The sequence below is a fragment of the Variovorax sp. WS11 genome (assembly GCF_010499245.1).
In the GTDB taxonomy this organism is placed as follows: domain Bacteria; phylum Pseudomonadota; class Gammaproteobacteria; order Burkholderiales; family Burkholderiaceae_C; genus Variovorax.
The window spans coordinates 1,241,959-1,299,086 of sequence record NZ_JAAGOW010000005.1 but is presented as its reverse complement, the minus strand read 5'-3'; the positions used below and the strand labels follow the sequence as shown (position 1 = coordinate 1,299,086).

At 65.5% G+C, this 57,128-nt stretch carries 48 protein-coding genes, 3 pseudogenes and 1 riboswitch (1 of these 52 running past the window's edge); of the genes and pseudogenes, 19 read left to right on the top strand and 32 right to left on the bottom strand.

Going from position 1 to position 57,128, the window contains the following annotated elements:
• Positions 1-1,275, top strand: the 3' portion of a protein-coding gene (locus GXN78_RS40730) for a winged helix-turn-helix domain-containing protein (RefSeq protein ID WP_164256404.1). 543 nt of this gene lie to the left of the window's left edge; 1,275 of the gene's 1,818 nt are visible here — the last part of the coding sequence; the start codon falls outside the window, past its left edge; the stop codon is at positions 1,273-1,275.
• Positions 1,276-1,618: 343 nt separating this feature from the next.
• On the top strand, positions 1,619-2,341 hold the full coding sequence (locus GXN78_RS40725; protein WP_106555606.1) for an NAD-dependent deacylase: 723 nt from the start codon (positions 1,619-1,621) through the stop codon (positions 2,339-2,341).
• Positions 2,342-2,347: 6 nt separating this feature from the next.
• Here the strand turns inward: GXN78_RS40725 and GXN78_RS40720 are convergent, their stop codons facing one another.
• From GXN78_RS40720 to GXN78_RS40675, 10 genes are all read right to left on the bottom strand, one after another.
• Positions 2,348-2,503 (bottom strand): hypothetical protein, encoded by a 156-nt coding sequence (locus GXN78_RS40720; protein WP_164256402.1) that lies wholly within the window; start codon positions 2,501-2,503, stop codon positions 2,348-2,350.
• A 68-nt stretch (positions 2,504-2,571) separates the two neighbouring features.
• Positions 2,572-2,841 (bottom strand): cyclase, encoded by a 270-nt coding sequence (locus tag GXN78_RS40715; protein ID WP_106555607.1) that lies wholly within the window; start codon positions 2,839-2,841, stop codon positions 2,572-2,574.
• A 339-nt stretch (positions 2,842-3,180) separates the two neighbouring features.
• Positions 3,181-3,327 (bottom strand): hypothetical protein, encoded by a 147-nt coding sequence (locus GXN78_RS40710; protein WP_164256400.1) that lies wholly within the window; start codon positions 3,325-3,327, stop codon positions 3,181-3,183.
• The gene (locus GXN78_RS40705) at positions 3,324-4,091 is read right to left on the bottom strand and encodes an SDR family oxidoreductase (protein WP_106555609.1); all 768 of its coding nucleotides are present in this window, start codon (positions 4,089-4,091) and stop codon (positions 3,324-3,326) included. Before GXN78_RS40705 ends, GXN78_RS40710 begins: the two co-directional genes overlap by 4 nt.
• A gap of 11 nt (positions 4,092-4,102) precedes the next feature.
• Entirely contained in the window at positions 4,103-5,104 is a 1,002-nt protein-coding gene (locus GXN78_RS40700) for an ABC transporter substrate-binding protein (protein WP_106555610.1), read from the bottom strand.
• An 11-nt stretch (positions 5,105-5,115) separates the two neighbouring features.
• Complete coding sequence (locus tag GXN78_RS40695) at positions 5,116-5,883, bottom strand: ABC transporter permease (RefSeq protein ID WP_106555611.1); 768 nt, start codon at positions 5,881-5,883, stop codon at positions 5,116-5,118.
• Complete coding sequence (locus GXN78_RS40690; protein WP_106555612.1) at positions 5,880-6,626, bottom strand: ABC transporter ATP-binding protein; 747 nt, start codon at positions 6,624-6,626, stop codon at positions 5,880-5,882. Before GXN78_RS40690 ends, GXN78_RS40695 begins: the two co-directional genes overlap by 4 nt.
• 8 nt (positions 6,627-6,634) lie before the next feature.
• Positions 6,635-8,104 (bottom strand): acyl-CoA reductase, encoded by a 1,470-nt coding sequence (locus tag GXN78_RS40685; protein WP_106555613.1) that lies wholly within the window; start codon positions 8,102-8,104, stop codon positions 6,635-6,637.
• Positions 8,101-9,183, bottom strand: coding sequence for a long-chain fatty acid--CoA ligase (locus GXN78_RS40680; protein WP_106555644.1), 1,083 nt, complete (start codon positions 9,181-9,183; stop codon positions 8,101-8,103). Before GXN78_RS40680 ends, GXN78_RS40685 begins: the two co-directional genes overlap by 4 nt.
• A 39-nt stretch (positions 9,184-9,222) precedes the next feature.
• Positions 9,223-9,375 carry a hypothetical protein gene (locus GXN78_RS40675; protein WP_164256399.1) on the bottom strand — a complete coding sequence of 51 codons (153 nt, stop codon included), beginning with the start codon at positions 9,373-9,375 and terminating at the stop codon, positions 9,223-9,225.
• 68 nt (positions 9,376-9,443) lie between these two features.
• A riboswitch (TPP riboswitch) is annotated at positions 9,444-9,537 on the bottom strand.
• 8 nt (positions 9,538-9,545) lie between these two features.
• Between GXN78_RS40675 and GXN78_RS41005 the strand changes: the two genes are divergently transcribed.
• The gene (locus GXN78_RS41005; RefSeq protein WP_181360505.1) at positions 9,546-9,746 is read left to right on the top strand and encodes a hypothetical protein; all 201 of its coding nucleotides are present in this window, start codon (positions 9,546-9,548) and stop codon (positions 9,744-9,746) included.
• A gap of 140 nt (positions 9,747-9,886) precedes the next feature.
• Here GXN78_RS41005 and GXN78_RS40665 read toward each other — a convergent pair whose 3' ends face one another.
• The 6 genes from GXN78_RS40665 to GXN78_RS40640 all read right to left on the bottom strand — a co-directional run bounded on the left by GXN78_RS40665 (position 9,887) and on the right by GXN78_RS40640 (position 16,191).
• Positions 9,887-10,873, bottom strand: a complete 987-nt coding sequence (locus GXN78_RS40665) for a tripartite tricarboxylate transporter substrate binding protein (protein ID WP_106555614.1) — start codon at positions 10,871-10,873, stop codon at positions 9,887-9,889.
• A 262-nt stretch (positions 10,874-11,135) separates the two neighbouring features.
• Positions 11,136-12,497 (bottom strand): FAD-linked oxidase C-terminal domain-containing protein, encoded by a 1,362-nt coding sequence (locus tag GXN78_RS40660; protein WP_239143108.1) that lies wholly within the window; start codon positions 12,495-12,497, stop codon positions 11,136-11,138.
• 105 nt (positions 12,498-12,602) lie between these two features.
• The gene (locus GXN78_RS40655; RefSeq protein ID WP_106555616.1) at positions 12,603-13,199 is read right to left on the bottom strand and encodes a DAK2 domain-containing protein; all 597 of its coding nucleotides are present in this window, start codon (positions 13,197-13,199) and stop codon (positions 12,603-12,605) included.
• Complete coding sequence (locus tag GXN78_RS40650) at positions 13,199-14,197, bottom strand: dihydroxyacetone kinase subunit DhaK (protein WP_106555617.1); 999 nt, start codon at positions 14,195-14,197, stop codon at positions 13,199-13,201. The genes GXN78_RS40655 and GXN78_RS40650 overlap by 1 nt, the downstream gene beginning before the upstream one ends.
• A gap of 92 nt (positions 14,198-14,289) precedes the next feature.
• Entirely contained in the window at positions 14,290-15,270 is a 981-nt protein-coding gene (locus GXN78_RS40645) for a tripartite tricarboxylate transporter substrate binding protein (RefSeq protein ID WP_106555618.1), read from the bottom strand.
• 30 nt (positions 15,271-15,300) lie between these two features.
• Entirely contained in the window at positions 15,301-16,191 is an 891-nt protein-coding gene (locus GXN78_RS40640) for a dihydrodipicolinate synthase family protein (RefSeq protein ID WP_106555619.1), read from the bottom strand.
• A 213-nt stretch (positions 16,192-16,404) separates the two neighbouring features.
• On the opposite strand from GXN78_RS40640, the gene GXN78_RS40635 reads away from it, so the two are divergent.
• On the top strand, positions 16,405-17,139 hold the full coding sequence (locus GXN78_RS40635) for a GntR family transcriptional regulator (protein WP_106555620.1): 735 nt from the start codon (positions 16,405-16,407) through the stop codon (positions 17,137-17,139).
• A gap of 72 nt (positions 17,140-17,211) precedes the next feature.
• On the opposite strand, the gene GXN78_RS40630 is transcribed toward GXN78_RS40635, so the two are convergent.
• The 5 genes from GXN78_RS40630 to GXN78_RS40610 are packed head-to-tail and all read right to left on the bottom strand — an operon-like array spanning position 17,212 to position 21,960.
• On the bottom strand, positions 17,212-18,072 hold the full coding sequence (locus tag GXN78_RS40630) for an isocitrate lyase/PEP mutase family protein (protein WP_106555621.1): 861 nt from the start codon (positions 18,070-18,072) through the stop codon (positions 17,212-17,214).
• Entirely contained in the window at positions 18,069-19,028 is a 960-nt protein-coding gene (locus tag GXN78_RS40625) for a tripartite tricarboxylate transporter substrate binding protein (protein ID WP_106555622.1), read from the bottom strand. The genes GXN78_RS40630 and GXN78_RS40625 overlap by 4 nt, the downstream gene beginning before the upstream one ends.
• Positions 19,025-19,963 carry an amidohydrolase family protein gene (locus GXN78_RS40620; RefSeq protein ID WP_106555623.1) on the bottom strand — a complete coding sequence of 313 codons (939 nt, stop codon included), beginning with the start codon at positions 19,961-19,963 and terminating at the stop codon, positions 19,025-19,027. Before GXN78_RS40620 ends, GXN78_RS40625 begins: the two co-directional genes overlap by 4 nt.
• Positions 19,941-20,912, bottom strand: a complete 972-nt coding sequence (locus GXN78_RS40615; protein WP_106555624.1) for a tripartite tricarboxylate transporter substrate binding protein — start codon at positions 20,910-20,912, stop codon at positions 19,941-19,943. The genes GXN78_RS40620 and GXN78_RS40615 overlap by 23 nt, the downstream gene beginning before the upstream one ends.
• Before the next feature lie 7 nt (positions 20,913-20,919).
• Positions 20,920-21,960 (bottom strand): TauD/TfdA family dioxygenase, encoded by a 1,041-nt coding sequence (locus GXN78_RS40610; protein WP_239143107.1) that lies wholly within the window; start codon positions 21,958-21,960, stop codon positions 20,920-20,922.
• A 195-nt stretch (positions 21,961-22,155) separates the two neighbouring features.
• On the opposite strand from GXN78_RS40610, the gene GXN78_RS40605 reads away from it, so the two are divergent.
• Positions 22,156-23,055, top strand: a complete 900-nt coding sequence (locus tag GXN78_RS40605) for a LysR family transcriptional regulator (protein ID WP_106555626.1) — start codon at positions 22,156-22,158, stop codon at positions 23,053-23,055.
• Between the two features lie 168 nt (positions 23,056-23,223).
• Here GXN78_RS40605 and GXN78_RS40600 read toward each other — a convergent pair whose 3' ends face one another.
• Positions 23,224-24,912 carry a bifunctional diguanylate cyclase/phosphodiesterase gene (locus tag GXN78_RS40600; protein ID WP_106555627.1) on the bottom strand — a complete coding sequence of 563 codons (1,689 nt, stop codon included), beginning with the start codon at positions 24,910-24,912 and terminating at the stop codon, positions 23,224-23,226.
• Positions 24,913-25,006: 94 nt separating this feature from the next.
• Positions 25,007-26,468 (bottom strand): annotated as a pseudogene (locus GXN78_RS40595) (sensor domain-containing diguanylate cyclase).
• Between the two features lie 587 nt (positions 26,469-27,055).
• Here GXN78_RS40595 and GXN78_RS40585 point away from each other — a divergent pair.
• The 5 genes from GXN78_RS40585 (at position 27,056) to GXN78_RS40565 (ending at position 39,185) form a co-directional block, all read left to right on the top strand.
• Positions 27,056-28,138 carry a TRAP transporter substrate-binding protein gene (locus GXN78_RS40585; protein WP_106555645.1) on the top strand — a complete coding sequence of 361 codons (1,083 nt, stop codon included), beginning with the start codon at positions 27,056-27,058 and terminating at the stop codon, positions 28,136-28,138.
• Complete coding sequence (locus tag GXN78_RS40580) at positions 28,135-31,170, top strand: EAL domain-containing protein (protein WP_106555629.1); 3,036 nt, start codon at positions 28,135-28,137, stop codon at positions 31,168-31,170. The genes GXN78_RS40585 and GXN78_RS40580 overlap by 4 nt, the downstream gene beginning before the upstream one ends.
• 276 nt (positions 31,171-31,446) lie before the next feature.
• On the top strand, positions 31,447-34,155 hold the full coding sequence (locus GXN78_RS40575) for a PAS domain-containing protein (protein WP_239143106.1): 2,709 nt from the start codon (positions 31,447-31,449) through the stop codon (positions 34,153-34,155).
• 356 nt (positions 34,156-34,511) lie between these two features.
• Positions 34,512-37,355, top strand: coding sequence for an AsmA family protein (locus GXN78_RS40570; protein ID WP_106555631.1), 2,844 nt, complete (start codon positions 34,512-34,514; stop codon positions 37,353-37,355).
• A 486-nt stretch (positions 37,356-37,841) separates the two neighbouring features.
• Positions 37,842-39,185 carry an MFS transporter gene (locus GXN78_RS40565; protein ID WP_106555632.1) on the top strand — a complete coding sequence of 448 codons (1,344 nt, stop codon included), beginning with the start codon at positions 37,842-37,844 and terminating at the stop codon, positions 39,183-39,185.
• Positions 39,186-39,274: 89 nt separating this feature from the next.
• On the opposite strand, the gene GXN78_RS40560 is transcribed toward GXN78_RS40565, so the two are convergent.
• The gene (locus tag GXN78_RS40560) at positions 39,275-39,556 is read right to left on the bottom strand and encodes a hypothetical protein (RefSeq protein WP_106555633.1); all 282 of its coding nucleotides are present in this window, start codon (positions 39,554-39,556) and stop codon (positions 39,275-39,277) included.
• A 329-nt stretch (positions 39,557-39,885) separates the two neighbouring features.
• A complete protein-coding gene (locus GXN78_RS40555) occupies positions 39,886-41,976 on the bottom strand; it encodes a non-ribosomal peptide synthetase (protein WP_106555634.1) in 2,091 nt (696 codons plus the stop codon).
• Between the two features lie 867 nt (positions 41,977-42,843).
• Between GXN78_RS40555 and GXN78_RS40545 the strand changes: the two genes are divergently transcribed.
• A complete protein-coding gene (locus GXN78_RS40545) occupies positions 42,844-43,917 on the top strand; it encodes an IS110 family transposase (RefSeq protein ID WP_239143105.1) in 1,074 nt (357 codons plus the stop codon).
• A 398-nt stretch (positions 43,918-44,315) separates the two neighbouring features.
• On the opposite strand, the gene GXN78_RS40540 is transcribed toward GXN78_RS40545, so the two are convergent.
• A protein-coding gene (locus tag GXN78_RS40540; protein WP_106561489.1) for an IS3 family transposase occupies positions 44,316-45,445 on the bottom strand; the annotation gives its coding sequence in 2 pieces (ribosomal slippage) (positions 44,316-45,187 and positions 45,187-45,445; 1,131 coding nt in all).
• 149 nt (positions 45,446-45,594) lie between these two features.
• Between GXN78_RS40540 and GXN78_RS40535 the strand changes: the two genes are divergently transcribed.
• On the top strand, positions 45,595-45,831 hold the full coding sequence (locus tag GXN78_RS40535) for a nitroimidazole resistance protein (protein ID WP_146163221.1): 237 nt from the start codon (positions 45,595-45,597) through the stop codon (positions 45,829-45,831).
• A 35-nt stretch (positions 45,832-45,866) separates the two neighbouring features.
• On the opposite strand, the pseudogene GXN78_RS41865 reads toward GXN78_RS40535, so the two are convergent.
• The 3 genes and pseudogenes from GXN78_RS41865 to GXN78_RS40520 all read right to left on the bottom strand — a co-directional run.
• A pseudogene (locus GXN78_RS41865) lies at positions 45,867-46,031 on the bottom strand (IS1595 family transposase); the annotation flags it as partial.
• Between the two features lie 48 nt (positions 46,032-46,079).
• Entirely contained in the window at positions 46,080-46,817 is a 738-nt protein-coding gene (locus GXN78_RS40530; protein WP_146163220.1) for a hypothetical protein, read from the bottom strand.
• A gap of 482 nt (positions 46,818-47,299) precedes the next feature.
• Positions 47,300-47,938 carry a TetR/AcrR family transcriptional regulator gene (locus GXN78_RS40520; RefSeq protein ID WP_106561133.1) on the bottom strand — a complete coding sequence of 213 codons (639 nt, stop codon included), beginning with the start codon at positions 47,936-47,938 and terminating at the stop codon, positions 47,300-47,302.
• A gap of 121 nt (positions 47,939-48,059) precedes the next feature.
• Between GXN78_RS40520 and GXN78_RS40515 the strand changes: the two genes are divergently transcribed.
• Together GXN78_RS40515 and GXN78_RS40510 are read left to right on the top strand one after the other, a co-directional pair.
• A complete protein-coding gene (locus tag GXN78_RS40515; RefSeq protein WP_106561132.1) occupies positions 48,060-48,983 on the top strand; it encodes a 2-dehydropantoate 2-reductase in 924 nt (307 codons plus the stop codon).
• A complete protein-coding gene (locus GXN78_RS40510; RefSeq protein WP_106561131.1) occupies positions 48,980-50,068 on the top strand; it encodes an enolase C-terminal domain-like protein in 1,089 nt (362 codons plus the stop codon). Before GXN78_RS40515 ends, GXN78_RS40510 begins: the two co-directional genes overlap by 4 nt.
• Positions 50,069-50,090: 22 nt before the next feature.
• Here the strand turns inward: GXN78_RS40510 and GXN78_RS40505 are convergent, their stop codons facing one another.
• Positions 50,091-51,494 carry a sigma 54-interacting transcriptional regulator gene (locus GXN78_RS40505; RefSeq protein ID WP_106561130.1) on the bottom strand — a complete coding sequence of 468 codons (1,404 nt, stop codon included), beginning with the start codon at positions 51,492-51,494 and terminating at the stop codon, positions 50,091-50,093.
• Positions 51,495-51,813: 319 nt separating this feature from the next.
• Between GXN78_RS40505 and GXN78_RS40500 the strand changes: the two genes are divergently transcribed.
• From GXN78_RS40500 to GXN78_RS40485, 4 genes are all read left to right on the top strand, one after another.
• Positions 51,814-52,167, top strand: a complete 354-nt coding sequence (locus GXN78_RS40500) for a DUF485 domain-containing protein (protein WP_239143104.1) — start codon at positions 51,814-51,816, stop codon at positions 52,165-52,167.
• Positions 52,164-53,696 carry a cation acetate symporter gene (locus GXN78_RS40495; RefSeq protein WP_106561129.1) on the top strand — a complete coding sequence of 511 codons (1,533 nt, stop codon included), beginning with the start codon at positions 52,164-52,166 and terminating at the stop codon, positions 53,694-53,696. The genes GXN78_RS40500 and GXN78_RS40495 overlap by 4 nt, the downstream gene beginning before the upstream one ends.
• A gap of 47 nt (positions 53,697-53,743) precedes the next feature.
• Positions 53,744-54,430, top strand: coding sequence for a haloacid dehalogenase type II (locus GXN78_RS40490; RefSeq protein WP_106561128.1), 687 nt, complete (start codon positions 53,744-53,746; stop codon positions 54,428-54,430).
• Positions 54,431-54,540: 110 nt separating this feature from the next.
• Entirely contained in the window at positions 54,541-55,053 is a 513-nt protein-coding gene (locus tag GXN78_RS40485; protein ID WP_239143103.1) for an HPP family protein, read from the top strand.
• Here the strand turns inward: GXN78_RS40485 and GXN78_RS40480 are convergent.
• Together GXN78_RS40480 and GXN78_RS41855 are read right to left on the bottom strand one after the other, a co-directional pair.
• Positions 55,042-55,485 carry an AraC family transcriptional regulator gene (locus GXN78_RS40480; RefSeq protein WP_258187296.1) on the bottom strand — a complete coding sequence of 148 codons (444 nt, stop codon included), beginning with the start codon at positions 55,483-55,485 and terminating at the stop codon, positions 55,042-55,044. The genes GXN78_RS40485 and GXN78_RS40480 overlap by 12 nt on opposite strands.
• 291 nt (positions 55,486-55,776) lie before the next feature.
• Positions 55,777-56,072, bottom strand: a pseudogene (locus GXN78_RS41855) (hypothetical protein); the annotation flags it as partial.
• A gap of 474 nt (positions 56,073-56,546) precedes the next feature.
• Here GXN78_RS41855 and GXN78_RS40470 point away from each other — a divergent pair.
• The gene (locus GXN78_RS40470) at positions 56,547-56,930 is read left to right on the top strand and encodes a hypothetical protein (protein ID WP_106561126.1); all 384 of its coding nucleotides are present in this window, start codon (positions 56,547-56,549) and stop codon (positions 56,928-56,930) included.
• Positions 56,931-57,128: the final 198 nt, after the last annotated feature.

Sequence of the window (57,128 nt, the reverse complement as noted above, 5' to 3'; positions counted from 1 at the left end):
GGCTCGATCCGCCGCGCGGCCGGCCAGGTCCGTATCAGCGCCCACCTGATGGAGGCCGCGTCCGGCACGACGCTGTGGTCCGACCACTATGACCGTGCGCTGGAAGGCATCTTCGAGGTTCAGGACGACATCGCCGAAAGCATCGCGCGCGCGCTCGACCACGGGTTCTTCGCTGTTGCGACACGCGCAGTCGATCCTGCGGTCTACGACCTCTACCTGCGATCCAGCCCCAAGTCCTATGCCCCGGACGAGCTGCGCACCAGCGTCGGCGTGCTCGAAGTGGTGACGCAGCGCGCCCCGCATTTCGTCGAGGCCTGGGGAAGGCTCGCCTACCTGCGCAGCTTCCTGCACATGTACCTGCCATTTGCCGAGCGTGCAGCCAGCGCCGGGCACGTGGTTCGCGAGGCTTCGCACGCGCTGGCGCTTGACGCACAGAACAACGATGCCCTGGTCGCGCGATGCTTCGTGATGCCGCCCTTCGGCCGCTTCCTCGAGGCGGAGGACTTCCTCGAGCGGCTGCGCCAGGCGCCCGGCTCGGGGGACGGCCGGCGCTACATCAGCTGGCTGCTGCGCCTGACCGGCCGCCTGCGCGCGAGCCTCGACGAGGCCGAACGCATCTACGGCCTGGACCTGCTCGATCCGATGTCGGCCAACCTCGTGGCACTGGCCCGCATGGCCACAGGGCAGGTCGCCGAGGCGGTGCCCGTCTACGAAGACCTCGTGGCGCGCATCCCCGGCATGAGCTTTCCGATCTCGAGCTTGCTGCGGGCCCATGCCTTCCTGCAGGATTGGGCGGCGGTCGATCGCCTGCTCGCGCTCGCGGCCACGCGCCCGCTGCGCGAGTTCCAAGACACCATCCCCTTCGTGCGCGCCAAGCGCGACCCGACGCCTGAGCACATCGGCGCCTGGCGCAGCGAGTTCGAAGCGCACGTGATGGTCACCGGCGGCGTGGATGTGGCGCGCCTGGTCTATGCCGCGCACCTGGGCCTGGTCGACGAGGCCTTCCGTGCTGCCGAGGACGCCCGCCTGGGCCCTGTGGGGGCCAGCACCGACATCATGGGCCCCGACGGCTACCGCACCGCGCTGCTGTTCCAGGCCAGCATGCCCGAGCTGCGCAACGACCCACGCTTCCCGCGGCTGTGCGCGCGACTGGGGCTGGTGGAGTTTTGGCTCGCCAGCGGCCAGTGGCCCGATTGCGCGGACGAGGTGCCCTACGATTTCAGGCAAGCGTGTGAGTGGGCGAAGGGGGTGCCTCGGGAGATCTTCGCCTTTTGACGGCGCAACGACGTGCTTCCGGCGCGCTCTGCTGCGCCATTCGCACCGCACATGTTCGAAGGGACCAAACCGGGCTAAGCGCTCCGACCGCACTTCAAAAATCCACTGTGGCCTGCAGCAGGAAATGCCATCCGTGCGTGAACGCGACATCGTTGGCGGTTGCGGAAGCTTGCGCGCCGGATCCCTCAACCGCATGGCGCTGTTGGCCGGACAGGCGATGCCCAAGGGCATAAGGCTGGACCCCCCATCAGAAGAGAAAGCGACAGCTCAGTCAGGTGCGAATCATTGAACTTCGCTCCCGTCTCTTGCATCCGATTGCCGTGGAAACTTGGATGATGCCTGGATGACCTCCATCGACTCCGCCGCGGCGCTCCTCCATGCCGCGTCATGCATCTCAGTCTTGTCGGGCGCGGGGCTTTCGAAGGCGTCGGGAATTCCGACGTACCGTGATACGGACGGCCTCTGGAGGGACAAGAACGCCGTCAAGTTCTCCCACATCGACGATCTGAAGCGGGATCCCGAAGGCTTTCACAACTTCTGGGCGTCGCGGATGGCGGCGTTGTCGGCGGCCAAGCCCAACCCAGGCCATCGCGCGCTCGTCGAACTGCAGATGCACCGGCCTAGCACGGCGCTCATCACGCAGAACGTCGACGGGCTGCTCACCGACGCCGGGGCGCAACAGATCTTCGAGCTCCACGGCAGCCTGCGGCGTTGGCGGTGCGACAGCTGCGGAAATCGGGAGGAGCCCTGGTTGTCGCAGTGCTGTCCGCGCTGCGGGGCGCAAGCGCGGCCTGACGTGGTGATGTTCGGGGAGATGCTCGACGAAGAGCTCCTCACCCGAACGCAAGAGGTCGCGGCGCAAAACGATGTGTTCCTGGTCGTAGGAACCTCCGCGGCGGTTTACCCCGCGGCTGACCTGCCGACGATCGCAGCGTCGAACGGGGCCAAGATCATCACGCTCAACATGGAGGCGATCGACATCGACGACATCGCGGCCGTGGTGCTGCGCGGCTGCGCAGAGGAGCTCCTGCCAGACCTGATTCAAACCGCCCGCCTCAGACCGTAGGCGGCGTCAAAGCTTCGGCTTCACGATCCCGGCTGCATTCTCGTCCGCGCCGGGCTTCCCTTCATCCGAGTGAGGGTTGACCGGATCGTCGTCTGTCGGGAACTCCGGCTCGACAGGATGCTGCGCTGGGTCTTCTTCTGACGGCACCTTGGAATTCGTCATTGTTGGGTCGCTCCTTGGCATGGGCTCTAGGCCCGCATTGCAGTTCAGCGCCGATCCGCCGCGGTGCCTCAGTCATTCAGAAAGTAGATGTCCGGCTTGTCGAGGACCCCGGCCTCCTGCATCTTCTGGCGCAGGTCCGTCGACTCGACAAAGGCACGGGCCCGGGCGAGATCGATCGCTTCGAAGAGGGCGACCACCTCGTTCGGGTCGTCCGAATTGCGGAGTAGGTAGTTTTCGGTGAGTCCAGCCTGGGTGCGCATGGGCCCATGGGCATCGAACGCCGCCTTCCAGATCTTGAAGTCCTGAACCTTGTGCCTGATGAGCAGGTAGGTAGCCATATGCGTCTCCATGTGTGAATTTGAGTCAGGGAATCAGGCCCTCCCGGCATGGCTGACCCGGCGGGGCGTTCAGACGGCAGCTCTCCATCCAAAGTGAAACTCAAAGTCTAGGAGTGCGGCAGGACCTTTTCAATGTGCGTTCCATCGCGCGACAACGAGCTCGAGCTCACGAGGCTTCGCGGCCCGACGGAGGGACGCCGCGCGATCCAGGACGACAGACCCGCTGCGAAGGGCTTACCCGAGAAGATCACCATCGACACGAGCGCTGCCGACACGGCGGCCATCGAGCGCTTGTGTGCCGAGTCGGCCCCGGACATGCGCTGCTATCGCGTCCTTCGATCAGCCCATGTGGCTGAACCTCACGTCGCTATTGCGACAGAACCGTGCGTCGACGCGCCGATCGCCGCGTTCGAACCGGCCCGACTCAGCGGCCCCGCAAGCAGCCGAACCAGCCGCCAGCGCGGCGATGCCGATGGAACGCTTCATTTCATCACCAGGCCGCCATCGACGAACAGCACCTGGCCCGTCATGAAGCGGCTCCATTCGGAGGCGAGAAACAGCACCGGGCCGGCAACGTCCTCGGGCCGCGCGATTCGTCGCAGCGGCGTTGCGGCGATCAGCGACTCACGAAATTCTTCCCGGGTCGCACTGCTGGCCTGCGTCGGGTAGACCAGCCCGGGCGCGACGCAGTTGACACGGATGCCGAGCGGCCCCAGTTCGGTGGCCAGGTTGCGGCTGAAGCCGACCAGCGCCGACTTGGCGGTCGTGTAGTCGTGGTAAGGAACTACCGGCCGCTCGACCAGATCGCTGACGATGTTGACGATGCTGCCCTGAGTGCGCTGCCTGAAGTGCGGGAGCACGGCCTTGCAGACGTTGTAGGCGCCGCCGACGGCGCCATCGAACTGCGCCTGGTAGTCCTGCCACGCCATGTCGGGGAACAAGGTGCGGCGCTGCGGATCGAATGAATACGACCGGAAGGCGTTATTGACCACCACGTCGATGCGGCCCGCCTCATCCAGGACCTGTTCCACCATGGCCTGCACGGCGGCGCCCGACGTCACGTCGGCCTTCACCGCCCAGGCGTCGCCACCGGCCGCCTTGCAAGCTGCGACCACATCGGCGGCTGCGCCATCGTTGCTCAGGTGGTTGACCACCACCGTCGCGCCTTCGCTTGCGAAGGCCTGCGCAATGGCGGCGCCGATACCGCGGCTCGCACCTGTGACCAGGACCACCTTGCCATCGAACTTCATGGTGTCAACTTTCATCGTGCCGGCAGCAATTCCGTGCTGACCACGTCGGAGACCTTGATGTCGTGCGCGATCAGGCCCAGCTTGCGGTAGGCGTCCGCGGCCTTTTGCAGCGACTCCAGGTCGAAGGCGCCCAGTCCGCTTTTCCCGGTGGTCGCCGACACGGAGGCGGCATTGCGCAGGCGGATCACTTCCAGGTTGGTGGGGCGGTCGGTACCGTCAATGGCGTGTTTCACCGCCAGGCCAGCGGCCTCCTCGGGATTGGCGAGCATCCAGGCCGCGCTCTCGCGATAGGCCTTCAGGAACCGCTTCAGCAACGCCTTCTTCTGCTGGTAGACCTGTTCCCGCACCACGAACAGATCGCTCGACACGTTCAAGTAGTTGCGCACCTCCATCACGTTGACGTCGCCCAGCCCCTTGCGCTTGCCCACCAGCAAGCCGGTGTCGGTGGCAGCAGTCGCATCGACCTGGCCTTGCAGAAGCGGCGCGAAGTTCAACAGCCCGGTGACGACGATGGTGACGTCGGATTCGGACAGACCGGCCTGGTGCAGCAGCACCAGCAGGTTCTGACGGGTGCCGCTGGACAGACTGTAGACGCCGATCTTCTTGCCCTTCAGGTTGGCCGGGCTGGTGATGTTGGCGGACTTGAGCGAGACCACGTTGAAGACGTTCTGTGGGTAGATATCGTAGATCGCCCGCAACTTCTCGCCCTTGTCGAGGGCCGAAAAGAAGGCCCCCGGATCGGTGAAGGCCACGTCCGCCTGCCCGGTGAGGATGTTGCGGATCGCGTCGCCCCCGCCGGCGCCCGACACGTAGGCCAGATCGATCCCGTTGGCCTTGAAGATGCCCTTGTCGGACTCGACCAGCAGGTGCGTGATCTCGGTGATCGGCTTGCTCCAGCCGGCCACGGTGATCTTCTCCAGCGTGTCGGCAGCGCTCGCCCCGCCCGCGGTTACCAAGGTGAAAAGCGCGGCAGCGGCCAGCAGCGCGGAACGGCGTGCGATGGGTTTGTGCATGGACGTTTCCTTCATGAGATTCGGGTGTAGGGCAGCAGCAGTCGTTTCTCGACCGCGAGCGTGACTTGGTACAGCAGCAGGCCGAGCGCGGCGATGACCACCAGCACCGCGAACATCAGCGGCGTGTCCATCATTCCTTGCGAGGCGATGATCAGCGCGCCCAGCCCCTGGCTGGCGCCGATGAACTCGCCGACGACCGCCCCGACCAGCGCAAGCACCACCGCCACCCGCAGTCCCGCCAGGATGCCGGGCAGGCCCGAAGGCAACTTCAGGCGCAGGAGTGTCTGACGCCGCGTGGCGCCCAGCATCCGAAACAGCTCCAGCCGTTGCGGGTCGACCTGCTGCAGGCTCGTCACGGTGTTTTCCATCAGCGGGAAAAAGCAGATCAGCGCCGTGATCACCACCGTCGACGTCATGCCGAAGCCGAACCACACGATGAAGAGCGGCGCCAGCGCCAGTTTGGGAATGACCTGGCTGATCACGATGTAAGGCTTCAGCACGCGTTGCAGCAGCGTCGATTCGGCCATCGCCACCCCGCTGATGAAACCAATCAAGCAGCCGCTGAACAGCCCGAGCACCAGCTCGAGGCCGGTCGTGCGGATGTGGGGCCACAGATAGCCGGTGGACAGGCCCATCCAAAGGGATTTCATCACTGCGGAGGGCGCCGGCAGGACCAGGGCGGAAACGCCGGAGCCGCGCGATGCCAGCTCCCATCCCGCGAGCAGCGCGAGCAGAAGCGCCCAGGAGTAGACGTGCGTGCGCGCGGCGGTCAGCTTCATGCCGTCTCCCTGTCCATCGCGCCGCGCACCTGCGCGCAATGCCGGTTGAAGGCCGCGCCGTACCGCATCGCCGGCGCGCGCGGTTTGCTCACCTCGACGCGGACGTCCTGGACGATCCGGCCGCTGTCCATCACCGCGACCCGGTCGCCCAGATACACCGCCTCGGCGATGTCGTGCGTCACGAACAGGACGGTGGTGCGGCGCAGGCGGCACATGTGCAGCAGGTCGTCCTGCAGCTCGCCGCGAGTGATCGCGTCCAGTGCGGCAAAAGGTTCGTCCAGCAGCAGCAACGCCGGCTCCAGGATCAATGCACGCGCCAGGGCCACGCGGCTCTGTTGGCCGCCCGACAACTGCCGGGGGTAATGCTGCGCATGGGCTGACAGACCGAGCAGCGCCAGCAATTGCCGCGCCTTGTCGATCTCCTGCGCAGTCGGCTTGTGTTGCAGCGACACCGGCAGCAGGACGTTGTCGATCACGCGATGCCACTCGAGCAGGGTGGGCGACTGGAACACGAAGCCGAGTTGCGGCCCGGGCGCAACCACCTCCTTGCCCTGCAACCGGATGCTGCCCGCGTGGGGATGCAGCAGGCCCGCGGCGAGCTTGAGCAACGTCGTCTTGCCGCAGCCGCTGCGCCCGACCAGGCAATGGAACTCGCCTTGCGCGATGCTCCAGTCGACGCTGCGCACCACCGGCGGCCAGCCGGGGTAGGTGAAACCTACCTTCTCGATGTCGAGGAAGCTCACGACCGATCCTAATCCGCGTACGGTGCCAGCGCGTCGGCGGCAGATTCTGCCGACTGCTCGATCTCGACCATCCGCACCAGGTCCAGCAGGTTGAACCGGCCGTCGTGATGCCAGCCCGCCTCCGGCGAGGTCATCGATCCGATGGCGGTGATGCGGGTCACGCCGGCTGCGCCCAGCAACTCCGACAGGCGGAACAGTTCTGCCGGTGCGGCCGCCACGCCCGCCGTCTGCAGGAAAAGGGAGTGCGCTTCCGCTTGCGCGATCACCTGTTCCAGCGAGTCGACCGCGACGACCTGAACACTCCGATTCAGCGCCGTGGGGGCCAAGGCCAGTGGTTCATCGGCGTAAGCGACGCAAAAGGCCGCACCGTACTCGCCGATCAGCTCGCCGACAAACGCGCCGCTCGCCGACATCGACTGCAGCTCGATGGCCTGCCGCCATCCGGCGACAGCGGCTGACTCCTCCAGCGCCAGGGCCCGGCGCGGGAAGCGGCTCTGCAGGTTGGCGAGCTCGCTGGCGAGGTACTGCGCGAACTCGCGCGGCGACACCTTGCCGCCGCGTTCCACGTAGAAGACATGGGGCGAATAGCAGCCCTGCTGGTCGTAGCGCATCACGTCCCAAGCGGCCAGTCGTGCCGTCGCCGGCCCGCGCAGCGTGTCGAGGGCCGCGGCGCTCACCAGGCCGAAGCCCAGCTTGTGGCCGTGCGGCAGAAAGCGCGTCGTGACCGGCAGCCGACGGCGGATCTGTGCCAGCGAATCGTTGGCGCCGTAGGCGAGCACCGTGTCTGCCTCAGCGTAGAGGGCGCACGCCTGTTCCTCCTCGCCGCCTTTCCACCACACCACGGCCAGGCAATCGGCCAGCGGCGGGTGAACCTCGGCCAGCAGCCGCGCGAACAGGCTCGCGAACAGCGGCTCCGCGCTCGGCAGCTTGCCGATGTTGCCGGCCTTCACCAGCAATCCGCAGACCAGGCTCCACAGCGGCAGGGCCGGAACGTTGCCGGCCCAGCTGTGAACCAGCAGATCCGGCCCGAGCGCTCTGGCCGCGCCGCCCTTGGGTCGCGGCTGGAACTCGTCCAGCACTTTGGGATTGGCGAAGTCCTCGGCGACGAAGCGGTGCAGTTGCGGCGCACGAAAAGTCTTGAAAAAAGCCGTGAGTCCCAGGCGAACCATGCCGGCGTCGTAGCCGCTGGTGATCGGCAGCAGCCGGTCGGCCTGTCTGCGGTAGGCGTCGGCCGGGTCGAGCAGGCGGGCGATCGCGCAATCCACCACGGCCACGATCTGCGACACGGTCATCGTCTTCAGATGGAGGCGGCTGGCCTGCTTGACCCGCAAGGCGAGCGCCGTCATCTGCTGCGGGCTCAACACGGGCACGGCGACTTCGAGCCGCGTGGCGCCCGACTCGAAGACCAGAGGTTGCCACTGCACGTCCGCCGGCGCCAGGCCAGGCAAGTAACCAGCGGTCGCGTAGAGGGTCGTCATGCCGCTGCCGCCCGGATGAATTCCTCCACCGCCAGCGAGCAACCCTTGGCCTGCGCGCCCTCGGCGCGACCGAGCAGCAGGAACCCGCCATCGGCTGCCTGGCCTACGTCCTCGGTCAGGATGGTGGTCACGGAATTGAAGTTGGCAAGGTCGCAATGGACCAAGATGCCGCGTTCGCCCTGCGCGACTTCGCGGCTCGTGAGCGGGTCGACCAGGCGGGATCGGATCCAGTGCGGCCCGGACTTCACCGACGGCACGACCGCATTGCCCGCGTCGTAGAACTGCGTGCTCAGCTCGGTCATGCCATACATGTTGATGCACTGCGATCGTTCGACGCCAAGCCGCGCGGACAGCTCCGCATAGAAGGCGTCGAGTGGCAATTCGCGCGACTGTCCCTTGTAGCCACCGGTGTCCAGCACCCGACTGCCCGCCGGCAGGTGGAACGATTTTCCGCGCTGCTTGAGCTCGTCGATCAGGTGCACGAAGCTGTAGCTGGCGCCGAGCAGAGCGTAAGGCCGGCCGAGGCGTTCAGCGTCCGCCAGTGCATCGCACAGGCCGCGGCCATCCAGTCCCTGCGGGCTCACGAAGTAACGACTCTCCTCGGTGCCGAATTCACGCAGAGCAAGCGCAAGGTAGTGGGCCAGTGAGGAATTGGGCAGCACGGTTTCCGTGGGGAACAGGATCCCGAAGCGCATCCGGCCGCAGCCGTGCATGAACCGGCTGGAGAAGTTGCGGATCATCGACCGGTCGTAGACCGCCAGCGTCGGATGATGATGACGGCCCTTCACCTCGCTGCGCGTCGTGCCGCTGGTCATGAAGATGCGGTCCGTTGCGGCCGGCGGCTCGCACCGCAGGTCCAACTCCTTGAAGGCGTCGATCGGCACTGCCGGGATGTCGCTCCAGCGCTTCACGTCGCGCAGGGTGGCGCCGCGCTGCCGGCAGAAGCGCCGGTACGCCTGATTGTTGCCGTACTGGTGGGCGAACAGGCGCAATGCCAGGCGATTGAAGTCGTCGTCGGTACACCCGTCCTGCTCGATGAAGGCGAGGACGTCAGCGACTATTTCGTCGGTTGCACGCATGGTGGCCCCGGCGGCGTTGTGGTCCGGATGGTTTGACATTCAATTCATCGGCAGGAGCCGCATCGCTTCGGGCGCGTGCCCAGGGTTCAACGGGCCGCCGGAGTTGGCGGCGGACCGCAGGCACGGATACCGGAAGGCATGGGCCACAACACCCGTCGTGTGCGTGGGCCGCTCTGCAGAGATGCTGTTCATGAGGACTCCTTCGTGACCGTCGAACGGATGCTCCGAAGGCCACCTTGACCCAGGCAGGATCGCCGACGGGTCAAGGTGAAAGCTCTTCTTCCGCCGGCATTAACCGGTTCAAGTTCGCGGGTTTGAATCTCAGCACTGTCGCGTGCACCCCGGAGCGCGGTCGATTTTACATGTGCCTCACGCGTGCCGCTGCACTTCGTGTCGATCGGGCGGCGCGCTGCCAGCGGCCGACCCGCTCGAGGGTCGGCATCCGGGGACTGGAGCCGGCACAGTGGCCGTGCCATGACCCGCTGTTCGAGGTCGCCACCCCGGAAGGCCTGCTGTCGGCCGCCCGGATGAACGGCATCGAGTTCCACACGTGGAATGCCTGAAGACCTCGATCGGCAAACCCCCGACCGGATGACCTTCGGACCTGGGCCCCGGGCAGGACGTGGACGGACCGTTGCAGCAGGTCGCAAAGGTCCTGCGCTTCTTCTCAATGAGCGGGACCTGGCTGCGTCTGACGACCTACCTAGCGGCCCTGCTGTTGCATGTTGACCTTGGTAATGAGGTCTTTCATGACGCCGTGCTCTTTGTCAAGCACCGCCTGGAATTCTCGCCCGTCGGTGAATTTATAGCCAATGTTTTGCTTCTCCAATGCAGCAATCATGGCAGAGTCCTTGGCAGTGTCTGCGGCGATCTGGCGCAGTTTGGCGACGACATCCGCAGGCGTCTTTTTTGACACTCCCAGATAACGCCAACTGACGACGGACAAGTCGATCCCCGACTCTTTGCCAGTGGGCGCGCTCAGGGCAGCTTTGCTTCGCTGGTCGGCCAAAACGAGGATGATGCGAAGCGTCCCAGCCTGAACGTGCGAGATCACTTCCGGGGGAGTTGCCGTGACTGCCTCGATGTGGCCGCCGAGCAACGACTGAATTGCTGGCGACGCGCCCTGATACGGAATCGGCGTAAGTTTCGCCCCAGTCTTGTCGACGAGCGCTGCGGCGGCCAAATGACTGAGCGTTCCATTCCCGGTAGTGCCGATGCGTAGCCCATCGGGCGCGCCTTTCGCCGCGGCGAGAAACTCGCCAACTGTTTTCCAGCTCGCGTCCGATCGAACAATGATCGAAACAGGATCGAAGTTCAGTTGTGCAATCGGTTCGATATCCAAGTACGAGAACTTTGCGAGACCAAGCAATGGCGTTGTCAAGACGTCGTTGGTGAAGAGACCTAGCTTGTAACCGTCCGGTTTGGAGTTGATAATTTCGTTCGCAGCGATCGAACCCCCGGCGCCCGGTTTGTTCACGACGACGATCGGTTGCGACGAGTGGTTGCGACTCGCATCCGCGAAAGCCCTTCCAAGAGCGTCGGTCGAGCCGCCGGCTGCGTAGGGAACCACGATTTCGATCGGACGACTCGGAAAGCTCTGGGCGACAGCGCTACCCAAGCCGAACGTGAGCTGTGTAGCAGCCAGACCTGCCATGAGGGCCAGTTGACGCAGGTATGTTTTCATCAGCATTTGGTATCTCCTTTAAGTACTCAATGTTCTGGCAACTAAGGGGATCGAGGCAGCATTTGCATGGAGCCCACTAAGTCCGTGACTGTCTCTTCAGGCTAGCGAGCAGCAACAAGACCTGACGCTTAGCGCGTCGGATGTAGAAGGGCTCATGCAATACCGCGAGTCCCATGCGGTGTGTGTGTGTCTAGTTCGCCGAACTACCTCCATTGGCATTTGCCAGCCGTCAGCGTTCATTGGGCAGCTTGGATCAGCGTGCGGTCCATCAGTGCACTTCCGGCAGCATCTTTCCCGGGTTCATGATTCCGCGCGGGTCGAGCGCATTCTTCAGCGCGCGCATGAGCGCCACGCCTTCGGCGTGTTCGGCTGCCAGCTGATGAATGCGGTGCAGGCCAATGCCATGTTCGCCGGTGCACGTGCCGCCATACCGAATCGCCCGCATCGACACCCGCTCAGCCAGGCCGTCGGCACGTGTGCGCTCATCGGGGCTTGCGGGATCGAACACGATGCCGAGATGGAAATTGCCGTCGCCGGCGTGTCCGACCAACGGCGCCGTCAGGCCGCTGGCACGCACGTCCTCGCGCGTTTCCATCACACAAGCGACGAAGTTCGATATCGGAACGCAGGCGTCGGTGCCAATCAGGGCGGAACCGGGCCTCAGCGCAAGATTGGCGTGGTAACACTCGTGGCGTGCCTTCCAAAGTCGCGTGCGATCTTCCGGACGCTCGGCCCACGCGAAGCCGCTGCCGCCGGACTCCTCGGCGAGCGATTGCATCGTGGCGACCTGCTCGCGCACGGCCGCCGGCGATCCATGAAACTCGATGAACAGGGTTGGCATTGCCTCGAACTCGTCGAGCTTCGAGTAGCGCTTGCAGGCGTCCATCTGCACTTCGTCGAGCAGTTCGATTCGCGCCACCGGCACGCCGACCTGAAGTGCGCCAATCACCACTGAGATGGCAGATTCCAGGTCCGGGAACTGGCACACGGCTGCCTGCACCATTTCCGGCAGGCCCCACAGGCGCAACTGCACTTCGGTGATGAAGCCCAAGATGCCTTCGCTTCCGACGAACAGGCGTGTCAAGTCCAGACCGGCGGCGCTCTTGCGGGCGCGGGTACCGGTGCGCACGATACGGCCGTCGGCCGTGACGACCGTCAGGCCTAGCACCGCGTCGCTCATCGTGCCGTAGCGCACCGCTGCCGTGCCCGATGCGCGTGTCGATGCCATGCCGCCGAGGGACGCATTCGCCCCAGGGTCGATCGGGAAGAACAGCCCCTGCGCGCGCACGTGCGCGTTGAGCTCCTCGCGCGTCACGCCGGCCTGCACCCGGCAATCGAGCGCATCCGCGTCGACCTCGAGGATCGCATTCATTCTCGACAGATCCACGCAGACTCCACCATGCACGGCAACAACGTGGCCTTCGAGCGAGGTACCGGTGCCGAACGGAATCATCGGTACCTGCGCGTCGAAGCAGGCGCGCGCCACGAAAGCGACGTCTTCGTTGTTGAGCGCAAAGACCACCGCATCGGGCGGCGCAGAGTCCGGCACCCCTTCGCCGTGGCCATGCTGCTCGCGCACCGCGCCAGACGTGCTGAGGCGATCGCCAAACCGCTCGCGCAGCTGCGGCAACAAGGCCAGCACATCGCGGGCGACCTCATCGCGTGACTTTGGGAAATTCATTGCTTAGGCCCGTTGGATCTGTCGCACGTGGTCGTCGTGGCTGGAAACTCGGAGCTAGAGCGCGTCAACCATGCGCAGCAGCGCCACCATGCCGGGGTCGTCCATGCCGATCGTCCTGTCGGCGAACATGCGGGCGCGGCCGATGCGGTTGGGCTTGTCGCGGAAGGCGTCGAGCGCGGTACGCGCCGCGTCGCTGGCCACGCGGCGGGCTTCGGCGCCTTCGGGCGATGCGGCGAGTGCCGTGTGGATGGCATGCAGGCCGTCGAGCACCGTCTTGTCTCCCAGGTTTGCGCCGCCGCGCGCCGAGAGCGTCGTCACCACTTCGGCCAGCAGCGCCGCGAGCTGCGGATGGTCGAGCAATGTCACGCCGGCGCAGCGCTTGGCACTGGTCATGAGGGCCACGGTCAGCAACGTGCCGAAGCTTGATCCGGACGCCTTGGCAGAAGCCTGCGCGCAGCGTTTGAAGATGCCTTCCAGGGTGTCGGGCATCTCGGGCAGGGACTGTTCGACCAGCGTAGCGCACTTGTCGAGTGTGGCGCCGAGGTCGGCGTCGCCAAGGCGGCCGTCGAGCTCGTTGAGCTCAGGCGCAGCCGCATGTACGGCCGCGCACCAGCGGGGCAGCGCAGCCGAGAGGGTGGCAGCGTCCAGCATCAGCGCACGCTCCAGAAGGGGCAGTCCGCCGGGGCTGCAAGCAGAGCCTCCAGTTCGGCATCGAGCTTCATCACGCTGAGCGACGCGCCGGCCATCTCCATCGAGGTGGCGTAGCGCCCGACCAGGGGGCGCACGATGCTCACGCTCTGTTCCGCGAGGGCGGCCGTCACGCGGCGGAAAAGGATGTAGAGCTCTTCCGCGGGTGTCGCCCCCAGGCTGTTGACCAGCACGGCAACACGATCGCCGCGCGCCAGCGCAAGTTCCGGCAGCACGTGCGCAAGCATCTCGTCGGCCAGCGCATCGGCCGATTTAAGAGGCCCGCGCCAGATGCCCGGCTCGCCATGGATGCCCATGCCGAATTCGACTTCCCCTTCCCCGATGGCAAAGGAGGCCTTGCCGGATTCCGGCACCACGCAGGGCGAGAGCGCCACGCCGATGGAACGGCACGCGTCGTTGGCCTTGCGCGCCAGCGCCGCCACCGCCTCCAGGTTCGCGCCATCCGCTGCCTTGGCGCCCGCGACCTTGTAGACGAGCACGAGCCCGGCCACCCCGCGGCGCTTCTCGCGCTGTGCGGCGGGCGCACTCGCCACGTCGTCGGCGACACGGACCGATGCGACCGACATGCCATCGAGTTCGAGCATCTCGGCTGCCATGTCGAAGTTCATGCGGTCGCCGCCGTAGTTGCCGTAGAGTTGCAGCACGCCGGCGCCGCCGTCGGCCGCGCGCATCGCCTCGATGCAGTCGTCCATGCGCGGGCCGGCGAAGACGTTGCCCACGGCGCAGCTGTCGAGCAGGCCGTCGCCGACGTAGCCGAGGAAGACCGGCAGATGGCCCGAGCCGCCGCCGGTGACGATGCCCACTTTGCCGGGCACGGCGCCGCTGCTGCGCGCCACCACGCGGCCGTCTTCTCCGCGGCGCTGCAACTCGGGGTGGGCCAGGCACAGGCCGTCGAGCATTTCGTCGACGTAGGCGTTCGGGTCGTTCAGGATCTTTTTCACGATGCTATGTCCATGGCGTTGAGGTCGCACGCCGGCCGGCGACGGCCGTGCCAGCGCCGGCTTGTGCTCGGCGCCCGTGCGCTTGGGTCGGATCAGTCGGCCTTCAGGCGGCCATCTTTGGTGGCTTGCGAGGCCAATGCGTACTCGGCGTCGAGCAGGCGTGCGAATTCCTGCGGCGTGCTGGAGTAGGCGACGCTGCCGAGTTCGCGGGCGCTGTTCACCGTCTGGGGGTCCTTGACGGCTTGCACAAGCGCGGCGGCGAGCTTGTCCTGCACCGCCTTGGGCGTCCCGCTGGGCGCAAGCACCCCGACGTAGGTTGTGCCATCGATCTCGCCGAAGCCGAGCTCCGCGACGGTCTGGACGCCGGGCAGCGATGGATCTTGCGTCGGCCCCAGCACCGCGAACGGCTGAAGCGCGCCGCCCTTGATGTGCTGCAGCGAACTGCTGACCTGGTCGAAGTGCACATCGACCTGCCCGCCGATCAGGTCGATCAGTGCAGGACCCGAGCCCTTGTAGCTCACGATCGTGAATTTGGTCCTGAGCAGAGTCTCGAGTTGCAGCAATGCGAGGTGGTTGGGCGTACCCGGCCCGGAATGCGCAGCGATCAGCTTGCCCTCGCCGGAACGGGCGTAGGCGGCGAGTTCCTTGAAGTTCTTGAACCTGGTTTCGTTCTTGCGCGCGAGCAACACCATCGAGCCCTTGTTCACCAGGCCGAGTGGCGCAAAGTTCGACCGGCTGTAGCTTGTCTTGACCATTTCCGGAACCGTGACCACCACGCCGGCTCCGCAAAGCAGCAGGGTGTATCCGTCCGGGGCGGCGCGAGCAACCTGCATGGCGCCGATCGAGCCGCCGGCGCCCGCTCGGTTGTCGACTATCACCGACTGGCCCAGCACCTTGCCCAGGGCAACCGCCACTGTTCGCGCCACGATGTCGGTGTTGCCGCCCGGCGCAAAGGGGACGACGATCGTCACCGGCTTGCTGGGAAACTCCTGGGCCCATGCGGGGGCTGTCAATGCGCTGCCCGCAGCGGCAAGCGTTCCGAGCTTCAGAAGCTCGCGACGTCGGATATTCATGATTCGTCTGTCTCCGGGTGAAGCCAGGTGTCAGATGTCAAAGCGCAGCACGTCGTCGAGCGCGGCCTTGATCCTGGCTAGCTGGGCCTCGCTGGTGGGCGGCATGGGTGCCCGGGGCAGGCCGGCATTGCAGCCTTGCAGCGTGATGGAGGTCTTCAGGTTCGCAGGCAGGTTGTCCGCGACGATTGCGTTCCAGAAGGCCAGCATGGACTTGTGCATCTCCAGCGCCTTCACATGGTCGCCGGCCTGCACCGTGTTCCACAGGTTCACGCACACGCCCGGCAGTGCCGCCGGGGTTGCGGCGATCGTGCCGTGCGCGCCCAGGGCGAACGACGAATACAGCAACGCATCCACGGCCGAATAGACCTTGCAGCCCGCGGGCACGCCGAGCAGCAAATCGGCCATCAGCTTGAGGTCGCCCTGGCTCTGCTTGATGCCCTGCACGCCGGGCAGATCCTGCATGAGGCGGATCATCTGCGCCGGATTCAGGTAGTTCCACGGCACGACGTTGTAGATGATGACGGGGATGTCGACCGCCTCGGTCAGCGCCTTGAAGTGGCGGTAGGTGGCGTCTTCATCGGGCTTGAAGAGGTAATGAACCGGGGTGACCTGGAGCCCGGCAATGGGAAGGTGCGAGATCGCCTTGGCACGGTTGATGGCATCGCGCGTGCTGTTCGAAATGATGCCGGCAACGATCGGTACGGCGCCCGCCACCTCTTCCGCGGTGATCTCCAGCAAGCGTTTGAATTCATCGATGGTCAGCGTGTGGCCCTCGCCGCTGCTGCCGCCGGGGCAGACGCCATGCACCTTCTTGTCCAGGTTGAAGCGGATGACCCTGCGATAGGCCGCTTCGTCGATGTCGCCGTTGGCGGTGAAAGGAGTGACAAGGGGAGGGATGACGCCGGTCAGTTCAAGACTCATGAAAGTGCTCCGTTCTGCAGTTTGGGTGGGGGAGGGCGCAACCAACAATCGCGCCGTGGAGCACACTATAAGCCGTCTGACATGTCAGTGCAATCACGGTGACTATTCTGAGGCGTTCAGAGCGGTTCTTCTAATCTGTCAGCTGCCACACCGTTCGTCCTGGCGTACAGTCGTGCCTCATCCGAGCGACCAACCAGCCGGGGAAGGATCTTGATGAATGCGACAAAGAAAAAGCCCGCGCCTGTGCCACCTGCCGTGTCGCAGCGCACCCTGGCCTACGAGAGCTTCCGGCGGCAAATCCTGAGCGCAAACATTCGCCCGGGGCAGTTCGTCTCGCAGCGCGAACTCACCCGCCTGCTCGACCTGCCTCTGGGCGCCATCCGCGAGATGATTCCCCGGCTGGAGGCCGCCCGGCTGATCGTGACCGTGCCAAAGCGGGGCTTGCAGATCGCGCCGGTGGACCTGAAGCTGATCCGCAACGCATTTCAGGTGCGCAGCATGGTGGAGCGGGAGGCCGTACGCCACTTCCTGCGTTCGGCATCGGACGAAGAGCTGGCGCGCATCGAAGAGCAACATCTGGCGATCCTCGAGCGCGCCAATTCGGCCCAGCCCGACCCGACGCTTGACGCAGATGCGCAGACGGTGGATTGGGGCCTGCACGACACGATGGTCGACAGCATCGGCAACGAGATCCTGTCCGAGATCTACCGGGTGAACAGTTTGCATGTGAGGCTCATACGCCTCGACGCGGGCCTGGTTCGCCCGATGCGCATCGTGCCCGCGATGGAGGAACACCTGGCTTTCATTGCCGCGCTGAGGGCGCGCGATGAGGACAAGGCAATCAAATCCATCAGCGAGCACATCGAGCGCTCCAGGGCGCGTGTTCTCGATGCAATGCTAGGGTCAAACCAATCAGGTTCGATGAAAACGAGTACAGCCTCCGCGTAGCGCCTCGCTCATGGCACAGCATCGGAACATAGGGGCGTCAGCCACTTTCTCCACACTCCAGGACGCCGGCCGTCAGCCGCCGTAGCGCGCGCCCAGGGCCATCAGCTCGGGGGTCCCGATCACGCCGTTGAGCTGGTCGAAATCCAGCATCTCGTCGCGCAGCGGCAGCGTGCTGCCGTGGGCCTGCAGGCTGCCGAAATAGCGCTGCAGCTGCGCGGCCAGAAAACGCACCGTGCCACCCGGAAAGATGACGATGCGAAATCCGCGTTGCCCCAGCTCGCCGGCGCTCTGGATCGGGCTCTTGCCGCCTTCCACCATGTTGGCCAGCATCGGCAGCCGCGGGCCGAAGCGGGCGCAGGCGGCGTCCATGTCGGCCGGCGTGCGCAACGCCTCGATGAACAGGGCATCGACGCCGCAATCGGCATAGGCCTGGGCGCGCTCGAAGGCGGCCTCGATGCCTTCGACCGCCAGTGCGTCGGTGCGCGCCAGGATCAGCGTGTCGTCGCTGGCGCGCGCGTCCAGCGCCGCCTTGAGCTTGCCGCACATCTCCTTCACGCCGATCACCCGCTTGCCGTCCAGGTGGCCGCAGCGCTTGGGAAAATCCTGGTCTTCCAGCTGGATCATGGCGGCGCCGGCGCGCTCGAAGGCGCGCACCGTGCGCTGCACGTTCAGCGCGTTGCCGTAGCCGGTGTCGCCGTCGACGATCATCGGCAGCGCCACGCGGTCGGTGATGCGCGCCAGCACGTCGGCGGTTTCGCTGGCGGTGGTCAGGCCCACGTCGGAGCGGCCGAGCTGGGTGTAGGCCACGGCACCGCCGGACAGGTACAGCGCCTCGAAGCCGGCCTGCTGGGCCAAGAGGGCGCTGAGCGGGTCATACACCCCGGGGGCCAGCAGCGGGCGCGCCTCGCGCAGGCGTTCGCGCAGCGTCGTCATTCCGGCTTCGCCCCGGTGGCGGCGACCACCTTGCCCCAGCGCTCGATCTCGGCGCGCACGAAGCGGTCGAACTCCTGCGGGCCGGTGCCCATCGGCACCAGGCCCTCGTTGGCCAGCCGCTCGCGCATCTCGGGCGAGGCCAGCGCGGCCAGCGCCGCCTTCGACAGCGCGTCGGCCTGTTCGCGCGGCAAGCCGGCCGGTCCGAACAGGCCGTACCAGGAGCTGTAGGCAAAGCCCGGAATCACCTCGGCCACAGCCGGCACCTGCGGGAACGCCGGCAGGCGCTGCGCGCTGGTGACGGCCAGCGCCTTGACCTTGCCGCCCTTGATCAGCTCCCGCGCCGAGGCGACGCCGGCAAACGTCAGGTCGATCTGGCCGGCCACCACGTCGGCCAGGGCCGGGCCGGTGCCCTTGTACGGCACGCTCACGATGTCCAGGCCCGCCTCGCGCTTGAGCATTTCGCCGGCCAGGTGGTTGGCGCTGCCGATGCCGGCGATCGCCAGATTAAGCTTGCCCGGCTCCGACTTGGCCAGCGCGATGAGCTGCTTCATGTCGTTGGCCTTGAACGAGGGCCGCGCCACCAGGACCGCCGGCAGGCTGGCAATGCCGGCCAGCGGGGTGAAGTCCTTCACCGGATCAAAGGGCAGCGCGGGGTAGAGCGAGGCGTTGATCGCGTGGCTGGTGTAGGAGAGCAGCAGCGTGTTGCCGTCCGGCGCCGCCTTGGCCACCGCCTGCGCGGCGATGTTGCCGGCCGCGCCGGGCCGGTTGTCGACGATGAAGGGGCGGCCCAGGCGCTTGCCCAGCTCCAGCGCCAGCGCGCGCGCCACGATGTCGGTGCCGCCGCCGGGCGTGGCACCGACCAGAAGGCGGGTGGCGCTCTGCTGGGCCTGCGCGGCGGGCAGGCCCGCCAGGCCGGCGGCCAGCGCCGAAAGGGTGAGGAAGTGGCGTCGTTTCATCGGGTTGTCTCCTTGTCGGGGGTGGGCGCAAAGCCGTACAGGCGCTCGGGGTTGCGCACGAGGATCGCCTCGCGCCGGGCCGCGTCGGGCACCCAGTCGCAGAAGCTGTCGATCAGCGCGGCCTCGCGCGGCAGGCGCTGCGGCGCGAACAGGTTCGGATGCGGCCAGTTGGTGCCGAACAGCACGCGGTCGGGCCGCGCCTGCACCAGCGCCTGGGCCAGCGGCCTGATGTCGAACCAGCCTTCGGCGTCGGCCGAGCGCCGGTACCAGCTCGAGAGCTTGACCCAGCAGTCGTCGCGCCGCGCCAAGACGCGCAGCAGGGCCTGGAAGCCGATCGAATCGACGCCTTCGGCGCCGGTGACGCAGCCCAGGTGGTCGAACACCAGCGGCGCCGGCACGGCCAGCAGCCGCGCTTCCAACTCGGCCAGCTCCCGGCCGTGCGCGACGTGAATCTGCAGGTGCCAGCCGAACGGTTCCAGCTTGCGCGCCATCGCCTCGATCAGCTCGGTGCCGCCGTAGCCGGCGACATGGGTCGACAGCCGCACGCCGCGCATGCCACCTTCGTGCAGCGCCTCGATCTCGCGCGCAGTGACGTCGGGCGACAACCCGGCGACGCCGCGCGCCCGGTGCTGTCCGAGCGCCGCGATCGCGTCGAGCGTGATCCGGTTGTCGGTGCCGTACACGCTGGCGTTGACCTGCACCGTGCGCGTGATGCCCACGGCTTCGCACATGCGCAGGTAGGCGGCCAGCGGCGCATGCGCCGGCGTGTAGCTGCGGCTGGGCACCAGCGGGTAGCGCGCCGCGTCCTCGAACACGTGGCAGTGGCAGTCGGTCGCGCCAGGCGGCAGCGCGACGCGACCGGCGCGCGGGGCCGGATCGGGCGCTAGGCACAGCGGCGGCGCGGCCGCCGGCTCAGTCGAGACGGACGCCCGCATCGCGAATCACCTGGGTCCACTTGGCGCTTTCCTGGCGCATCAGCGCCGTGAAGGCGTCCGGCGGCAGGTTCGCGAGGTCGGCGCCGAGCTGAGCGAAGTCGTCGCGCAGCTTGGGCGCCTGCAGCGTCTTTGCCAGCGCGGCGTGGATGCGCGCGGCCACCGCCGGCGGCGTGCCGGCCGGCAGCGCGACGCCGGTGGTGGTGCTGGCCTCGAAGCCGGGCAGGCCGGATTCGGCCAGCGTCGGCAGCTCGGGCAGCACGCCGCTGCGCGATGCGCTGGTCACGCCCAGCGCGCGCAGCTTGCCGCTCTTGATGAACGGCAGCGAGGTCGGCAGGTTGTCGAACATCAGGTCGACCTGGCCGCCCAGCAGATCCGTCAGCGCCTGGCTGCTGCCCTTGTACGGCACATGCATCAGGCGGGTGCCGCTGATCTTCTGGAACAGCTCCGCCGTGAGGTGGTTGGAGGTGCCGTTGCCGGTAGAGGCGAAGCTCAGGCCGCCCGGCTTGGACTTGGCCAGCGCGACCAGCTCCGCCACGTTCCTGGCCGCCAGCGCCGGGTTGACCACAAGAACCAGCGGCACCCGCGTCACGGCGCGCGACAGGCTGAAGTCCTTGGCCGGATCGAACGCCAGCTTGGGGTAGAGCGCCGGCGCGGCGGCCAGCGAACCGGTGGAAGCGAGCAGCAGCGTGTAGCCGTCGGGCGCGGCGCGTGCCACCTGCTCGGCGCCCAGCATGCCGCCGGCGCCGGGCTTGTTCTCCACCACCACCGGCTGGCCCAGCGCCTCGGCCATGCCGCTGGAGATGGCGCGCGCCGTCAGATCGATGTTGCCACCGGCGGCGAAGGGCACGACCAGCTTCAGCGGGCGATCGGGAAACTCGGCGTGCGCGAGCAGGGGCAGGGCGGCCAGCAGGGCGGCGCGGGCCAGCTTGGACAGAAAGGCCGTTTTCATGAAGGGCTCAGGCCGCGCTCGACTGGATGTCCGCTAGCGTCACCAGCGGGCGCCAGGGCCGCCACAGCATGCCCAGCGCTTTCGCCTGCCGCTCCTCGTAGGCCAGGAACTCGGGCGTGATCGCGCTGCCGCGCACGCCGCCGCGAACCGCGCCGGGGCGGATGTCGCCGTAGTACTCCTCCCACTGCGGCGCCAGCGGCTGCGAACCGGGAATCGCCAGCCACAGGCGCAGCAGGTGGCGCTTGCGGTCGGGCTCGTCGAAATCCTCGAAGTCGGTGCGCGAGTGCAGCGTCACGTAGTTGTTCAAGAGCTGCATGTCGCCGGCCTCCAGTTCCATCGAGAAGCACAGCTTGTCGCCGGGCATCAGCTCGTCGAACAGCTCCAGTGCCTCCTGCTGCTGCTGCGTCAGCCGCGGGACCTCGGGAAAATCGCGCTGGGCACCGTCGATGTTCTTGCGGTTCGTCCGGGCCGAGAAATACACCGGGTCGTCGCCGAAGATCGGGCAGCGGTAGAAGGGCGGCTGCACCGGGTCCTGCGTGCCCTGATAGGTGTGGTGCCAAGGCGCTTGCAGTACCGGCATCAGGTCGGGCCGCAGGCGCTGCACTTCGTCGCGCAAGGCGATCGAGCTGATCACCTTGCTGGTGCCGCCGCTCTTGGCAGTGCGGCGCGTCATCAGCGCGACCACGTCGCACGAATCCTGGTGGAAGTCGAGCTTGGCGTTGGTGTTGTAGCCGCGCCCGCCCTTGACCTTGTAGCTGCCGCCCTCGTCGCGCACGTTGTTGATGATCTCGCTGGCGCGGTTCTGGGTGCGGCCGACGCCCATGTACAGGCTCATGCCCCAGTAGGCCAGGCGCGTGTCGGCCTCGCTCCAGCGCTCCACCGGGAAGCCCTTGACCAGGCACATGCCCCAACGGCCCTGCGTGGTGGCGACGGCGCGCTCCAATGCGCCGCGCGCGGCTGCGTTGAGCGGAAAGTCCTTCTGCTCCAGCGCCAGCAGCGGTTTGTCCAGCGTACGGGCGTGCGCCAGCGCGGCGTCGAAGCCGGCCACCTCGGCCGGGTCAGGGGCGCTGGATCCAGCTGGTGTCGTTGCGGACCTGGTCGGCGGTCCAGGCGCGGGGGCCGAAGGCGGGGGCTTTGGGTGGGGCCTCATGTTGTGCGAATGTCTCCGTGAGAGTCCCCATTGTGGGTGGGGAGGAGCCAAAATAAAAGCGAAGTTCTTTCACCTCTTTCCTAAGGAAATTTGATGAAGCTCGATTCCTTCGCCACCCTCGACGCCGTGCTGCGCGGCGGCACCCTGGCCGCCGCCGCAGCCGAGGCACACCTGACGCCCAGCGCCGTCAGCATGCAGATGAAGCAACTCGAAGCCTGGCTCGGCCAGCCGCTGTTTGATCGCTCCGGCCTCCAGGTGCGGCCGACCCGGCTGGCACACGAGGTCGGCGCGCTGATGCGCGAGGCGCTGGGCCAGCTGGAGGCACTGCGCAAGCGGCCGTCGGTGCGCATCGAAGGCCAGCTGCGGCTGGGCGTGATCGAGTCGATGCAACCGGTGCTGCTGCCCGGCGTGCTGAAGCTGCTGCGCGAGCGCTACCCAGGTCTGTCACTGCACCTGGAACGCGGCAAGAGCGCCGGCCTGACGGCTGCCGTCAAGGCCGGAGAGCTGGATGCCGCGCTGGTGGGTCAGCCGCAATCCGGCGGATCGGCGCGGCTAAGCTGGCACCCGATGCTGCGGCGCGAGCTGGTACTGGTTGCGCCGCCCGCTGCCACCGAGAGTTCGATCGCTGCGCTGTTCCGTCAGTACGAATGGATTCGCTACGACCGCACCACCATCACCGGCGCGCTGGCCGCGCGCTACGTCAACCAGTACGTGCGCGAGCGGCGCGGCGAGTTGGAGTTCGACGGCGCGCCCGCCATCGTTGCGCTGGTCAGCGCCGGGCTGGGCGTTTCGATCCTGCAGATTGCCGACCCGGCCCTGTGCCGCATGTACCCGGTGCGCATCGTGCGGCTGGGCCGCAGCGCGCCCGTGCTGCAGTTCTCGCTGGTGACGCGCAAGGCCGGGGACGAGAGCCGTCCGCTGGCGGCGCTGCGCGAGTGCGTGCAGGAGGTGCTAGCCGCGGCGCAGCGGCAGCGGCTGGCCAGCGGAATGTGAGCGCGTGGCACCGGCTGCGCTGCCGCAGCGTCTCATGTGGGCGCTGTCAAGCATGTGCCTCACGAAGGAGCCCAGATCGCCCAAGGTCGCGAGGTCGGTATCCAGGTTTGCGGGCACAGCGCTCAGCGTCGCCACCGCACGGATCCCAAATCGGACAAGCATCCTCGCCTAGCCGGTCACCCCCTCTTGACCTTTGTCCGCCGTGGGCCAGAGGGGCGCACGCTCGAAACCGGCGATCCAGTCCGGGACCTGATCGGCCGGCAGCGGCTTGGCGATACCGTAGCCCTGGCCCAGCGTGCAGCCCAGCGCCATCAGCGCATCGCCGTGGGCGGCAGACTCCACGCCCTCGGCGATGGCCTGGCGCTCCATGCCGCGCGCCATCACGAGAATGCCCTCGACGATGGCCCGATCTTCAGCATCCTCGAGCATGCCGCGCACGAAGGACTGGTCCAGCTTGAGCGCAGTCACAGGCAGTTGGCGCAGGTAGGTGAGCGACGAGTAGCCGGTGCCGAAGTCGTCCATGGTGACGGGCACGCCCAGTTCCTTGCAGGCACCGATGAAATCGGCAACTGCGCCGAAGTCCTTGATCGCTGTGGTTTCCAGGATCTCCAGTTCCAGCACGCCGGTATGCAACTGCGGGAAGCGCCCGAGGTGCAACGTCAATCGCTCGATAAAGTCGGGGCGCAGCAGATGGCGCGGGCTGACGTTGACGCTGACCGAGGTTTTGACGCCAAGCGCGAGCCACTGCGCGGCCTGGCGAACCGCCTCGCCGATGGCCCAGTCCCCCATCTGTTCCACCAGTTCGTGGTCCTCGATCAGAGGCACGAACGCGGCCGGCTGCAACAAGCCCCGTTCGGGATGCTGCCAGCGGATCAGCGCTTCGAAGCCGATGACCACGCCGTGCTGCATATCCACCTTGGGCTGGTAGGCCAGGACGAACTCGTTTCGTACCAGCCCTTCCTTGATGCGCTGGCGGATCAGTTGCTCCTGCTGCTCCTCCAGGGCCTGTGCAGCATCAAAGAAGTGCACCTGGCTGCCGCCTGCGCGTTTGGCAAAGAAAACCGCGTGCTGGGCATGCTGCAGCATCACCTCCGTGGGCTGCTCGCCGTGTCCCATGAGCGCCACGCCGGCGCTGACGCGCAGGCGCGCCGATCGATCCTGCAGCCGGTAGGGGTGGGCCAGGCGGGCCAGCAGCTGCTGCAGCAGTGCTTCGCACTGCTGCCGGCTGGTGAAGGAAACCACAAGCGCGAACTCGTCGCCGCCGACCCGCGCCGCCACCGCGTCGGGCGGCAGTGCCGTCTTGAGACGCCGGGCCACCTCGCGCAGCACCGCGTCGCCTCCCGCGGGGCTGAACCTGTCGTTGACATCCCGAAAGCGGTCGATGTCCAGATAGAAGACTGCCAGGAAGCGGTGTGGATCGCTGTCATGTGCATGGGGTGTCCGGCCCAGTTCTTCGATCGAGGGAATGCGGTTCGGCAGCCGGGTGAGGGCGTCATGGCGCGACAGCGTGTCGAGTCGCTCGCCCCGCAGGCCTTGTGCCGCCAGGCCGAACGTCCACAGGATGCAGCGATCGTCCATGCGCTCGCCACGCATGTCCACCAGGATGCTGCGTCCGTGGTGGGCACGCAGCGCAACGCGGTGGACGTCGATCGCGCCACGCGCGGGGACCTGCATGTCCGCGGATGGCCCCATCTCGGAATCGGCCTTCGTCTGCGGCCCGCGCGGCAGCACGTCGCCCAACGGCATGTCGGCCAGCGCGCCCAGCGGGAAGCCAAGCAGGCTGTGCGCATCCTCGTTGGCCCAGAGAATCTGTCCATCGCACGTCTTGAGATGGCCGGCTAGGGTGCGACTGGGCATGATGGACAGTGATGGAAGTGCGCAAAAGAGTCACGGGCGCGCGGACATTCAGTTACAGCCCCTATTGTTCACTGAAAACGAGGCACTCCTTGCTTCATCGCTTGTTGCGGCGCTCGCCGTCGTGCTCGCGGTAGTTGTTGGCCTTGTCTTCGTACATGGCCCGGTCCGCGCGCTGCAGCGCGCCATCCAGCTGCTCGCCAGCCTCGCAGGTCGCCAGGCCGATGGCCAGCTTCAAAACATGCCCGCTTTGTCCGGCGTAAAACTGGTTGTTGAGGTCGAGCATCGAGACGATGCGCTCGCGCGTCGCCTCTGCAGCGCGCTCGTCGGTCTTCGGCAGCACGACGGCGAACTCGTCCCCGCCGGTGCGTGCGGGCCAGCCCGGCGCGTCGACCGCTTTGCTCAGCACCTCGCCCACGCGGCGCAGCAGCGCGTCGCCGGCCGCATGGCCTTCCTCGTCGTTGACCGGCTTCAAGCCGTTCAGGTCGATCGCCAGCACCGAGACCGGCCATGGGCCCTTGCGCGAAAGCCGATTGAGCTCTTCCGTGTAGTAGGTGCGGTTGCGCAGCTGCGTCAACACGTCGTGCTTGCCCAGGTATTCGAGGTAGGCCTCTGCCTTCTTCCTCGCGGTGATGTCGACCAGCGAAACCAGCACGAGGTCCCAGGTCGCGAGCCGGTCTTCCAGCACGGCGAACTGCATGTGGATATTGACCCAGGTCGCCCGACAGCGAGTAGTTGACGACCTCCCGCTGCTGCTGAGTCTTGCCTTCCCACAGGTCCTGCAACTGCTCGGCGAAGGAGTCATGCATCTCGTTGCGAAAGATGTGCGCGATGTTCTCCAGCAGCGTGGCCTTGTCGGTTGCGCCGAACATGCGCAGGGTTTCGCGGTTGACATCGACCACGCGGATTTCGCGCATGCAGCGCGTCACGAATTCAGGATGCACCTTGATGAAGGTCGCGAAGTCTCTGATGCCTCGCGCTCGTACATCGTCGAGCAAGGCCTTCACGGCACTGAAATCTTCCACCCACAACGACACCGGAGAATGGTCGAACAGGCCGCGCGCATAGCGCTCGCTCTCCAGGCGCAGCCGATCGGCGCGCACGCGCGCGGTGACGTCGTCCAGGGAGACCAGCACGCGATCCCATGACGCTTCGTATCCGGGCAGCACCCGTACGCGTACGTGCACATCGAGCCTGCGACCGTCCAGGGCGTAGTTGACGGTCTGGTTGTCGAAGCAGAGATTCTCGCGCCACAGCTGGTCCAGCTCATAGACCACCGAAGCGGTCATGTCGTCACGAAAGACGCTATCGAGTCGCGACAGGAGCTACGCCTGGCTCGCGGCGCCGAGCATCGTGAGCGTGCTCTGGTTGACGCTCAGCACCCGCAGCTGTGCCATGCATTCGCGCACGCGCTGCGGCTCGGCATTCAGGTGTTCCATCAGATTGACGACACCGTCACCACGCCACGCCTCGAAAAGCCGTTTGAGTCCGCTGTAGTCTTCAAGCCACAGCGACATGGGCGCGAAATCGAACATCGACTCGAAATCGGTGGAAGACATGGGCTCTTCTCCTTCTCATGGGTTGCGCGTCGCCATCATGCACGCGCTGGGGTGCGCCGTCTCTCTCTCTCTCTCGAGCTGTGAGCGAGGAGCTCCCGCTGCGCGAGGGGGGTAGGTACACGCCGCCGCCGAGTTCGTAGCGGCTGTTGGTCGTCACATGCCTGCCGGTGATCGAATGGGCCGAGCCGTAGCCGTAGATGCCCCAAGCCCCGAAATCCCGGCCGAGGTCGAGTCGGCCGCCGCGGGCGACCACGCCGCCCCAACGGGCTGTCGCGCAAATGCGATTCTCGGAAAGCTTGAATGTGTCAACTCTGACCGACAGTGCAATCATCGACTTGAGAGTCCAGACGCGCGTTAGAACTTTCTCGGTAATCGTGGACCATCAAGCGCGGCCGGTGAGCAGACACGACCCATCCGCTTCGGAAAGAAGATCGTAGGAGAGACGCTACACCTGGTGTCGGCCCCGACGCCGAGACGTAGCCAATGCGAGCCTGCATGAGGCCGCTGCAATACACCTCTGCAAGAAACGCACGCGGCTCTGCAAGAAGAGCTGGTCACAGACGCTCGAATTGCACCATCATTTCGCCATGGCTCTACGCAACGGCACGCTCTACCGACGATGCACGCTTCTGGTTTACTTCGGCGCGCTGGGGCTCAGCCTCGTGCCGGCGAGCGCTGCCGCGCAGGCTGCATCTGCGCAGCGGCTTCGCGTCGTCGGCGGCCTCGCCAGCGTGAGCCAATACACACTGCACGAAGAGCCCTTCTGGAACCAGGAGCTGGCCCGCCTGAGCGGCGGCAAGTACAGCGCAAGCATCGTTCCGTTCAACCAGGCGGGTGTTCCCGGGCCGGAAATGCTCAACCTCATGAAGCTGGGAGTGGTCCCATTCGGCACGGCGCTGCTGAGCCAGATCTCCAACGACCATCCCGAGCTGGGGGCGCCGGACCTGGCAGGCCTGAATCCGGACATGCCATCGCTGCGGCGTGTCGTCGGCGCATTCCGTCCGTACCTTGAGCGCACCTTGCGCGAACGTCACGACGTGGAACTGCTCGCGATCTATGTCTATCCGGCGCAGGTCGTCTTCTGCAAGCAGCAGGTGAAGCATTTGACCGACCTGGCGGGCCGGCGCATCCGCGTCTCGGGTGCCGCGCAGGCCGACTTCGTCCGGGCGCTGAACGGCACGCCAGTCTTCACCGAGTTCGCGGAACTCATGTCGAACATGAACTCGGGCAACACGGACTGCGCGATCACCGGCGCGATGTCCGGCAACACCCTGGGGCTGCATCGCGTCACCAGCTCGATCTACACGATGCCCATCAACTGGGGGCTTGCGATCTTCGGCGCGAACAAGGAGGCCTGGAATGCGCTGCCGGCGGATCTGAAAACGCTGTTGCGAAGCGAGCTTCCGAAGCTCGAGGCCGCTGTCTGGACCGAGTCGGAGCGCGAGACCAGTGAGGGAGTGGCGTGCAACACCGGCGCGCCCGCATGCACACGCGACAGGAAGGGCGCGATGGTCGAGGCGCGTCCCTCCGCAGAAGATCAACGGCGCGGGCGGGAGATCTTCGCGACGAAGGTATTGGCCGGGTGGCTGCAGCGCTGCGGCTCCCTCTGCGCGCAGGTATGGACACAGACCGTCGGACCGGTGACGGGAATCAAGGCGCCGGCACAGTGAACAGGCGCCTGCCCCGCCGCACCACGGCATTCATCTACGGGGTGGCGACGCTGTTTCTCCTCGGGATCCTTTCGAGCGCCACCGTCATGACATGGGAAATGCGCAAGAAGGCGATCTCCGACAGCGAGAGCCTGGCGATGCGATTCGTGAGCGGATCGGAAGCCGCGCTCAATCGCGGCCTGCTCGGCATCGATATGCTCCTCGCCGTCCAGGGACAAGTTCTGCAGTCGTCCACAGCAGCAACGGTGGCGGCTGACGCACTCAGACCCGACGCCTTGCAGTTGCTGGATGCGGTCGTGCGCCAGAATCTGCTGGTGCGGCACGTGGCCCTTCTGCGGCCGGACGGTGCCCTGCTGTCGTCTTCCGATCGACGGCGAGACAAGCTGGTTGTGCACGTGCCGCCTGAGTTCCTGGAGCGCGTTGCGGCACAGTCCGTCTCGACGTTGGCCATCAGTACGCCGGCGGTCAGCCAGTCCAGCTCGCAGAAGGTGCTCTACTTTGCACGCAGCGTTCGGCTTGCCGACGGCAGCAAGATCGTGGCCGTGGCGGAAGTGCCAATCCCCCTGCTGATCACGATCCTCACGCAAGGCACCGACATCAAGGGGCTGCAGATCACGCTGGAGCGCGATGCCGGGCCGTTGCTGGCCAGCGTGCCAGCGCGCGAGGATCTCTCGGGCCGGGTCATCCTGCCGGCACTGAGCGAGCAGACGAGCGACGGGCGCGCCATGCGAATGGCCGCGCGCCTGAGCGGGGAGCAAGCCATTGTGGTGGCGCGCCCCACGCTGCACCGGAATTTGCTGATCGTCGCGAGCATCCCGCTCAGTTTCGTGCTGGAAGACTGGCGCACGCAGCGCCTGTTCATCCTGGGAACGGCGCTGGCCTTTGCGCTGATGATCCTGCTGGTCAGTGGCTTCGCTCATCTCCAACTGCGGCGCCAATGGCGCTCCCGCATCGAGCTGGTTCGCTCCAAATCGACATTGGACCAGGCGCTGGAGTCCATGGTGGATGGCTTCGCGCTACTCGATTCGCAAGATCGCATCGTGTCTTGGAACCGACGCTTCCTCGAGATCTTTCCCGGCGCCGAGGCGACGATCGCTTCGGGTCTGCCCATTCAGCGCGTCATCGACCAGACGGCAGAACGCCAAGGCCGCGGGGCTCCCAATAGCCAGCGCCATGCGCGGGGCCCCGCGGAGCCGGCGCTGCCCAGCGGGGCGCAGGGCGAACACGAGATCGTCCTGCCCGGCGGCCAGATCATCGTCTGCATCAGAAGCCGCACACCCGACGGCGGGCTCGTGTGCGTGTATCGCGACGTCACCGAGAAAAGGCGGCATACCGCCGCCATCGTGGAAAGCAAGGCGCAGTTGCAGGCGACACTGGACGCGCTGCCAGACCTGCTGCTGGAGGCCGGGCTGGATGGGCGTTGCCATCTGTTCCATGCGTCGCGCGCCACGCCCGCCGTCGTCGAAGCCCAGGACCCCATCGGCAGGCTGCTGGACGAGCTCCTGCCCGCACAGGGCGCGGCCGAGGTGATGGCAGCGCTTCACGAAGCCCATGCGGTGGGCTTTTCACGAGGCCGCCAGTTCGAGCGTCCCGCCGCGCAGGGAGCGACATGGTTCGAAATTTCGGTGTCGCGCAAGTGCCTCGAAGAGGAAGCGGAACCGCGCTTCATCGTCATCCTGCGCAACATCACCGATACCAAGCTGGCAGCCCGGGAGATCGAGCACCTGGCGTTCTATGACGTTCTCACGGGCCTTCCCAATCGCCGGCTCTTGCTGAATCGGCTCGAGGGGGCCATCGAGGCCCACGCACGACATGGCCGCCACGGCGCCCTGCTGTTTCTGGATCTGGACAACTTCAAACGGGTCAACGACGCCCATGGCCACGAGACGGGCAACGTCCTGCTCAAGCAGGTGGCGGCGCGGCTCAACGCCAGTACGCGCGATGGCGACACGCTTGCCCGTCTCGGCGGCGACGAGTTCGTGCTGATGCTGCAAAGCCTCGGCGAAGACCCGGAGGTGGCGTTGCGGCAGACCGCGGCCGTCGGCGAGACGATACTCGCCGAACTCGGCCAAACCTATCTGCTTGGCGCCCTGCAGTACCACGGCACCTGCAGCGTGGGCGCCACGCTCTTCGACGGCCAGCAGCAGTCGCTCGAAGCCCTGCTGAAGCAGGCCGACATTGCCATGTACTACGCCAAGACCGCCGGCGGCAACACCATGCGTTTCTTCGAGGCGGCGATGCAGGCCACGATCACGGCTCGCGCGACGCTCGAAAGCGAGTTGCGCTGCGCGCTGGCGGGCGATCAGTTCCTGCTGCACTACCAGAGCCAGGTGACATCGGCAGGCCAGATCGTGGGCGCGGAAGTCCTGCTGCGATGGCAGCACCCGGCGCGAGGCATGGTGCCGCCTCTCAACTTCATCGACCTGGCCGAAGAAACCGGGCTGATCGTGCCGCTGGGCCTGTGGGTTCTGGAGACTGCGTGCCAGCGGCTGGAGCGCTGGAGTCATCACCCGGGAAGCCGAGACTTGGAGCTGGCCGTCAACGTCAGTGCGCGGCAGTTCCGCGAAAGCGATTTCGTGCAGCAGGTCCGGGAAGTACTCAGCCGAACGGGCGCCGACCCGAGGCGACTCAAGCTCGAACTGACCGAAAGCCTCGTGCAGGACAACGTGGCAGACACCATCGAGAAGATGAAATCGCTCGCTGCGATGGGCGTGCGCTTCTCGCTGGACGATTTCGGCACCGGCTATTCGTCGTTGTCCTACATGACGCAGCTCCCGCTGAACCAGATCAAGGTCGACAAGTCCTTCGTCCAGAACATCGGCGTCGATCCCAAGGTCGAATTGGTCATCCAGACCATCATCGGCATGGCGCGCAACCTGGAGTTGGAGGTCGTGGCCGAAGGCGTTGAAACGCGGCAGCAACTCGCCTTTCTCGAGAAGCATCGCTGCACCCTGTTCCAGGGCTATCTGTTCAGCAAACCGGTGCCGCTGCCGGAATTCGAAGCCCAGCTCGATCTCGAGATGGTTGGGTGATCTCAGACCGGCCGCGCGCCGATTTACGACAGGAGCCGCTTCGGCCGCCGGCGCGGCCGTAGCCGATCAAGGAGCTCAGAACTTGATGCTACTTTGCGTGGGGATCCGAAGCCATCGTCGGGCACTCGACGGAAGCTCCGCCTGGGTGTCATGGCCTTTGTGGTCGCAGTCCCTACAAGCCGCTCAGATCAGAGAAGGTCTGGCGCCGGGCGCGATGGGGCCCTGGCCGCCGTGCCGCAAGGCGCGCATCAGCATGAAGTCTTCGGGCATATGAACATGCGCATCAGCTTGAACACGCGCCTGAGCCTCGGCGTCGTTGCAGTGGTACTCGCAGCCACGCTGGCGGTCGCCACGCTCGCACTGCACCTGGTCAAATTCGGCATGCAGTCGTCGATTGCGAGCGAGCAGTTCGCTCGCGTCACTGCGATCGCCGATGCGGTGGACCAGAAGTTCGTCAGCCGCCGAACGCTGCTCAAGACCCTCGCCGATAGCATGCGGTCGCAAGCCTTCGCCGATCCCGAGGCCCTGCAGGCCTTTCTCGGAGAGCACGCATCGCTGCGGGAAGCCTTCGCCAATGTCGCGTTCTTCGACACCGACGGCCGGCTGGTCGCAAGCCTCAACGCCTCGCCTCAGATGGGACAGGTGAGCATCGCGGATCGGACGTACTTCAAGGAAACCGTCGCCTCCAAGGCGGGCAGGATTTCACAGCCGTACAGCAACCGCCTCAACGGCCAAGCCCAGGTTGCCATCACGCAGCCGGTGCTCGACCGTGCCGGGCAACTGCAGTTCGTGATATCCGGTGCCATCAACCTGGGCGAGCGCAACTTCCTGGGCGAGCTTGCAGACATCAAGTTCGGCGCCGCCGGCTATCTTTTCATCATCACCACCGACGGCATCGTGATCGACCATCCTCGCAAGTCGCTCATCCTGACGCAGTTCAACGCCGATGGCGGCGAGGACAGCGAGACCGACCAGGCGCTCGCCGGTTTCGAGGGCACGGCCGAAGGGTCCAACCGGGCGGGCCTGCGGGGTCTCTATTCGTTCAAGCGCATTCAGCAGACCCCCTGGATTGTCGGCGCCATGTATCCGCGCAGCGAAGCCTTCGCGCCGATCGAAGCCGTCACGCGGGTCGCATGGGCCGGCGCGCTGGCCCTCTCCCTGCTCGCAGGGGCACTCGGACTGGCCTTCGTGCGGCAGCAGCTCAGGCCCCTGGCCGAACTGCACCTGCACATGCGCGTGACGCAAGACGATCACGCGTCAGCCTCGCGTGTGCCGCCCACCTATGCCCATGGCGAGATCGGCGATCTGTCCCGCACCTTCGACCGGTTGATGCAGCAGCAGCGCGCCAGCGAGGCACGGCTGCGCACCATCACGGACAACATTCCGGCGCTGGTCTCGCATGTGGACGCTTCCCTAAACTACACCTTCGTCAACGCGCAGATCAGGGCACTGCACGGCAGCGAAAGGCTGATCGGAAGATCGGTGGCCGAGGTGCGGGGCGCGGAGGAATTTGCCGTCGTCGAGCCTCGCTACCGCCGCGCACTCGCGGGGGAGACGGTCGTCTTCGAAAAGAACGGAGACCCGGCACGCGGCCTCGGCGATCGGACCCACAAGGCGCACTTCATCCCCGACCGGGACGCGGTCGGGACAGTCCAGGGCGTCTTCGCGATGACCTTCGACATTACGGACGAAGTCAACGCCCAGAAGGCCCTAGGTGTGCAGGAGAGGCGGCTGCGAGACATCACCGACAGCATCCCTGCGCTGGTCGGGTACTTCGATCGCGAAGAGAATTGCCTCTACGGCAACAGCCGGGCGCGGCAGATGGCGGGTGTTGGCGACGGGACGCTCGAAGGCGTCACCCTGCGTTCTTCCGTGGGCGATGCGGTGTACGCGCAACACGAGCCATACATCCCCAGCGTTCTCGCTGGAAAGCCCGTGCGTTTCCCGGTGCATGCCCCGCTGCGCGGCAAGGACGGCTACTTCCAGGTGAACCTGATCCCGGACAAGGGCGTGGAAGGAAGGGTGTTGGGCTTCTACCTGATGACCTTCAACATCACGGCACTGAAGGAGGCGGAACTGCGGGTGATTGACAGCGAAACGCGCCTGCGCACGATCACGGACAACATGCCGGCGCTGATCACCTACATCGATCGCGACCAGAAGATCACCTTCGCCAATGGCACCTACCGGGAATGGCTCGGTGTGGAACCCTCCACGGTGGTGGGCAAGCACATCCAAGAGATCGCCGGCCCCGATCTCTATCTCGACCGCAAGGCAACGATCGAGCGGGCCTTGGCGGGCGAGCGGGTCGAGTTCGAGGCCGAGACCAAGCACGGGGATTTCGATCGCGTCACGCACGTCATCTACGTGCCGGACATCGGCGCAGACGGGAAAACCCATGGCATCTTCTCGCTCAGCCTCGACATCACGGCGCTCAAGCAGGTGGAGCGCCAGCTGATCGAGCTTGCCCGCGTGGACACGCTCACCGGCCTTCCGAACCGGCTTGCTTTCAACGAATACCTGCCCAACGCGATCGCGCGCGCCAGGCGTACCGGCAGCGCGCTCGCCCTGATGTTCCTCGACGTGGACCGCTTCAAGTCCATCAACGACACGCTCGGTCACGCAAGCGGTGACGAGGTGCTAGCGGAATTTGCAAGACGCCTGCATGGGAGCGTGCGAAGCTCGGACATGGTGGCGCGCCTGGCGGGTGACGAATTCGTGATCGTGCTCGAGGACATGAACTCGCAGGATGCTGCGGCGCTGATAGCAGGCAAGATCGTCGAGGGGATTCGCGAGCCGGCGTTCCAGGTCGACGGCCAGCTGCTGGAGGTCACCAGCAGCATCGGGGTTGCCTTCAGCCGCCCTGGCGAGGGCCCGCTCACGGCGGCAGAGTTGCTGGCGCAAGCCGACGCCGCGCTCTACAACGCCAAGGCGGCGGGGCGTGATCGCTTCGCAATGGCTCGCAGTGCCGCGCATGCGGCCTAGATCTCCAGGAGCGGAAGAACGAGCGACCATGGGGAGATCGCACACTGGGAAACCGGGTGCGCGGCACTTCAAGCTCACCTGGAAGATCCGAAACAGCAAGATCGGATTCCGCCGGTGCCGGCGGGGGCACGGCGGCAGGCGCTGCTGGCGACGACGCACCGGTCTCGGAACTGCCCGTGCGCGAGACGTTGAACTTGAAGGCTTGACGTGCGGCGTGCATGAGTTGAGCATTCGAACAATGGGTCGCACGAGATCGGGCGACACCGCCTGTGTCATTCAACGTCTGGCACACATCGCAACTGTTCAGGGTCGGTGAGCCGTGGCCGAGTTGCGCGGGAGCCGCCGAGGAGTCCTGAATGAGCACTGACGCGCCTATGTTCGACGAAGACAGGAAGCAACCCTCAGGCAAGCACTCGGGTCGCATGAGAAAGGTTGCGATCTCAGCGGGCGTCGTCGCGGCCCTCGCGGGCGTCGGGCTTTGGGTGCTCTCACGCGAGGAAACCCTCATCTGGGGGGCCGAGCATGCCGCGGCGCATACCGGCGGTCGACTGCACTATGCGGGCCTTCGCGGCGCTCTGCTCGGCGCGATCGAGGTGCGCGAGCTACGTTATGAAGACAAGTTCGGCCGAATCGCGATCGACGACGCGCGCATGACGTGGCGTCCGATAGGGCTGCTCATCGGCCGGATCGCGGTCGGTTCGATGAGCGCCAAGACGGTGCGGCTCGAGCTCGCGAAGTCCGAGGAAGATAAAAAGCCGCCCGAGTCGCTCCGCGTGCCGCTCTCCTTCGCGGTCACTGATTTCCAGATTGGCAGCCTCGTGGTGACGAATGCAGCGGGCACGCACGCCATACACGATCTCACTGCGGGGTTCTCGGGCAACCGCAAGCAGTTGCACGCCGAAGTGAAATCGCTCGCGACGCAGTATGGCAAGCTCAAGGGCGATCTCAAGCTCGGCGCCGATGCACCTTTCCCGCTCGATGGCGTGATCGAGCTGAAGTCGCCGGAGGACGGCATCTATGCCGCGACGATGAAGCTCGAAGGATCGCTCATGAACCCGGTGGCGAGCCTCGAGGCGAAGGCTCGCGAAGCGAGCGCGTCGGTCAAGCTTGCGCTCGCGCCTTACGATGCGCAGCCGCTGACCGAGCTCAAGTTTTCGGCGAAGGATTTCGATCCGAGCGCGTGGATGACGACCGCGCCCGCCGCGGATCTTTCCGGCGAAGGCCATATCGTCACCGACGCGGGGCGCGGGCTCTCCGGCCTCGTCATGCTGACCAACAGCAAGCCAGGCACTGTCGACGAGAAGAGGCTGCCGTTCGTGCGATTCTCGACGGCGCTGCAGGGCCTCCCGGCGAATCTCGCGCTGAACGAGATCGAGTTCGATCTCGGTGACGCCGGCCGGTTCACGGGCACAGGCGGCATGAAAGATGACGAGTTCGACGTGAAGCTCACGACGAGCAACCTCAACCTGCGTGGCGTGCAGAAGCGCCTCAACGCGACTCGGCTTGCGGGGCAGCTCGCGCTTGGCGGCGACGTCGAGACGCAGCGCGTGAAGCTCGCACTCGGCCCGCAGGGCTATCGGGTGCGGCTCGCGGCCGCGCTGCGCGACCGGGTCGCGCTCGTCGACGAAGCGTACGCGCGAGCGGGCAAGGCCGAGGCGACCACGCGAGGCCGCATCGCGCTCGACGCCAACAGGGATTTCGCGATCTCGGGCAGGCTCGCCAATTTCGACCCTTCGCAGTTCGGCAAGTACGACAGCGCGCAAATCAACAGCCGCTTCGAGTTCAAGGGACAGCTCGAGCCGGTGATCCAGGTCGCAGCGAACGTCAACATGACCGACAGCAGGCTCTTCGGCCTGCCGGCGAGCGCGACCGGCACCATCCGCTCCAAGCACGTCGATCATCCCGAGGTCGCGATGGACGTGAGCCTGCGTGCCGGCGATACGCGCGTGAGCGCCAAGGGCACGATGAAGGATCCGGCGCGCATGCAGTCCATGGACCTCTCGCTGACGCTCGCGGGCGGCAGCCTCGACGAGCTCTACAAGGTCGTCGGCGTGCCGCTGCCGCCGACACCGCCGTATCGCATCAGCGGCAGGCTCGTGCAGAGCGGGCAGGTGTGGGAGTTGCGCCGGTTCGCGGGCGTGGTCGGCGACAGCGACCTTTCGGGCACCTTCAGGCTCGATCGCGGCCGCACGCCGCAGTTCATGAAAGCTGACCTCACGTCGAGGCGCCTCGACCTTGCGGACCTCGCGGGCTTCATCGGCGCCGAGAAGACCGCGCCCGGCAAGATTGCGACGCCGCAGACGGCGCGTGTGCTTCCCGACACGCCTTACAACCTCGAGAAGCTCAAGACCGCAGACGCCGACGTGCGCTTCGAAGGCCAGCGCGTGATGACCGAGAAGCTACCGATCGACGACATGAGCGCGCACCTGATCCTGAAGAATGGCGTGCTCACACTGGCGCCACTCAACTTCGGCGTGGCGGACGGCAAGGTCGTCTCCGACATCACACTCGATGGGACCAAGTCGGTGATCGCTTCCCGCGCTGATGTGCGCGTGCAGTCGCTTCAGCTCGGCAAGCTTTTGCCCCAACTCAAGATTTCCAAGGCGAGCGTCGGCGAGATGGACGGCCGCGTCAAGCTCGCTGCGCACGGCAACTCGGTCGCAGCGATGCTCGGCAGCGCGAGCGGCGACACGTCGCTGGTGGTCGAAGAAGGCGAGGTGAGCGATCTCATCCTGCGCCTTTCCAACCTCGACCTCGCGAATACGCTGCTCGTCCTCCTGCAAGGCGACCGCAGCATCCCGATCCGATGCATGGTCGCCGATCTCGAATGGAACCACGGCGTGGTCCGGCCGCGCGAGTTCATCTTCGACACGCAGCACACGACGCTCATCGGCGAAGGCAGGGCGAACTTCAAGGATGAGACGCTCAATATGCGCCTCGTCGCGAAACCCAAGGGCAAAAGTCTCGTTTCGCTGCGGGGGCCAATCAACGTGACGGGCACATTCGCCAATCCGTCGGTGATGCCGGATCTTGCGCGGCTCAGCGCACGTGGCGTGGCCGGCGCTGCGCTCGCTGCGGTCGCGCCGCCGCTCGCGGTCGTTCCCTTCATCCAGCTCGGTGGCGATCAGGACGCGCAGTGCGGCCCGCTGGTGCAGTCGGCGAGGCAGCGGATCCGTTCGCCGGCGCAGCTGCCGCAATGAGCTGACACCATGTGGTCAACGTGGGATGCCCGGCCGTGCACGGCGTAGCTGCGGCCACGGTCAGCATGTATTGCGCAGCCGCCTGCAGCATGAGCGCACCGCCTTACAACAAGAACCCCACCAACGCTTACTCAATCACCTTATCCGCACAGAGCAAAACCGGCTTGGGCAAGCCCATTCCAAGCGCTTTCGCTGCCTTGAGATGGATAGCGAATTCAAACTTCGTTAGCTGCTCGAACGGAAAATCGCCAGGACTTGCAGCTTTCAACGAGGTCGCCCGCCAAATCCGAACAAGCGCCTCGCCAATAACCTTGAGTTTCCACCGGCGCAATGCCTTGAGATGCAGCCTTTACAGGGCGGAACTAGGCGCTCAAGCCCCGGCGGGCGACAGCCCGGCATTCCGAACCCGCGTACGCGGTGTCGTCGATAAAGTCTCCGGAACCCGATGGCGGTTTCACGCCATCGACCACACCACCGGAGACATCGATGAACACCCACCTGGCGCGTGCACCAGAAACGCAGGCTTCGCTCACGAAGGACAACGTCGTCGACGCGCTGTACTCGAAGGTCAGTTGGCGGATCATTCCGTTGCTGATCGTCTGCTACATGGTCGCCTACCTCGACCGCATCAACATCGGCTACGCGCAGCTGCAGATGAAGCAGGTGCTGACGTTCAGCGATGCGGTGTACGGCCTGGGCGCCGGCATCTTCTTCATCGGCTACTTTTTGTTCGAAGTGCCAAGCAACTTGCTGCTCGAAAGGATCGGCGCGCGCAAAACGCTGCTGCGCATCATGTTCTGCTGGGGCATCGTTGCCGCGGCGATGATGTTCGTGCAGACGCCGACGCAGTTCTACGTGCTGCGCTTCCTGCTCGGGGTGTTCGAGGCCGGCTTCTTCCCCGGCATCATCCTGTACCTCACCTACTGGTATCCGTCCAAGCGGCGCGGCCAGGTGATCGCCGTCTTCATGGCTGCCACCACGGTTGCGGGCGTCATTGCCGGCCCATTGTGCGGCGGCATCATGAAGTACCTGGACGGCGCGCACGGCTGGGCTGGCTGGCAATGGCTCTTCCTCGTTCAAGGCTTGCCCGCGTCGCTGCTCGGCATCGTGGCGTACTTCTACCTGCAGGACAAACCCGAAGACGCGCGCTGGCTGACCGTCTCTGAAAAGACCGCGCTGCGCGCCAATCTCGAGAACGACCACGGCCTGGTCTCCGGCGCCTCGCACGCGAGCCTGGTCCAGATGTTTCGCGATCGCAAGGTCTACGTGCTGGCGCTGGTTTACTTCTTGCTGCTCGGCGCGACCTACACGATGATCTTTTGGGTGCCGACCCTCATCAAGAGCTGGGGTGTCGCCGACCTGATGCAAATCGGCCTGTACTCGGCGTTGCCGAGCCTGATCGGTGTGTTCGGCATGGTCCTGATCGGCCGCAACTCTGACAAGCACGGCGAGCGCCGCTGGCACTTTGCCGGCAGCGTGGCCATCGCAGCGATCGGCCTCGGCATCACGACGTTGACGCATGGCAACCTCGGTGCGTCGCTTGCCGCCCTGTCGCTTGCGGTGATCGGCATCGCCGCCGCAACGCCGCTGTTCTTCACGATCACGACCGAGTATCTGTCGAAGGTCGGTGCGGCCGCCGGCATTGCCCTCATCAGCAGCCTCGGCAACCTGGGTGCGGCGGCGAGTCCCGCGGTCACCGGCGCAATCACTGCGCGCACCGGCAGCCCGGTCTACAGCATGTATCTGGTGATTGCGCTGTACCTGCTCTCGGGAATCATCCTGCTGCTCGCGGTGCGCTCGGCGAAGACGCCCAAGAACGTTCAGGGCTAGGACCAACAGACCCAAGAACGGAGACAAGGTACATGTCGTCGCCGGCTGGGTTGGCAAAGCCGTTAATGGCTACTTCCTCGAAACGCGCCTTAGAAGGGTTCGCCTGGCACAAGTCTGTTCTTGCCGTTAAAGGTGAGTTCGCGGCGTTTCAGGAAGTCCAGCATCCTTGTCTTACGACCCGCTGCCAAGTTGACCAAGTAGTGCACCGCGTCTTGCACATTGGACCAAGTCGTCGCGACCAGCTTCGGCGGATTCGATTCCAGATCAATGGCTGCATAGCGGCCGGCCGAGTGACGGTTAAACCCGATGGGGACCTCAATTCCGGCTTGCTCGCAGTACGCCTCGATCGTTTTTTTGTAGCTTCCGAGCATGGTTATGGTCCTTGGGGGGATCGGTCGAGTTGAAGTTGGCCCACGCCTGAACGAAATCCGATCTACGGGTGAGGGCGAGCATGGTTGACTGTCGACCAACATCCGACGCCGGCACTTGGAAAGGTAACGCTTTTGACTGACAGACGGTTGCTCATGACTGCGTCAGGCGAACTACTGGCGTCAGCAGGCTCAGGCCTCGACCACAACCAAGCCCGCCCGTTCGGCGGTGTCGCAGGAGGGTTGAGCCATGAGTACATGGCCCCGACCGGGGGTGCCTTCGGCGGCTCCTGCGGGGGCTGCAAGAAAGAGAATCACAATACCCAAAGCCGTCAGGCCACACCGGCCTGACTCAAGCCAACCGGCCTCCTCGAAACTCGGTGCGGTTCAAAGAGATGGGCCCTGCAATGGCCGCAGCGGCAGGCGCTCGCCCGCCCGGTGAAGAAGTGGTAGGTGAAGAAAGGCGCGAGCCATTGCGACATCCGCAGCGCCACCAGACCGGGAACGGCGGCCGCCTGCGCGACGCCGCAGACCCAGCGCCGCCAAAATGGTGGGGGGACCCAGTCGGGCGTTTGCAGCGCCTGGCCGGCGGATGGTGCCGCCTGCAATGCAGCGGCGATGCGGCCGATCACGCGGTGCTGGTAGATATCGCGCACCGTGACGTGCGTGAAGCGCGGATCCGCGCGCAGCATCGAAGCCAGTCGCGCGGCAAACAGCGAGTGGCCGCCCAGGTCGGTGAAAAAGTCCGCGTCGCGCAGGATCGGCAATCCTGGGAACAGCTTTGACAGGGCGGTGAACAGCGCCTCCTCCAGAGGCGTCTCTGCAGCGTCGGAGCCGTCGGCCCCCACGGCCGGCGCGAGCGGCACCGACTTGAGCGCCTTGCGATCGATCTTTCCCGACGTCAGGCGTGGCATCTGGTCGAGCACCTCGAAGCGGCTCGGCACCATGTAGGGGGGCCGCCGCGCGCCCAATGCGGCATGCAACGCGCCAATCGACAGCGACGCGTCGGGCACGATGAATGCAATCAGCTGATCGATGCCTTCGTCGGGCCGCAGCAGCACGGCCACCGTGCCGATGCTCGGTTGCTCGGCCAGCACGGCTTCGATCTCGCCGAGTTCGACCCGAAAGCCTCTGATCTTGACCTGGTCGTCGGCACGACCGCAGCATTGCACGCGGCCGTCGGCATCGATGCGCGCCAGATCGCCGGTGCGATACAGGCGCGCATCGTGCGAGTTGGCGGACCAGGGGTTGGCGAGGAACTTCTCGGCAGTGAGTTCGGGTCGGCCCAGGTAGCCTGCGGCGACGCCGGGCCCCGAAATGCACAACTCGCCGGTTTCGCCGCGTGGCAGGAGCACTAGGCCTTTTTCCTCGACCTCGGGCGCGATCACGAAGAGCGCGTAGTTGGGCAACGGCACGCCGATAGTGACCGCCTCGCCCGCGTGCAGCTCGGCCAGGCTGGCCGACACGGTCGCCTCGGTCGGCCCATAGGTATTGAACACCTGGCGACCGGTCCGCGCCCAGCGTGCCACCAGGGATTCGGGACACATCTCGCCACCGAGGTTGACGATGCGCAGCGCGGGCACATCCTGGCTGAACAGTGCCAGCAGGGTCGGCACTGCGTGCAGCACCGTAATGCCCTGGTCGATCAGCGCCTGCGGCAGCAGTTCGGGGTTGCCCGCGACATCTCTTGGCGCAATCCACAGCGTTGCGCCGACCAGCCAGCTGATCCAGATCTCCTCGAACGACATGTCGAATGCGACCGAGAAGCCCTGATAGACACGGTCGTCCTCGCGTACGCCGAGCACGGCGTTTTCGCTGCGCAGGAAGTGGCAGATGCTGCCGTGCGTGATCTCTATACCCTTGGGCTTGCCGGTCGAGCCCGAGGTGTAGATAACGTAGGCTGGGTGGGTCGGCCGTGCGTGCTCGCGGCGCCGAAGGGGCAATTCGCCGGCCGGCGCCAGTAGCGCTTCGGCAGTCCAAACCGCTTGGTCCAGGGCTGCCACCCGTTGCGCGAACTCGTCGCAGCTGACGATGCCTACGGCGCTCGCATCGTCAAGACAGACGCCGATCCGCTCGACCGGGGTGTCGGCATCGCTCGGCAGCCACGCAGCACCGGTCTTGGCGATGGCGAGCTGCATGGCGATCAGTTCGATGCCGCGCGGCAGCCAGAGGCCGACGATCTGCCCGGGCCGCACACCCGCGTCGATCAGCCGTGCCGCTGCCAGGTTGGCCATGGCGTCGAGTTCCCGGTAGGAGACGGTGCGCTCGTTGAACAACAACGCGGGGTGGTCGGGGCGGCGCGCAGCGGTCGCCTCGAACAGATCGGCGAGCACCTCGTCGCGCAGCAGGTCGGGACGGGGGTGACCGTGGAGGATGTCGGATGAAGCCGGAGGCAGATGTTCAGGGGCGAAGGTTGCGAACATGAAGCATGGGGGAGGGCGAGAACGGCAGGGTACCAGCGCATCTGCCCTTCGCGGTCGACGGCACGATAGAGATACGTCTATTTGCCGCGGATCTTCACGTACGTCTCATCGACGTGCCACCAGCGGCCGGCGTTGCGAGTAACGCGATTCCAGCGCCTCCAGCGCATAATCCTCGTGTAGGCTCAAGCCGCGCTCGCCCATCATCGCCACGAGCTCGCGCAGGCTTAGCTCGAACCGCAGATACCACGCACAGGACGATGACCTCACTCTCGAAATGCTGCCTCCAGAACAGTTCGTCGGTGCTTTGCGGCCGTGCGCCATCGATCCGCCTTCAGTACACACCTGATTGAGGTGTAGCTTCCAAGGAGGAACCATGAGTGACGCGCCAGTGTTGAGACGCGCAGACAAGCTGATGGATGACGCTCGAATCGAGGAGATGCTTTCAAGCACATACTCCGGTCGCCTTGGAACTATTGGCGCTGATGGTTGGCCGTATGTCTGCCCGCTCTTGTTTGTCATGCTGGGTGGTGAGGTCTGGGTTCACAACACAGGTGCGACCGGCCATTTGCGGCGAAACGTTCTACAGCACGGGAAGGTTTGCTTTGAGTTGGACGTCCCGGGCAAAGTCTTCCCGTATGGGCGGTTAGAGCCGGCTCCGGTTGTCTGAACACGCTTTGACCTGAGATAAGTGGATTGGCTGCGGGTTTGATCTTTCAATCTTCAGATGCTATGGAGGACTCCCTGCGACACGCGAGCCCTGCTGCGCTAGAACGGGAGTCCTCAGGCAACGAACCGAAGGAGCGCAACATGACTGCATCTGAGACGGCCCTTCAAGGCAAGGATAGGCCGACTGCATTTGATCTTTACTTGAGCTTGGAGCTCGGTGACAAACACTGGAAGTTGACACTCGGAAACAGCAGCCAGCGACCGAGTCGCTGCACGGTGGCCGCCGGAGATGAGGCCGCGGTGCTGGAACGCATCGGCAAGGCCAAGATGCGTTTCGGACTGAGTGCGGAAGCCGCGGTGCACAGCTGCTATGAGGCGGGCCGCGACGGCTGGTGGCTGCACCGCAGGCTGCGTGAGCACGGTGTCGACAACATCGTAGTGGACTCCGCCAGCATCGAGGTCAACCGGCGCGCCCGGCGCGCCAAGACCGACCGACTCGACGGCGACAAATTGCTGTGCATGCTGCAGCGGTGGCACGCTGGCGAGACACGGGTGTGGTCGGTGTTGCACGAGCCTACGGTTCAGCAGGAAGACGATCGCCGCCTGCACCGCGAACTGCAGCGTCTGTCGAGCGAACGCACGTCGCACACCAATCGCATCGGGTCGCTACTGATGCTGCACAACCTGCGAGTGCAGCACGTCGGCGGACGAGACTGGAGCCGCTGGTGGAGCAGCCACCACGAGCAGGTGCCGGCGGCGCTGCGCGCCGAGATCGAGCGCGAGTACGCACGCTTGGTCGTGGTCAAGCAGCAGATACGCGAACTGCAAGCGGTGCAGAGCAAGCAGGTCAGCGATAACGAGCAGCCGCAAGTGGCGCAACTGGCCAGGCTGCGCGCGATCGGCATCCCGACGGCCTGGGTCCTGGTCAAGGAGTTGTTTGGTTGGCGACACTTTGCCAATCAACGCCAGGTGGCGGGATGTCTGGGTTTGGTGCCAAGCCCTTATGCCAGCGGTGACATCCAGATCGAGCAAGGCATCAGCAAAGCCGGCAACAAGCGAGCGCGGACCCTGTTCGTGGAACTGGCATGGAGCTGGCTGCGCTACCAGCCTGACAGCGACCTGAGCCAGTGGTTCAAGCGGCGCTTCGGCAGCGGCGGCAAGCGCATGCGACGCATCGGCATCATCGCGCTGGCACGCCGTTTGGCGGTGGCGCTCTGGCGCTACACCGAACACGGCGAGATTCCAGCCGGTGCATCGCTCAAGCCGGCGGTGTAGACCCCCGCAACAGAGAAGGATCTTCCCTCGACGCGACGAATTGGAGGAGACGTCTCACGCTACGATCGCAGGTTCGACGCGCCCGTGCAGGGGCTGGGTCACCACGCAGTGACCGTTCTTTCAGATGGGGAGCGTCGGTAACAGGGGTCAGCCAAGCGCAGGGCGCGCATGTTGCATGTGGTGCCGGGCAACACGCCCGACACGGATAGAAGGTTGTTTCAGCGTTGGCTGGAATCTTTCGTCAGACCCCGACCCGTGATCGCGTCTTCGCCTCGTTCAGTCCGTTCCACAACAGCCCGACCGCCATCGACGCTTGACAACATTTGAGTCCTCATAGAAGGCCCCTGCCAGGCCGCCGGAGGCGCCCCGGTTGAGCCATGTACTCATGGTTCAACCCATCAGGCAACCTCCTTCATCGCCGGCAGCGTCGCGAAGTAGAACTCTTCGGGCGTTCGCTTGTCCAGCGACGAGTGAGGTCGCCGGACATTGTAGAAGTCGATGTAGCGCGCGATACCTGCCTTGGCCTGGGCGACCGAGTCATAGGCATGCAGATAGATTTCTTCGTATTTGATCGAGCGCCAAAACCGTTCCACGAAGATGTTGTCGCGCCATGCCCCTCGGCCATCCATGCTGATTTGCACGCCTCGAGTCTTCAGCGCTTCGGTGAACTCCTCGCTCGTGAACTGGCTGCCCTGGTCGGTGTTGAAGATCTCGGGCCTGCCGTACTTGCTGAAGGCCTCCTCGAGCGCCTCCACGCAGAACGAGGCGTCCATGCTGATGGACACCCGGTGCGCCAGCACTCGCCGGCTTGCCCAGTCCACGATCGCGCACAGATAGACCCAGCCGCATGCCATCGGGATGTAGGTGATATCGGTCGCCCACACCTGGTTGGCACGCTCGATCTTCAGCCCGCGCAACAGGTACGGATAGACCTTGTGGGTCGGGTGCCGTTTGCTCGTGTTGGGCTTGCGGTACAGCGCCTCGATGCCCATGCGCTGCATCAGCGTGGCCACGTGCCGGCGCCCGACTTCGAAGCCCTCGCGATTGAGCATGTCGCGCAACATCCGGCTGCCTGCGAAAGGGTGCGCCAGGTTGATCGCGTCGATGCGCTTCATCAACCTCTGATCGGCCTGTGAGGCACCACGCGGCAGGTAGTACACGTTCCCTCGGCTGATGCCCACCAACTTGGCTTGCCGCTTGATCGGCAGGGCATGGTTGCGGTCAATCATCGCTTTGCGCTCAGCATGCCGGCCTTGGTGAGCGCGCCGGATAAAAAATCATTTTCCAGGGCGAGCTGCCCGATCTTGGCGTGCAGCTCCTTCAGGTCGATCGCCGGCTGCGGTGCCGACTCGGCACCGAACACGCTGGCGGCTCGGTCGAGCAACTGGTTCTTCCAATCGACGATCTGGTTGGGGTGCACATCGTGCAGCTTGGCCAGCTCCGCCAGCGTCTTCTCGCCCTTGATAGCGTCCAGAGCCACCTTGGCCTTGAACAGCGGTGAGTGGTTCCTACGCGGTCTCTTGCTCATGGTCTTCCTGCTTTCTCGGGCCTCGGGCCCGGGGTGATATCGCAGTTTGACCACTTATCGGTGTGTTCGGATTTCCGGCGCCACCTCTGTTTGAATGCGATACCTCGATTGAATACTGCAGTGTCGTGGTGTTTGGACTGATCAGAATCGTGGACGACACCGCGCAGAAGATCGCTTTCTTCGACACACTGATGGCGAAATATTGCAATGAAAATCTTGGTCGTCCCAAGGGCTTCTACCCACAGCTAGACAGGGTTACGGTGTATGCCATCGCGATCGAGCGGAATACCGGAAAGCAAACTTCACTTCCAACGATCGAAGCACGATGGCCGTCCGCTGACCATACGAGGACGCCGCTTGCCAAGCCCTCTAACGGTACCACCTAAGGCCGGTTTGATTACGTGCAGTTGACCCGGCCGTACTACGATTTGCTCACCGCGTCTTCATAAGTCACTGGCCCTGTGACAGCGGCTTGCTGGAGCGGCCGATAGAACAGCATGCCGCGCGAGCCCGAGTTGCGGCGGTTGAAGCGGACGACGAGTTCTTCAAGATAGGCATGGAAGTGTTCGGTGCGGGAGCAGCCGTTCGATGCTATTGCTATTTCTGTAAGGGTTCGTCGATCGGTCGGCGCACTTCAGGACGAGGGCTTGAATCTCTTGCGGGGCCGTCGCCAATTCCGGTAGGCCTCGTGCAGGCGCTCCGCCGCGTACTCGGCGCGGGCCGCCGGCATCAGGCCGTTGCCTTCTGCCCATGCGGCTTCCGCCACTCCGAACAGGCGATCGAGCTCGTCGTCCTCGACGTCGACAGGGTCCGAGTGATTGGTGTGCAGGGGCGGCCCCGACGAAAAAAGGCCGACGACCACCCCACAGATCATCTCCGCGAACGCCACCACCTTCAGCAGAAGACGGGTGTGTTCAACGTCCAGCTCTGACGCGCCCTTCGTGCTGGTCGCAAGCATCGACGCCGGAACGAGAGTGCCCAGCCGTAGCCGCATTTCCATGGCGTCGTCCATGCTCTTCTGTCCGATTCGGATATCTCCCGGAGCGAGAGCGATGGTAACAAAGCCTTCGAAATGGCGGCTGCTGCTCTGGACCAGCTTGACGAAGTGTTCGTTGAATTGCGGATCGTCTTGCAGCGGCCGCAAGGACCTCCACCCGCGCCGGGCGCAATGAAGGCTGAACAAGGCGGCGGCTGAGATATTCACGGCCGGCGCCGGCACGTTGCTTTCGTTCGAAGCCTGTCGGCGCGATGAATGCACCGTGTCGGACTCCAGGGGATTGCCTGGAGCGGGCTCGGCCAGCAGGTTGGCGCGGCGCGGCCACCGGGCGGCCGCGAGCGGGTTCGTTGTCGGCGAGCGGGCGCGACGGTTCATGCTTGCGGAACCCCTTCTTTTCGATGGCCTCCCGTGCTGTGCGCGCCCTGCCGTCAGCCCGGGTCGCTTTTCGAGTGACTGCAGTCTATGGTGCTGACCACACGAAAATGTGTACTTCCTGGTGACAATTGGTCAGGATTGTCCGGGCCTATCGCCACCGCGTTGGCGAAAATCATCGGCTGCTACCTGCCGTAACTCTGGCTCAAACAGGGCAAGTCCGCCTGGCTGCTGGTGCCGGCGGCGCTGAGCCTGGCGCTTTTCGCGCGGCTTCTCGCGCTCCACTCGACGGCCGCGGGCCGCGTGTACGCCTCTGACTGCGTGCGGCCAAAGCTGCGCCGCTCCATCGTTTACCCACAGTCCGATCAAGACCCGACATGGCGCAGGTCCGACATCAGCTCGGGGCCGACGGCGACAAGGACACCACCGGCTGTTCGTTGGACCACTTGGCCGTGAGTTCGGCAGAGCCCGCTGCTCGCGCACGGCTATCCACCCACGCTGCGCCGCCGCCTCGATAGCCGCCCGCTCGCTCCTGCATTCGGACTCTCCAGCGCGCCAACGGCCACGCGGACTGCCGTTTCGAGAGTGTTCCGGCCAGGCCGTGTCTTGGCCAGGACATTGAGCCCTTGCACGGTGCAGACGAGAAAGGCCGCGGCCTCTGCGGACGGGACGCCCGGCGGCAGCTCGCCCTCGCGCCGGGCCCGCTCGATCGCGCCCGCGAAAGCCGCCTCGAGCCGAGCCAGGTGCAGCCGGAACGCCTGGGCGATCTCGGCGTCCGTCATGGCGAACTCAACCATCGAGTTGGTGACGAGGCAGCCCCACTTGCGCTTGCCCTCGACCATCGCGTCGACGAGGCTCTTGAAGTAGTCGAGGATGCCCGCGAGACCCGATGGGTTGCCGTTCAAGCGCTCGATCGCCTGCTGCGACACCTCGCCCATATAGCGTTGCAAGGCCTGGATGAAGAGTCCGCGCTTGTCGCCGAACGCCGCATACAGGCTGCCGGAGTTCAGTCCCGTGACGCGGCAGATCTCCTGCATGCCGACGGCGTCGTAGCCGCGCTCCCAGAACACATCGACGGCTTTGTCCAGTACCTCGCCGGTGTCGAAACTTCTTGTACGTCCCATGACGAAATTGTAGATTAATCAATCAAGAAAACGCTACCTATGCGGTTCTGGTCCATATAAACACTTTTTCTCCCGAGTGACTAGAATTATAGAACGATCATTCAACAAAGGACCAACCAACATGAAAGTCGCAATCATGGGAACCGGCGGCGTCGGCGGCTATTTCGGCAGCAAGCTGGCGCTGGGCGGTTGCGATGTCAGCTTCATTGCACGCGGGGCCCACCTGGAGGCCATCAAGGCGGGTGGGTTGCGGGTCAGGAGCGAGCTCGGCGACCTGCACGTGCCCTCCCCGAAGGTCACCGATTCGCCGGCGGAAGTAGGCGCCGTCGATGTCGTCCTGTTGGGTGTCAAGCTGTGGGACACCCAGTCCGCGGCCGAGGCGATCCGGCCGCTGGTGGGCCCGCAGACCGTGGTCATCTCGCTGCAGAACGGCGTCGTCAAGGACGAACTTCTCACCGCAGCGCTCGGGCAGCACGCGGTGGCCGGTGGCGTCTGCTACATCGCGGCCACCATCATCGAGCCGGGGGTGATCGGCCATGCCGGGACCCTGCAGAAGCTCGTGTTCGGCGAGTACGGGGAGCGGCAGACGGAACGCATCCAGCGCTTTCACGAGGCCTGCGTTCGCGCGGGCATCGACGCCGAGATCAGCAATGACATTGGCCGTGTCATCTGGGAGAAGTTCGTGTTCCTGGTCGGCCTGTCGGCGACCACGGCCGCAACCCGCAGCCCGATCGGCAAGGTGCGCGCGCATCCTGCATCGCGCCGATTGCTGGAGGCGATCATGCAGGAAGCGGTGGATGTCGGCCGTGCCCAGGGCGTGGCACTGGCTGCCGATTTCGCCCAGGATCGCCTGCGCTTCTGCGACCAGTTGCCGGCAGACATGACGGCTTCCATGTTGCGCGACCTGGAGCGCGGCAATCGGCTGGAGGTCGAGTGGCTGAGCGGCGACGTCAGTCGTCGAGGCCTCGAGCTCGGCGTGCCCACGCCTTTCAACACGGCGGTGTTCGACATCCTCGCATTGCACGCCGACGGGGCTGTCCGATGAGCCTCACGCTGCGCTCGCTCACTGCCACGGCGGTGGTGGTCCCCATGGCCCGGCCGCTGTGGACCAGCGTGCAGGCCCTTCGAGAGGCACCGCTCCTGCTGGTCGACCTGCATACCGAGGAGGGCATCGTCGGGCATGCCTACCTCTTCTGCTACCTGCGTGCTGCGGCGGGCGCCATCGCCGCTTTCGTCGAGGACTTGGGCACGCGGCTGCACGGCCGGCCGGTGGTGCCTGCCTCGCTGCGCAAGGCCGTTGCCGACTATTCGCGCCTGATCGGGCAGCGCGGCGTGGTCTCCATGGCCGGTGCTGCGCTCGATATGGCGGCGTGGGATGCGCTCGCCAAGGCCACCGATCTGCCGCTCGTGCGCCTGCTCGGCGCCGAGCCCCGGCCGGTCCCCGCTTACAACAGCAACGGGTTGGGGCTTGTGGAGCCGCAGGCAGCCGCCGACGAGGCGAGCGAATTGCTGGCCGGCGGCTTCAAGGGCATTAAGATGCGCCTCGGCCGCCCCAGCGCGCAGGCCGACCTGGCCGCTGTGCGAGCGGTGCGCAAGGCCGTGCCCGATGACGTGGCTCTGATGGTGGATTTCAACCAGGCGCTGACGCCACGCGAGGCGCAGACCCGCTGCGCGATGCTGGATGGCGAAGGCGTCTACTGGATCGAGGAAGCCCTGCGCCATGACGACTACGCGGGGTACGCGCGGCTGCGGCAATCGTTGTCGACACCGCTGCAGTTCGGTGAGAACTTCACCGGACCCAAGGCCATGGCCGCAGCCTTGGCTGCCGGTTGCGTGGACTACGTGATGCCTGATGCCGAGCGCATCGGCGGGGTCTCCGGGTGGATGGATGCCGCCGCGCTGGCCGCTGCCCACGAGATCGAGATGTCCTCGCACCTCTTTCCCGAGGTCACAGCCCACCTGCTGGCGGCCACCCCCACCGCGCACTGGCTCGAGTACGTCGACTGGGCGGAGCCGCTGCTCCAGGCGCCGCTCCGGATTCGAGATGGCCTCGCGGTGCCCAGCGAGACCGCGGGCTCGGGCCTGGCATGGGACAGGGACGCCGTGGAGCGTTTTCGTATCGACGCCTGACGGCGGAAGCGGGCGCGTTGCCTCAGGCGGTGCTGTGGGGCAGCCTGAGTTTGCGTACCACGCTCGACTGGCTAATGCCGAGCGCCTTCGCCACGCCGCGCGTGCTGCCATGCGTGCGCATTGCGTCCTCGAGCAGGCCGGATTCGAAACGCTCGACCCGTTCCCGCAGCGATCCGCGGCCGGACAAGGTTCCGGCGTCGGCGGGTAGCACGCCGTCGAGGTCCTGCAGGCCGATCAGCGGCTGCGGGCTTGTGACGATCAGGCGCTCGACGACGTTGCGCAGTTCGCGCACGTTGCCGGGCCAGCGGTGGTCGTGCAGGCGGCGCAGCACCCGCTCCGAGATGCGGCGCTCCAGGCCGTACTGCCTGCAGAACTCGCCCGCGAAATGATGGATGAGCGGCAGGATGTCCTCGCGTCGTTCAGCCAGTGGCGGAACGTGGATGGGCACCACGTTGAGCCGGTAGTACAGGTCGCTGCGAAAACTTCGCTGCGCCACCATCTCCTTGAGATCGCGGTTGGTCGCGGCAATCACGCGCACGTCGACCGGCACCGTGCGCATGCCGCCCACGCGAGTGAGGACCCGATCCTGCAGCACGGTGAGCAACTTGACCTGCAGGTCCGGCGCCATCTCGCCGATCTCGTCGAGGAACAGCGTTCCCTCCGCGGCCAACTCGATCAGCCCGTGCTTGCCTTGGCGCTGTGCCCCGGTGAATGCGCCCGGCTCGTAGCCGAACAGTTCCGTCTCCAGCAGCTCGCGCGGTAGCGCCCCGCAATTGATCTTAATGAACGGACCTTTTGCCCGCGGGCTCTCGCTGTGGATCAGGCGCGTCACGACCTCTTTGCCGACGCCGGATTCGCCCGTCAGCAGCACCGTGGAATTCACCTTGGCCACTCGCACCGCCAGTTCCGCCAGGCGTTTCATGGCGGGGCTGTGCAGCACCACGCCGTCGATCCTGAGCGCCTGATTTCGCAAGGCGGCGATCTCGCTATCGACGCGCCGCAAATTCTCCTGTGCCTGGGCGAGGTCCTGCTGCAGGTTGACGAGCTCGGTCATGTCGCGCGAATTGATGATGACGCGTCGTACGCGCCCCTGCTCGTCCAGCAGCGGGATGCCGGTCACCATGATGGTCTTGCCCTCGTGCGTCTGCTGCGTCGTGGTGATGCGCTGCTTCGACTGGGCGACCTTGCCCGCGATCACCGGCCGAATCCAGCCCTTGCTCTCGAACTCCGAGACGTGGTGGCCGATCAGTTGCGAGGCCTTCACGCCGTAGTTGCGCTCGCAGCCCTCATTCACGAAGAGCGTCATGCCCTCGCCATCTGCCACGAAGATGCCGTCGAAGGAATTGCGAAGAATTTCCTCCAGGTCGCGACAGGTCTGCCGCGCCTGTTCGAGCTCTTGCGCGATGTTGCGTTGCTGCTTGCTCATCTGGATTTTCCGGGGATCCCCAAAGCATAGCGGTCCCGAGTCGTTTTTGAATCAGGATCGTCACCCCCTTCGCCCAGGATGCGCAGCGCCGCTTCACCCGAACGTGAGCCGCGGGCGACTCGGCTGATGCATTTCTGGTTCAAGCAGCGCGAGTGGCATCGGCCAGGCACGATACAGGCGGCCAACGATGGCGTTTTCGCGCCTTTTCACGCTGCGATGGGCCCTTGAAGCGCCACCGCGCGTTGGGTAAACCCCTAGCCAGGCCGGCACGCCCATTGCGTTTCCGGTGCGCCATTCAACAGACATCCAAGGAGACTTCATGGGCACCCCACTCACGGTACCGCTGTCGAGCCCGCCGGGCGCGCTCGGGCCAAACCACTACGCCGAGGACGAGCACCGGCGATGGGGCGAGGCCATGGCGTCACCACCCTTCGCGGAACTGCTGGCCTCAAAGCGCCGCTGCATCATGCCTTTGCTCGTTGTCAGCTTCGCGTTCATCATCGCGATGACCTTGATGGCCGGCTTCGCCAAGGACTTCATGGGGCAGAAGGTCATCGGTGCGTTCAACGTCGGCTATCTGCTGGTGCTGCTGACCTATCTGCTGTGCTGGGCGGTCTCGCTGATCTATGTGCGCACGGCCAATCGCCGCTTCGATGCCGGGAGGCCGCGATGAGATTGCTCACCCTGGCGATCTTTGTCGCGATCCTCGCGCTCACGCTCATCATCACCTACTGGGCGGCGAAGCGGACCCGCACCACGAGCGAGTTCTACGCCGCCGGCGGGAGCCTCACCGCACGGCAGAACGGCTTCGCGCTGGCGGGCGACTGGATGAGCGCGGCAGCCTTTCTGGGTTTTTCAGGACTGATTTCGCTCTACGGCATGGATGGATCGCTGTATGCGGTGGCAGCGCTTGCGGGCTTCCTCGTGATCCTCATGCTCGTGGCCGAGCCGATGCGCAACACCGGGCGCTTCACGCTCGGCGACGTGATCGCCTATCGCATGCAGACGCCGCAGGCGCGACTGGCTGCCGTGGTCGGCACGATCGTCGTCAATCTCGCCTACATGGTGCCCCAGATGGCCGGCGCGGGTGCCTTGATGAAGCTGATGCTCGGCATCTCCTACGAATCGGCGGTCGTCATTGTCGGCATCGGCATGATGGTCTACGTTCTCTTCGGAGGCATGATCGCCACGACCTGGGTACAGATCATCAAGGCGGTACTGCTCCTGTCGGCCGCCGCCGTCCTGGTGCTGATGCTGCTGGCACGCGTGGATTTCAATCCGCTCGTGCTGTTCTCGGCCGTCGAGGCAAGCTACGGCAGCCAGATGCTGCAGGCGGGGGGCTACCTGAAGCATCCGCTCGATCCACTCTCGCTGGTGCTCTCCTTCATGCTGGGCGTGGCCGGCCTGCCGCACATCATGACGCGGTTCTTCACCGTGCCCGACGCGACGACCGCGCGCAAGTCGGTGATCTGGCTCATGTTCCTCGCCGGCAGCTTCTTCCTCGTGACCACGCTCATCGGATTCGCGGCGGCAAGCTTCGTGGGGCAGGATGCGATACGCGCGGCGGACAAGGGCGGCAATCTTGCCCTGCCCCTGCTTGCGCAATACCTGGGTGGCGGTGCCGGGTCGTTGGGAGGGCAGGTGTTCCTCGCGGTGGTGTGTGCCGTGGCCTTCGCCACCATCCTTGCCGTCGTTGCGGGACTCACGCTGGCGACCTCGGGCGCCGTGGCGCACGACCTCTACGTGAGCGTCATCAGGCGCGGGCAAGTCTCCGAGCAGGAACAGGTACGCATCGCCAAGGCGTCCACCTTTGCGGTCGGAGCGCTCGCAGTGGGGCTCGGGCTCCTCGCCCAAGGCTTCAACGTCGGGGTGCTCGTGATTCTCGCGATCGCTGTCGCAGCGTCAGCCAACTTCCCCATCATCGTGCTGTCGCTCTTCTGGCGGCGATTCAACACCGCAGGTGTGATCGGCGGCGTGGCAGCGGGTCTGGTCTCCTCGCTGGTGCTGGCCTTCGTAGGGCCGGCATTCATGAAGGAGCATGCGCTCTTTCCGATCCTGAATCCCACGCTCGTCAGCGTTCCGATCGGCTTCCTCGGCGCCATCGTCTGTACCTTGCTGGCGGGCCGCGATCGCGCCGGCGAATCGCGCTTCGGTGAAGTCTTTTTCCGCGCGCAGACCGGATACGGCGTCGGCAAGGATTGAACCGCCTGGCATCCCTCTTGCATCTCAACACCCAAAGGAATTTCTCCATGAATGACATCCGAGGCATCGTCTTCGATCTGTACGGCACGCTCTACGACGTGCATTCTGTGGCGACCCAGTGCGACAGCTTCTATCCGAAACTCGGACGCGACGTGAGCGTCCTGTGGCGGCAGAAGCAGCTCGAGTACACCTGGCTGCGCAGCCTCATGGGCCAGTACGTCGACTTCGAGAAGGCCACCGAGGACAGCCTGGTTTACACCTGCCGGCATCTCGGGCTGGAGCTCGACGAGGCGAGGCGGGCAGCGCTGTGCGAGGCCTACCTCACGCTCTCGCCGTTTCCGGAGGTGCCCGCGGCACTGCGGGAGTTACGTGCACGCGGGCTGCCGCTGGCGATCCTTTCGAACGGATCCATTCGTTCGATCGACTCGGTCGTGCGGCGTTCGGGACTGCTGGACGAGTTCGCGCATCTGATCAGCGTCGACGACGTCCGGATCTTCAAGCCCAGCGATCGCGTCTACGAGCTGGCGGAGCGCAAGCTCGATCTGCATCGCTCTGCGATTCTCTTCGTGTCGTCAAACGCCTGGGATGTCACCGGTGCTGCCTACTTCGGCTATCCGACGTGCTGGGTGAACCGCGGTTCAGGCACCTTCGAGGAAATGGGGCAGCGCCCGGCACACACCGTCACGGGCATCGACGGGCTGGCGCGCAAGCTCTCCGCGGCGCACGAGATCTAGCCGACGCCCCGAACGCAGGACAACATGGAGATCCGCCGTCGGATTCGCCCGGCCCTTCGTTGATGTGGTGCGCAGCCGGAGCCGGTGCCGGCCTGGCGCTGGCACTGGCGATGGCCGGGCCAGGGCATTCGCCATTCCTCTTTGCCTCCCTCGGGGGCTCCGCGGTATTTTTGTTCGGTCTGGGCAACGCGCCGGCTGCCCAGCCTCGTGCACTGTTCAGAGGGCATCTGGGCAGCGCGCTCATCGGCATTGCGTGCGCGCAGCATCTCGGCAGCGGCGCGTGGGTCTACGCCCTGGCGCAGGCATTGACGCTGGTCTTCATGATCACATGCCGGACGGTCCATCCGCCGGCGGGCGCCAACGCAATGATCATGGTCCACGCGCATGCCGGCTACGGCGCGCTGCTGCAACCAGTGCTGATCGGCGTGATCTGCCTTGCGGGCTCGGCATTCCTCTGGAGCCGCCTTTGGAGCGGCGCTGTTCATTATCCCGTCAGCTGGCGGGCCGGCTCGCGTCCGGTCGATTGGGGCAGCCAGGCATGCGGCATCGATGAACAGTACGGCCACGACGTCGCGTTGAAGGGAGTCACTGCCGCGGAAGTGGCGCGGCGTTCAGCGCCGTAGCGTGCCGCCCTCTGAAGCCCCTGATGCCCGCGTCCAGTTTCGGAGGGGCCACGCGCGTCTCCATTTCGACGGCGACATGTCCGTGCGCTGCTTGAAAGCGAGCCGGGATGCGCTCGCGGATCGATAGCCAACCTGCTCGGCCACGGCACCGGTGGGCGCGGAAGCGTTCTTCAGCGCACTGGCCGCCAGGCTGATACGGATGTCCGCCAGCAACTCGCTCGCCGAGCGTCCCAGCCGCTCCTGAAAGTGGCGTGCCAGCGTGGCGCGCGACATGTGGCACAGGCGAGCCAGCCCCGGCACGGTCCACGGGTGCGAGGGCTCCTTCAGCATGGCGGCCCGTGCGGGTGCCAGGCGCGGGTGAGCCGCCAGCGCGAGCAGGCTGACAGGCGCATCGTTCGATTCACTGGCAAGGCGCAGGGTGAGCGCGAACAACGCCGCAGAATCACCAAATGCGTCTCGCGCACGGGCGCGGCAACGCATTCCGACGGACCTTGTCCAGCTGGTACGGAAGCGAGCAAGAACAACGTCGTCGCGCAGACCGTAATTGAGCACGAGCGCAGGGTGGCGATGAACGTCGATGGTTCCTTTGCGGAGTGCAGTTACCGGAACTCTCCGATTACGGCGATCGATGCTGCGACCGGCAGCAACTGCCGGGCCACGAGCAGGACCGGCTCAAGGATCAGCTCAGGCGGGCACGGCGCAATGCCAGTTGCACCGCTTGACCTACGTGAGACGGAAGGAAAACACCGCGCCCTTGTCGGGCCGCGGCAGCAGCCGGATGTCGCTGCCATGCAGCGGCAGGATCCGTTGCACGATCACGAGCCCAAGGCCATCGCCGCGGCCTGCGAAGCTCTCCTTCTCGGCTTGACGATGCCGTACTCGAGGCGCGCCAGTTCGAACAGCTCCTGCGCCAGCCGCGCGACCTTGCGGCTCTGAGCCAGAGCGATCTCGAGGTAGCGGCGGCTGTCGGCGGTGTCCACCGAGTCAGCCTTGATCAGCAGGGTTTCCAAGTAGCCGTGCACCTGTGCGCCGGCGGAACTTTGAAAACGCGGGCGGTACAACTTTGAACGCGGCGCTCGTAAGCTGTTGATTTTCTTGGGTTGGAAAGTGCGACAACCTTGGAGGAACTCAGTGTGAGTTCGTTCAAAGTTAGATCGGATTCCCATCAAATTTACGCCCTAACTTTGACGATGGCGCGCGTAAGTCGTTGATTCGATGAGGAATCGGCCCAATGCCTGAACGCACTCTTGGAGCTTCACCAAAGCGGGCAGGGTTGGGTGGCGCGCGCCCCGGTCGCATCAAGCGCGTGCGAGCTGCCGCGTGCCGGTCAACATTGCGCGGCCAGCCGCTTGGGGCTGCGAGAAGCGGTTGGCGACAGTTGCTGCTCCGACGGCGAAGTTTCACCCGCCGCAGGCGAGGCAGCAACACAAATCAATTGGCAGGATGCAAAGGTCGGCCTACATTGGTCTTTCACCCACCATAAGGATCGCAACATGCCCATTCGCTTCGCATCGATGACCCACCGCATCGCGAAGAACGGCGCGATGCTTCACAAGGCGATGATGGATCGCGTCCACTCGCTGGGGGCGGACCATGAGCCGTCCGAAGCCGAAAAGGCGCTGGCCGAGGAGCGCCGCCTGCTCAAGGAGGAGCGTGCAAAGCGCCAAGCGCGAGCGCAGCAGCCGACGGCGAAGGCAATCGACAAGCTGGTGCGGACGCACCACCCGCAGGCTAAAGAGAAGCCCAAGGCGAAAAAAGAGCCCAAGGAGGCGAAGGCTAGCAAGGCTCACAGGCCCTCGCGTGCCGAGAAGCACGCCGCGCAGGCGGCGGCTCTGCAGGCCGCGAGTAGAGCGCCGAAGAAGACGTCGAAGACCTGAGGAGGATCTCTGGCAGGCGCCGCAATAGTGGTAAGGCAGCCTACAGCCGTTTCCGGCCAGGACCAGTCATTCGAGTGCGCTGTGGAAGTCGCTTCGTAGCGGAGGCTCGCCCGTTCAACCCGCGCGGTTGAACAGCGGGGGGCACACGGCATCAGTACCGTAGCGGTGGCCATTGCCGGCCTCCTTGCTGAGCTGGGC

Coding starts and splice junctions, on each gene's coding strand:
- GXN78_RS40725 (WP_106555606.1), top strand. CDS start 1,619: ATGACCTCCATCGACTCCGCCGCGGCGCTCCTCCATGCCGCGTCATGC.
- GXN78_RS40720 (WP_164256402.1), bottom strand. CDS start 2,503: ATGACGAATTCCAAGGTGCCGTCAGAAGAAGACCCAGCGCAGCATCCT.
- GXN78_RS40715 (WP_106555607.1), bottom strand. CDS start 2,841: ATGGCTACCTACCTGCTCATCAGGCACAAGGTTCAGGACTTCAAGATC.
- GXN78_RS40710 (WP_164256400.1), bottom strand. CDS start 3,327: ATGAAGCGTTCCATCGGCATCGCCGCGCTGGCGGCTGGTTCGGCTGCT.
- GXN78_RS40705 (WP_106555609.1), bottom strand. CDS start 4,091: ATGAAGTTCGATGGCAAGGTGGTCCTGGTCACAGGTGCGAGCCGCGGT.
- GXN78_RS40700 (WP_106555610.1), bottom strand. CDS start 5,104: ATGCACAAACCCATCGCACGCCGTTCCGCGCTGCTGGCCGCTGCCGCG.
- GXN78_RS40695 (WP_106555611.1), bottom strand. CDS start 5,883: ATGAAGCTGACCGCCGCGCGCACGCACGTCTACTCCTGGGCGCTTCTG.
- GXN78_RS40685 (WP_106555613.1), bottom strand. CDS start 8,104: ATGACGACCCTCTACGCGACCGCTGGTTACTTGCCTGGCCTGGCGCCG.
- GXN78_RS40680 (WP_106555644.1), bottom strand. CDS start 9,183: ATGCGTGCAACCGACGAAATAGTCGCTGACGTCCTCGCCTTCATCGAG.
- GXN78_RS40675 (WP_164256399.1), bottom strand. CDS start 9,375: ATGAACAGCATCTCTGCAGAGCGGCCCACGCACACGACGGGTGTTGTG.
- GXN78_RS41005 (WP_181360505.1), top strand. CDS start 9,546: ATGTGCCTCACGCGTGCCGCTGCACTTCGTGTCGATCGGGCGGCGCGC.
- GXN78_RS40665 (WP_106555614.1), bottom strand. CDS start 10,873: ATGCTGATGAAAACATACCTGCGTCAACTGGCCCTCATGGCAGGTCTG.
- GXN78_RS40655 (WP_106555616.1), bottom strand. CDS start 13,199: ATGCTGGACGCTGCCACCCTCTCGGCTGCGCTGCCCCGCTGGTGCGCG.
- GXN78_RS40645 (WP_106555618.1), bottom strand. CDS start 15,270: ATGAATATCCGACGTCGCGAGCTTCTGAAGCTCGGAACGCTTGCCGCT.
- GXN78_RS40640 (WP_106555619.1), bottom strand. CDS start 16,191: ATGAGTCTTGAACTGACCGGCGTCATCCCTCCCCTTGTCACTCCTTTC.
- GXN78_RS40635 (WP_106555620.1), top strand. CDS start 16,405: ATGAATGCGACAAAGAAAAAGCCCGCGCCTGTGCCACCTGCCGTGTCG.
- GXN78_RS40630 (WP_106555621.1), bottom strand. CDS start 18,072: ATGACGACGCTGCGCGAACGCCTGCGCGAGGCGCGCCCGCTGCTGGCC.
- GXN78_RS40625 (WP_106555622.1), bottom strand. CDS start 19,028: ATGAAACGACGCCACTTCCTCACCCTTTCGGCGCTGGCCGCCGGCCTG.
- GXN78_RS40620 (WP_106555623.1), bottom strand. CDS start 19,963: ATGCGGGCGTCCGTCTCGACTGAGCCGGCGGCCGCGCCGCCGCTGTGC.
- GXN78_RS40615 (WP_106555624.1), bottom strand. CDS start 20,912: ATGAAAACGGCCTTTCTGTCCAAGCTGGCCCGCGCCGCCCTGCTGGCC.
- GXN78_RS40605 (WP_106555626.1), top strand. CDS start 22,156: ATGAAGCTCGATTCCTTCGCCACCCTCGACGCCGTGCTGCGCGGCGGC.
- GXN78_RS40600 (WP_106555627.1), bottom strand. CDS start 24,912: ATGCCCAGTCGCACCCTAGCCGGCCATCTCAAGACGTGCGATGGACAG.
- GXN78_RS40585 (WP_106555645.1), top strand. CDS start 27,056: ATGGCTCTACGCAACGGCACGCTCTACCGACGATGCACGCTTCTGGTT.
- GXN78_RS40575 (WP_239143106.1), top strand. CDS start 31,447: ATGCGCATCAGCTTGAACACGCGCCTGAGCCTCGGCGTCGTTGCAGTG.
- GXN78_RS40570 (WP_106555631.1), top strand. CDS start 34,512: ATGAGCACTGACGCGCCTATGTTCGACGAAGACAGGAAGCAACCCTCA.
- GXN78_RS40565 (WP_106555632.1), top strand. CDS start 37,842: ATGAACACCCACCTGGCGCGTGCACCAGAAACGCAGGCTTCGCTCACG.
- GXN78_RS40560 (WP_106555633.1), bottom strand. CDS start 39,556: ATGCTCGGAAGCTACAAAAAAACGATCGAGGCGTACTGCGAGCAAGCC.
- GXN78_RS40555 (WP_106555634.1), bottom strand. CDS start 41,976: ATGTTCGCAACCTTCGCCCCTGAACATCTGCCTCCGGCTTCATCCGAC.
- GXN78_RS40530 (WP_146163220.1), bottom strand. CDS start 46,817: ATGAACCGTCGCGCCCGCTCGCCGACAACGAACCCGCTCGCGGCCGCC.
- GXN78_RS40520 (WP_106561133.1), bottom strand. CDS start 47,938: ATGGGACGTACAAGAAGTTTCGACACCGGCGAGGTACTGGACAAAGCC.
- GXN78_RS40515 (WP_106561132.1), top strand. CDS start 48,060: ATGAAAGTCGCAATCATGGGAACCGGCGGCGTCGGCGGCTATTTCGGC.
- GXN78_RS40510 (WP_106561131.1), top strand. CDS start 48,980: ATGAGCCTCACGCTGCGCTCGCTCACTGCCACGGCGGTGGTGGTCCCC.
- GXN78_RS40505 (WP_106561130.1), bottom strand. CDS start 51,494: ATGAGCAAGCAGCAACGCAACATCGCGCAAGAGCTCGAACAGGCGCGG.
- GXN78_RS40500 (WP_239143104.1), top strand. CDS start 51,814: ATGGGCACCCCACTCACGGTACCGCTGTCGAGCCCGCCGGGCGCGCTC.
- GXN78_RS40495 (WP_106561129.1), top strand. CDS start 52,164: ATGAGATTGCTCACCCTGGCGATCTTTGTCGCGATCCTCGCGCTCACG.
- GXN78_RS40490 (WP_106561128.1), top strand. CDS start 53,744: ATGAATGACATCCGAGGCATCGTCTTCGATCTGTACGGCACGCTCTAC.
- GXN78_RS40485 (WP_239143103.1), top strand. CDS start 54,541: ATGGCCGGGCCAGGGCATTCGCCATTCCTCTTTGCCTCCCTCGGGGGC.
- GXN78_RS40470 (WP_106561126.1), top strand. CDS start 56,547: ATGCCCATTCGCTTCGCATCGATGACCCACCGCATCGCGAAGAACGGC.